Origin of the sequence: Paracoccus spongiarum (assembly GCF_030732095.1) — a bacterium.
In the GTDB taxonomy this organism is placed as follows: Bacteria; Pseudomonadota; Alphaproteobacteria; order Rhodobacterales; family Rhodobacteraceae; genus Paracoccus; species Paracoccus spongiarum.
Genome location: NZ_JAVAMQ010000022.1, coordinates 1 through 43971, shown reverse-complemented (window position 1 = coordinate 43971; position 43971 = coordinate 1). Strand labels below are relative to the sequence as shown.

Annotated in this window: 47 protein-coding genes, 1 pseudogene and 1 riboswitch; of the genes and pseudogenes, 27 read left to right on the top strand and 21 right to left on the bottom strand. The window is 67.1% G+C overall.

Annotation, left to right across the window (positions count from 1 at the left end; all coding sequences use genetic code 11):
- Together Q5Y72_RS17000 and Q5Y72_RS16995 are read left to right on the top strand one after the other, a co-directional pair.
- A partial coding sequence (locus Q5Y72_RS17000; RefSeq protein ID WP_305964621.1) for a DUF433 domain-containing protein occupies nucleotides 1–165 on the top strand: 165 nt, incomplete at its 5' end.
- 3 nt (nucleotides 166–168) lie between these two features.
- Nucleotides 169–741, top strand: coding sequence for a DUF5615 family PIN-like protein (locus Q5Y72_RS16995; RefSeq protein WP_305964618.1), 573 nt, complete (start codon nucleotides 169–171; stop codon nucleotides 739–741).
- On the opposite strand, the gene Q5Y72_RS16990 is transcribed toward Q5Y72_RS16995, so the two are convergent.
- From Q5Y72_RS16990 to Q5Y72_RS16965, 6 genes are all read right to left on the bottom strand, one after another.
- A complete protein-coding gene (locus Q5Y72_RS16990; RefSeq protein ID WP_305964617.1) occupies nucleotides 711–1487 on the bottom strand; it encodes a DUF1217 domain-containing protein in 777 nt (258 codons plus the stop codon). The two genes, Q5Y72_RS16995 and Q5Y72_RS16990, sit on opposite strands and share 31 nt — an antisense overlap.
- Before the next feature lie 9 nt (nucleotides 1488–1496).
- Entirely contained in the window at nucleotides 1497–1901 is a 405-nt protein-coding gene (gene flbT, locus Q5Y72_RS16985; protein WP_305964616.1) for a flagellar biosynthesis repressor FlbT, read from the bottom strand.
- Nucleotides 1898–2263 (bottom strand): flagellar biosynthesis regulator FlaF, encoded by a 366-nt coding sequence (gene flaF, locus Q5Y72_RS16980; protein WP_305964615.1) that lies wholly within the window; start codon nucleotides 2261–2263, stop codon nucleotides 1898–1900. Before flaF ends, flbT begins: the two co-directional genes overlap by 4 nt.
- 66 nt (nucleotides 2264–2329) lie before the next feature.
- Entirely contained in the window at nucleotides 2330–3172 is an 843-nt protein-coding gene (locus Q5Y72_RS16975; RefSeq protein ID WP_305964614.1) for a flagellin N-terminal helical domain-containing protein, read from the bottom strand.
- Nucleotides 3173–3347: 175 nt separating this feature from the next.
- Complete coding sequence (locus tag Q5Y72_RS16970) at nucleotides 3348–3593, bottom strand: hypothetical protein (protein WP_305964613.1); 246 nt, start codon at nucleotides 3591–3593, stop codon at nucleotides 3348–3350.
- A 68-nt stretch (nucleotides 3594–3661) separates the two neighbouring features.
- Nucleotides 3662–3910 carry a hypothetical protein gene (locus tag Q5Y72_RS16965; protein WP_305964612.1) on the bottom strand — a complete coding sequence of 83 codons (249 nt, stop codon included), beginning with the start codon at nucleotides 3908–3910 and terminating at the stop codon, nucleotides 3662–3664.
- 102 nt (nucleotides 3911–4012) lie between these two features.
- On the opposite strand from Q5Y72_RS16965, the gene Q5Y72_RS16960 reads away from it, so the two are divergent.
- Both Q5Y72_RS16960 and Q5Y72_RS16955 read left to right on the top strand, forming a co-directional pair.
- Nucleotides 4013–5107, top strand: coding sequence for a flagellar hook-length control protein FliK (locus tag Q5Y72_RS16960; protein WP_305964611.1), 1095 nt, complete (start codon nucleotides 4013–4015; stop codon nucleotides 5105–5107).
- 11 nt (nucleotides 5108–5118) lie between these two features.
- On the top strand, nucleotides 5119–5778 hold the full coding sequence (locus Q5Y72_RS16955; protein ID WP_305964610.1) for a flagellar hook capping FlgD N-terminal domain-containing protein: 660 nt from the start codon (nucleotides 5119–5121) through the stop codon (nucleotides 5776–5778).
- 142 nt (nucleotides 5779–5920) lie between these two features.
- On the opposite strand, the gene cbbR is transcribed toward Q5Y72_RS16955, so the two are convergent.
- On the bottom strand, nucleotides 5921–6841 hold the full coding sequence (gene cbbR / locus Q5Y72_RS16950) for a LysR family regulator CbbR (protein WP_305964609.1): 921 nt from the start codon (nucleotides 6839–6841) through the stop codon (nucleotides 5921–5923).
- A gap of 101 nt (nucleotides 6842–6942) precedes the next feature.
- Here cbbR and Q5Y72_RS16945 point away from each other — a divergent pair, with 101 nt between their 5' ends.
- From Q5Y72_RS16945 to trxC, 14 genes are all read left to right on the top strand, one after another.
- Nucleotides 6943–7938: a class 1 fructose-bisphosphatase gene (locus Q5Y72_RS16945; protein WP_305964608.1), complete on the top strand. Its 996-nt coding sequence runs from the start codon at nucleotides 6943–6945 to the stop codon at nucleotides 7936–7938.
- 7 nt (nucleotides 7939–7945) lie between these two features.
- Nucleotides 7946–8818 (top strand): phosphoribulokinase, encoded by an 873-nt coding sequence (locus Q5Y72_RS16940; RefSeq protein ID WP_305964607.1) that lies wholly within the window; start codon nucleotides 7946–7948, stop codon nucleotides 8816–8818.
- A 14-nt stretch (nucleotides 8819–8832) separates the two neighbouring features.
- Nucleotides 8833–9909 (top strand): class II fructose-bisphosphate aldolase, encoded by a 1077-nt coding sequence (gene fba, locus Q5Y72_RS16935; RefSeq protein ID WP_305964606.1) that lies wholly within the window; start codon nucleotides 8833–8835, stop codon nucleotides 9907–9909.
- A gap of 13 nt (nucleotides 9910–9922) precedes the next feature.
- Complete coding sequence (locus tag Q5Y72_RS16930; protein WP_305964605.1) at nucleotides 9923–11389, top strand: form I ribulose bisphosphate carboxylase large subunit; 1467 nt, start codon at nucleotides 9923–9925, stop codon at nucleotides 11387–11389.
- An 11-nt stretch (nucleotides 11390–11400) separates the two neighbouring features.
- Entirely contained in the window at nucleotides 11401–11820 is a 420-nt protein-coding gene (locus tag Q5Y72_RS16925; RefSeq protein ID WP_305964604.1) for a ribulose bisphosphate carboxylase small subunit, read from the top strand.
- 137 nt (nucleotides 11821–11957) lie between these two features.
- Nucleotides 11958–12893 carry a CbbX protein gene (cbbX, locus tag Q5Y72_RS16920; RefSeq protein WP_305964603.1) on the top strand — a complete coding sequence of 312 codons (936 nt, stop codon included), beginning with the start codon at nucleotides 11958–11960 and terminating at the stop codon, nucleotides 12891–12893.
- A gap of 16 nt (nucleotides 12894–12909) precedes the next feature.
- Nucleotides 12910–13593 (top strand): ribulose-phosphate 3-epimerase, encoded by a 684-nt coding sequence (gene rpe, locus Q5Y72_RS16915; protein ID WP_305964602.1) that lies wholly within the window; start codon nucleotides 12910–12912, stop codon nucleotides 13591–13593.
- A gap of 98 nt (nucleotides 13594–13691) precedes the next feature.
- Nucleotides 13692–14471: an SDR family oxidoreductase gene (locus Q5Y72_RS16910; RefSeq protein WP_305964601.1), complete on the top strand. Its 780-nt coding sequence runs from the start codon at nucleotides 13692–13694 to the stop codon at nucleotides 14469–14471.
- Nucleotides 14468–15070, top strand: coding sequence for a histidine phosphatase family protein (locus Q5Y72_RS16905; RefSeq protein WP_305964600.1), 603 nt, complete (start codon nucleotides 14468–14470; stop codon nucleotides 15068–15070). Before Q5Y72_RS16910 ends, Q5Y72_RS16905 begins: the two co-directional genes overlap by 4 nt.
- A gap of 36 nt (nucleotides 15071–15106) precedes the next feature.
- A complete protein-coding gene (locus Q5Y72_RS16900) occupies nucleotides 15107–16186 on the top strand; it encodes an ABC transporter ATP-binding protein (protein WP_305964599.1) in 1080 nt (359 codons plus the stop codon).
- Nucleotides 16187–16290: 104 nt separating this feature from the next.
- Nucleotides 16291–16382: riboswitch (glycine riboswitch) on the top strand.
- A gap of 149 nt (nucleotides 16383–16531) precedes the next feature.
- On the top strand, nucleotides 16532–17653 hold the full coding sequence (gene gcvT / locus Q5Y72_RS16895; protein WP_305964598.1) for a glycine cleavage system aminomethyltransferase GcvT: 1122 nt from the start codon (nucleotides 16532–16534) through the stop codon (nucleotides 17651–17653).
- Nucleotides 17654–17664: 11 nt separating this feature from the next.
- Nucleotides 17665–18021 carry a glycine cleavage system protein GcvH gene (gcvH, locus tag Q5Y72_RS16890; protein WP_305964620.1) on the top strand — a complete coding sequence of 119 codons (357 nt, stop codon included), beginning with the start codon at nucleotides 17665–17667 and terminating at the stop codon, nucleotides 18019–18021.
- Between the two features lie 128 nt (nucleotides 18022–18149).
- The gene (gene gcvP, locus Q5Y72_RS16885; RefSeq protein ID WP_305964597.1) at nucleotides 18150–20990 is read left to right on the top strand and encodes an aminomethyl-transferring glycine dehydrogenase; all 2841 of its coding nucleotides are present in this window, start codon (nucleotides 18150–18152) and stop codon (nucleotides 20988–20990) included.
- A gap of 61 nt (nucleotides 20991–21051) precedes the next feature.
- Nucleotides 21052–21492: a thioredoxin TrxC gene (gene trxC / locus Q5Y72_RS16880; RefSeq protein WP_305964596.1), complete on the top strand. Its 441-nt coding sequence runs from the start codon at nucleotides 21052–21054 to the stop codon at nucleotides 21490–21492.
- A 3-nt stretch (nucleotides 21493–21495) separates the two neighbouring features.
- On the opposite strand, the gene Q5Y72_RS16875 is transcribed toward trxC, so the two are convergent.
- Complete coding sequence (locus tag Q5Y72_RS16875) at nucleotides 21496–22503, bottom strand: glycosyltransferase 61 family protein (protein ID WP_305964595.1); 1008 nt, start codon at nucleotides 22501–22503, stop codon at nucleotides 21496–21498.
- A gap of 161 nt (nucleotides 22504–22664) precedes the next feature.
- On the opposite strand from Q5Y72_RS16875, the gene Q5Y72_RS16870 reads away from it, so the two are divergent.
- Nucleotides 22665–22997, top strand: coding sequence for an antibiotic biosynthesis monooxygenase (locus Q5Y72_RS16870; protein ID WP_305964594.1), 333 nt, complete (start codon nucleotides 22665–22667; stop codon nucleotides 22995–22997).
- On the opposite strand, the gene Q5Y72_RS16865 is transcribed toward Q5Y72_RS16870, so the two are convergent.
- The 13 genes from Q5Y72_RS16865 to Q5Y72_RS16805 form a co-directional block, all read right to left on the bottom strand.
- Complete coding sequence (locus Q5Y72_RS16865; protein ID WP_305964593.1) at nucleotides 22992–23867, bottom strand: M10 family metallopeptidase C-terminal domain-containing protein; 876 nt, start codon at nucleotides 23865–23867, stop codon at nucleotides 22992–22994. The genes Q5Y72_RS16870 and Q5Y72_RS16865 overlap by 6 nt on opposite strands.
- A 218-nt stretch (nucleotides 23868–24085) precedes the next feature.
- Nucleotides 24086–25288, bottom strand: a complete 1203-nt coding sequence (locus Q5Y72_RS16860; RefSeq protein WP_305964592.1) for a calcium-binding protein — start codon at nucleotides 25286–25288, stop codon at nucleotides 24086–24088.
- 178 nt (nucleotides 25289–25466) lie between these two features.
- Nucleotides 25467–26384 (bottom strand): N-acetyl-gamma-glutamyl-phosphate reductase, encoded by a 918-nt coding sequence (gene argC / locus Q5Y72_RS16855; protein ID WP_305964591.1) that lies wholly within the window; start codon nucleotides 26382–26384, stop codon nucleotides 25467–25469.
- A gap of 82 nt (nucleotides 26385–26466) precedes the next feature.
- Nucleotides 26467–26796, bottom strand: coding sequence for a DUF779 domain-containing protein (locus Q5Y72_RS16850; protein ID WP_305964590.1), 330 nt, complete (start codon nucleotides 26794–26796; stop codon nucleotides 26467–26469).
- Nucleotides 26793–27851 (bottom strand): DNA topoisomerase IB, encoded by a 1059-nt coding sequence (locus Q5Y72_RS16845; RefSeq protein ID WP_305964589.1) that lies wholly within the window; start codon nucleotides 27849–27851, stop codon nucleotides 26793–26795. Before Q5Y72_RS16845 ends, Q5Y72_RS16850 begins: the two co-directional genes overlap by 4 nt.
- 112 nt (nucleotides 27852–27963) lie before the next feature.
- Entirely contained in the window at nucleotides 27964–29490 is a 1527-nt protein-coding gene (gene adh, locus Q5Y72_RS16840) for an aldehyde dehydrogenase (protein WP_305964588.1), read from the bottom strand.
- A 134-nt stretch (nucleotides 29491–29624) separates the two neighbouring features.
- Nucleotides 29625–30575 carry a GAF domain-containing protein gene (locus Q5Y72_RS16835; RefSeq protein ID WP_305964587.1) on the bottom strand — a complete coding sequence of 317 codons (951 nt, stop codon included), beginning with the start codon at nucleotides 30573–30575 and terminating at the stop codon, nucleotides 29625–29627.
- Between the two features lie 85 nt (nucleotides 30576–30660).
- Nucleotides 30661–31902 carry an ABC transporter ATP-binding protein gene (locus Q5Y72_RS16830; RefSeq protein WP_305964586.1) on the bottom strand — a complete coding sequence of 414 codons (1242 nt, stop codon included), beginning with the start codon at nucleotides 31900–31902 and terminating at the stop codon, nucleotides 30661–30663.
- 18 nt (nucleotides 31903–31920) lie between these two features.
- Nucleotides 31921–33465, bottom strand: a complete 1545-nt coding sequence (locus tag Q5Y72_RS16825) for an alpha-amylase family glycosyl hydrolase (RefSeq protein ID WP_371930857.1) — start codon at nucleotides 33463–33465, stop codon at nucleotides 31921–31923.
- Nucleotides 33458–34591, bottom strand: a complete 1134-nt coding sequence (locus Q5Y72_RS16820) for a carbohydrate ABC transporter permease (RefSeq protein WP_305964584.1) — start codon at nucleotides 34589–34591, stop codon at nucleotides 33458–33460. The genes Q5Y72_RS16825 and Q5Y72_RS16820 overlap by 8 nt, the downstream gene beginning before the upstream one ends.
- On the bottom strand, nucleotides 34591–35586 hold the full coding sequence (locus Q5Y72_RS16815) for a carbohydrate ABC transporter permease (RefSeq protein ID WP_305964583.1): 996 nt from the start codon (nucleotides 35584–35586) through the stop codon (nucleotides 34591–34593). Before Q5Y72_RS16815 ends, Q5Y72_RS16820 begins: the two co-directional genes overlap by 1 nt.
- Nucleotides 35587–35660: 74 nt before the next feature.
- Nucleotides 35661–37004: an ABC transporter substrate-binding protein gene (locus tag Q5Y72_RS16810; protein ID WP_305964619.1), complete on the bottom strand. Its 1344-nt coding sequence runs from the start codon at nucleotides 37002–37004 to the stop codon at nucleotides 35661–35663.
- 104 nt (nucleotides 37005–37108) lie between these two features.
- Entirely contained in the window at nucleotides 37109–38116 is a 1008-nt protein-coding gene (locus Q5Y72_RS16805) for a quinoprotein relay system zinc metallohydrolase 2 (RefSeq protein WP_305964582.1), read from the bottom strand.
- A 191-nt stretch (nucleotides 38117–38307) separates the two neighbouring features.
- On the opposite strand from Q5Y72_RS16805, the gene pqqA reads away from it, so the two are divergent.
- The 8 genes and pseudogenes from pqqA to Q5Y72_RS16765 form a co-directional block, all read left to right on the top strand.
- On the top strand, nucleotides 38308–38400 hold the full coding sequence (gene pqqA / locus Q5Y72_RS16800; RefSeq protein ID WP_136854938.1) for a pyrroloquinoline quinone precursor peptide PqqA: 93 nt from the start codon (nucleotides 38308–38310) through the stop codon (nucleotides 38398–38400).
- A gap of 70 nt (nucleotides 38401–38470) precedes the next feature.
- Nucleotides 38471–39352, top strand: a complete 882-nt coding sequence (pqqB, locus tag Q5Y72_RS16795) for a pyrroloquinoline quinone biosynthesis protein PqqB (RefSeq protein ID WP_305964581.1) — start codon at nucleotides 38471–38473, stop codon at nucleotides 39350–39352.
- The gene (gene pqqC / locus Q5Y72_RS16790; RefSeq protein ID WP_305964580.1) at nucleotides 39349–40101 is read left to right on the top strand and encodes a pyrroloquinoline-quinone synthase PqqC; all 753 of its coding nucleotides are present in this window, start codon (nucleotides 39349–39351) and stop codon (nucleotides 40099–40101) included. Before pqqB ends, pqqC begins: the two co-directional genes overlap by 4 nt.
- The gene (pqqD, locus tag Q5Y72_RS16785) at nucleotides 40098–40415 is read left to right on the top strand and encodes a pyrroloquinoline quinone biosynthesis peptide chaperone PqqD (protein ID WP_305964579.1); all 318 of its coding nucleotides are present in this window, start codon (nucleotides 40098–40100) and stop codon (nucleotides 40413–40415) included. The genes pqqC and pqqD overlap by 4 nt, the downstream gene beginning before the upstream one ends.
- Entirely contained in the window at nucleotides 40412–41545 is a 1134-nt protein-coding gene (gene pqqE, locus Q5Y72_RS16780) for a pyrroloquinoline quinone biosynthesis protein PqqE (RefSeq protein WP_305964578.1), read from the top strand. The genes pqqD and pqqE overlap by 4 nt, the downstream gene beginning before the upstream one ends.
- Nucleotides 41546–41549: 4 nt before the next feature.
- Entirely contained in the window at nucleotides 41550–42323 is a 774-nt protein-coding gene (locus Q5Y72_RS16775; protein ID WP_305964577.1) for a quinoprotein dehydrogenase-associated SoxYZ-like carrier, read from the top strand.
- Nucleotides 42324–42596: 273 nt separating this feature from the next.
- Nucleotides 42597–42797: a hypothetical protein gene (locus Q5Y72_RS16770; protein ID WP_305964576.1), complete on the top strand. Its 201-nt coding sequence runs from the start codon at nucleotides 42597–42599 to the stop codon at nucleotides 42795–42797.
- Nucleotides 42798–43164: 367 nt separating this feature from the next.
- Nucleotides 43165–43592 (top strand): annotated as a pseudogene (locus tag Q5Y72_RS16765) (transposase); the annotation flags it as partial.
- Nucleotides 43593–43971 lie beyond the last annotated feature (379 nt).

Below are 43971 nucleotides of genomic sequence, written 5' to 3'. Positions count from 1 at the left end.
CTTGGGCGTTTCGAGGGAGGCGAGACGGTCGCGGACTTGGCGGAGGATTACCCCGACATTCCGGAAGCCGCTTTTCTGGCGGCAGCGACCTATGCAAGAACCCACCCGCTGCGCGGGCGCCCGTCCGGGCGGCCTTGGGTGCAGGACGCCGTAGTCCGGCACTGAGAGATGCAATTCTTCATCGATGAATGCATCTCGCCGCAGGTTGCTGCGCTGCTCAACGAGAGTGGCGAACATTCTGCCGTCCATCCCCGTGACATTGGGCGGCGGGGTGACCCTGACCACGTGGGCCTGCGTAATGCCATTGCCGAAGACCGCATCATCGTCACAGAGAACGCGCGCGATTTCCGCGGGTTGGTCGGACGTGAGGAAATTCACCCGGGCCTGATCATTTTGCCGTGCATGGCGAGGGACGCCTGCATTCATCTGATCGGCCTGGCCATAGCCTTTTTGGAGGCAGAAGATCTTATGGCAGTTGCGGCTCCCACCGATCACATGGTCAACCGGGTGATCGAAGTGTCGGTTGACGGCGTCTGCCAGATCTATCGTCCGCCCGAAACACACACCACTCCACGGGACAGCATCGCAACGGCAACGAAGTGCCCGATGAACGCCGATCCGCCGCAGGCTGACCCCGATCTGGGAAGCGCTGCGGGGATCCTGCTGATTGCTGACCCGGCGGCCGCACTCCTCAGACGCGGCGGGTCAGATCACGACAAAAGCGTCAAGGCGGCACTGTAGCGGTTCCGTATTGCGCCCGTAGCCAGTTGCGATCTTGCCAGAAAGCTTCGGAGTAGTTTATCCGCGCCTAGCTGACTCGCAATCTCGGTGAAGGACGCACTCCCAAGCAGACGCTCTGACGACTTCATAAATTCGTCCAGTTGCCGGTCGATGGGCAGCTTTCCATAGGAGTTTCCGAAGCCAAACGCGCCTTCGAATACTTTGCGGAGAGGCGGGTTGCCGAGCACTTCGTACCACAAGGTTCGGTCGGAAGAGTCGCGTCCTGACATTTGCTCAAGTTCACGCCTTGCATTCAGGGCGAGGCGCAGGTTTTCGTCGCCTTCGCCGACGCGACGCTCAAATTCTCGCTGTATACAGGCTTCCGACACCCGTTCGCCGAGCGTTGTGCTGGCCCTTTCGCGATTTCCGAACCCGAATGCGGCCGCGAGTCGCAGATAGCGCTTGTCGCTGAGCCTGTTGACGAGGGAGGTATCGTCCTTCACGTCCGACTCAAGCACCTTCTGGACGAAGGCTTTGCTTGCGAGATCTTCCTCGAGGCCGTAGGCCCGAAGCGCGACCGACAGCAGCCGGTAATCCTTCACAAGATCTGCGGCGCTCTGGATCGATCCGATCTGCTCGCGAAAATGGGCGGTTGACCGTGCAACAAGGGGATCTCTCGCCACTGCGTCAATCTGCCGAGCCTCAATGTTTCGGAGGATTTGCCATCCCGGCAAACCGCCGATACCAATTGCAATCGACGCCGTCATGGGGTCACCTCACTGTTGGCGCGCCGCGAACAGTCTGGCTTCACGCGGCAGAAGCTCGCGAAGCCGTCGCAACGCCTGATAGGAGTTTCCGTCCAGAGCGGACGTGGTTGCCGCTGAGATGATCTGGCGACTGTCGCGATCGTCGAACACCTGACTCAGCTGCTCGATCGCGACGACAAGCTGTCGTCTCCCTTCCGCCGGCTCGGCGTCTCCTGACAGGATCAGTTGCGCAATGTAGCATGCGCGAGCCACCGGTGTTTTTGCACTGTCGGGGTGGATCGCATCACGCAGACGCAGGACGTGAACGTTTGGCGTCTTGATGGAGATCCTGGAGCGGCGGTCGCCGTTCTCGATGACCGCTCCGTTGATCAGGACGCGCTCGTTGGGTGCGAGCTTGAGGACAAGGCCGCTCATGCTCCGACCTCGCCGCGCAGGCCCTTCATGATCGCCATGTTGATATCGATCAGTGCGTCGGTCGTCGCCTCGCCCGACAGGACGGCATGTCCGTGACGGATCGCGAAGGACGCCAGCGAGATGAGTCCCGCCTTGGTCTGATCCGGAAGCGAATTGCCCGGGTCCGCGAGGTCGGTCGCAAGCAAAGTCCAAAGCTCGTTGTTCCGGTGGACCGCAGTGATCGCCTCGCCGGTCCGGCCCGCGCGATCGGACTGTCGAAGCAATCGGGTGACCCGGGAGATGACGTCATATTCGGCATCGCGCGCGTTGCGCACCGCATTGGCGCCGTATCCGTTCTCAGACAAGGGTGTTACCGCATTCAATGTCGTGGTTCCCGATACAGTGTGGTGTGGGAAGAATGGGGCGCCTGTCGGCGCCCCATGGTCTTATCAGCGGAACAGGGCCAGGATCGACGACGGCGCCTGGTTGGCGATCGACAGAGCCTGGATGCCCAGTTGCTGCTGCGTCTGCAGGGCCTGCAGACGGGCCGAGGCCTCTTCCATGTCGGCGTCGACAAGCGAGCCGATCCCCGCTTTCAGCGAGTCCGCCAGCTTTCCGACGAAGTTCGACTGATCCGCGATGCGCTTGCCCGACGAACCCAGGGCCGCCGCGCCGTTCACGGCGATTTCGATCAGCGCCTCGAGGTCACCGACCGCCGTCTCGGCGGAGGCGCGGTCCGTGATCGTGGTCCTCGTGCCGCCGACGATGTCGGCCTCGAAGTCGACCGAGTCGACAACGATGGTGTTCGCCGTCGTGGCAGCCGTCGCGACGACACGATCCAGCGAGGCCAGAACGGTGAAGGTCGCGCCGCCGTCGATGCCGTTGGTGCTGAGCAGGTTGACGCCGTTCATCTGCGTGCCCGACACGATCGCGGTGATCTGCTCCATCTTTGCAGCGATGTCGGTTTCGACCTTGTCGTAGTCGAAGCCGTCCGTGCCGGCATTCAGCGCCAGGTTCTTCATCTCCTTCAGGAGATCGGTCACCTGTTCTGCGCCGGTGCGGGCCGTGGCGACGGTCGCTTCGGCGACGTTCAGACCGCTCTGGATGGTCTTGAACGCGGCCTGGTCGGTCTCCATCACCTTGGAGATCGCCCAGATCGCCGAGTTGTCCTGGGCGTTGGCGATCGCCTTGCCCGTCGAGATCTCGGACTGCGCCTTGTTCAGGCCGGCATTGATCGCCTTCAGGGTCTGCAGGGCGACGATGGCGCCGTTGTTGGTCAGGATGCTGGACATGTTGTCCTCCATGAATGGGGGCGCTTTACGCCCTTGATTGCAACACATGGCCTTCTGACCGGACGGGCGGATTTGCCCTGCACGTTTCTGCGTGCTTCCAACTCTCTAAAGGCTGGCGATTTACAAATAGTGAATTCGGTTCATCCGCTCAAACGCGCATCGCCGCGCATTTTATTCAAAATCGGTGCGGCGCGGGTGCGGCCGTCGACGCAACCTGCCGGCACCCCCGGTCATCATAGGTCTGCAGGCTGCGCGCCGCCGCCACGATGGCCTGAATCTCGTCCAGTGCCTGCCGAGCCCCCTTCATCGACGCCTCGGCAAGGACGCGCAGTTCGACCAGTTCGGCGTCAAGCCGTGCCTTGTCCGCCGGCTCGAGCCCCTTCTTGCGCGCCAGCGCGACGAATTCCTCGATCGCGTCCATCGTTCGGGACGGATCCCCGGCGACGATGGCCGACCGAACGGCGGCGAGCCTGTCGCGAAGCCGCGCGATCATCGCACAGCCTCGCCAAGCATGCCCGCAAAGCCCAGATCCATCTTGCCGGCCATGATGGCGGCATGTTCGCGGGTGAGAAAGCTTGCGAATTGCGATTCGCCAGCGCCGCCGGAAAAGGCGCCGTCAACCGCGCGTGGACCGCAATACTTAAGCATCTCCTCGAGGAATGCCCGCTCGAGCTGATCGGCGATGGCGGGCGTCGCCCGCGGCGCTGCGGCGATGGTGGAGGGTGGGGTGATCTGCATGACGGGTCTCCGACTTCATCAGTTCTTCTGAATTTAAGCGGCATCGGTAAATAATTGGTAAGGATTATCATTTATCTATGTCTCATCCGAAGGGCATGGATCATGAACAGTTCAGTGTTAAACAGCCTGCATCTTGAACATTCGGCTGACCCCGCCGCGCCGCGAAAAGCCGAATCCGTCCCGGCCGATCCGGCCGCGGCGGCCGAGTTCGAAGGGTCGGTCGATGCGGCCGGCGCGGCGATGACGCCCGAGGGAGTCGCAGCGGTCGAGGTCGAGGAAGTGCAAGCGGCGCCCGACATTGCCGCCTCGGAGGACGGGACCGACGATGCGGCGCCGGAGGATACCCGAACAGCCCGTCCCGTCGATCCTCTGGAACAACTGCTCGAGGCGTGGTCCGGCATCAGCGGCGCGCTGTCCGAGGCCGAGCCTGCGCCGGCTGGCACAGATGAGGCCGGCGCGCGCGGCATCGACCGGTTGGCCGTCGCGCTTCGGCTGGCCAGGGGCGCCGACGCGATGCATGGTTCGGCGGAAGCGGCCGACGCTGGCCCGCCGGCGATCCTCGAGGACGGCGCCCTGCCTCCGGCCAAGCCTGCCGTCGCCCCATCAGAGACCGGCTTGCTGCCCAAGGTGTCGATCGCGGAAGCGTCAGGCGCCCAGGCAGAGGCGGCGGGGGGCGTGGAGAAGGCGGCCAAGGTGGCGCTCGACGAGCTTGCGATCCCGGCGGCGCCGATTCGCGCCGGCCATCCGGCGCAACCGATCGCGGCCGGAACCGAGGCGCGGCCGATCGCGCTGCATGCGCAGCCGGTCCTGCGGCAGATTGCCGATGCTGTCGTCGCCATGAAGGGTGACCGTCTCGAGATTGCACTGTCGCCCGAGGAGTTGGGCCGTGTGCGGCTGGTCGTGACCGGCGCCGAGCGCGCGGCCCAGGTCACGGTCTGGGTCGAGAGGCCGGAGGTGATGGATCTTCTGCGGCGCAATGTCGGCCTGCTGACCCAGCATTTCGGGGAGGCCGGCCTCGAGGGCGCCGCGTTCGATTTCCGCGAGGAGCGCGGGCGCGACGCGGCGCCCGATGATCGCGACCTGCCTGATGACCTGCCCGAGGGTTTGCCCGACATGCGGGCGCTGACGACCATCCACGCCGTGGCGATGCCCGGACGCTGGATCCCGGGCGACCGGCGGCTCGACATGAGATTGTGAAAGGAGCGAAGATGATTCCCGCGCTTGGCAGTTCTGCCGCAACCACCGCCGCCGCGACCACCGCAACGGCGACGGCCGGCAGCAATGCCGATTTCAACACCTTCCTGAAGATGCTGACCGCACAGCTGAAGAACCAGGATCCGCTGAACCCCATGGAAGGCACCGAATTCGCGGTGCAGCTGGCCACCTTCTCGGGGGTTGAGCAGCAAGCCCAGACCAACAAGCTGCTGAACCAGATGATCGCGCAGCTTGGCGGTGGCGGGCTGGGACAGATGGCGGACTGGATCGGCAAGGAGGGTCGCACAACAGAGCCGGTGTGGTTCGGCGACACGGCCCTGACGCTGGATGTCCGCCCGGAACCGGCGGCCGACAGCGTGGTGCTGGTCGCGCGCAATGCGGCCGGGCGCGAGATATCGCGCGAGGAGATCGGCCCCGGCGCCGGCCAGATCGACTGGTTCGGGCGCGACGACACCGGCACCAAGCTGCCGGACGGGCAGTATTCCTTCGTCATCGAAAGCAGTCGCAACGGTGAGGTGATCGCCGAGGACGAGGTCGGCGTCTATGCCCGGATCATCGAGGCTGCCACTGGCAGCAATGGCATCGAGCTGATCTTCGAGGGTGGCAGTTCGGCTCCGGCCAGCGAGGTCAGCGCGCTGCGCGAACCCGGCTGAGCCGGGGCAGGCCGAGGCCGGCCCCATCGCGGCGGTGCAGGACGGGGCGGCACTGGGGGGGGGGCGCCGGTTCCGCGTCACGTGGTGGCCCGTCCTGCGGACAGGCGCGCCGGGGAATGGTGCGGACGGCCTGCGCCGGCCATCAGATCACGGGCAGGAAGCTGCCGCGCAACTGGACGATCTCGTGCTGGACGCGTCCGGTCGCCGGCGACAGGCGCCGGTCGGACCGGCGCAGCAGATACCAGCTCCGCTGGATCGGCAGGCCGATCGCCTGCAATGCCACCAGCCGGCCGGCGCGCAGTTCCTCGGTCACCGTATGCTGCGAGATCAGCGCGATTCCCAGCCCGGCGATGACCGCCTGCTTGATGGTCTCGTTGGTGCCCATCTCGACGGCGCGCCACGGCGTGCCCTCGCCCAGCCGGTCCAGAAGCCGCGTCATCAGGATGCGCGTGCCCGACCCCTCCTCGCGCGACAGGAAGGTTTCCGCCAGCAAATCGCCGGGCAGCACCGGGTCCTGCCGTGCCAGCGGATGGTCAGGAGCGGCGATGATGATGTGGGGGTGCGGGCCGATCGGATCGGCAAGGACCGCCGGCTCGCGCGGCGGACGCCCCATGATCGCCAGGTCCAGCTCGTTTCCGGCCAGCGCCGCGATGATCGCGTCGCGGTTGCCGATCCGCAGCGTCACCTCGACATCGGGCAGCAGACGCAGCAGCTGCGCGACAAGGAAGGGCGCGAAATACTTGCCGGTCGAGACGACCCCCAGGACGACGGTGCCACTGCGGCCCAGTCGCAGCGCCTCGATCTCGCGGCCCGCACGCGACAGGGCGGTGGCGATCTCGGCCTCGGCCATCAGCATCGCGCGCCCCTCGGCAGTCGGCCCGAAGGCGCCATGCTCGCCACGCTCGACCAGGGTGCAGCCGGCCAGATCCTCGAGTCCGCGCAGCTGGCTGTGGATCGCGGGCGGCGTCAGGCCAAGCGCCGCCGCGGCCGCCGTCAGGCTGCCCGTCTCGGCCACGGCGCGCAGGCTGCGCAGCTGCCGCAGTGTGATCGCATCCATCCGCATCTTCAGCGTTCCTGAAGCAAAATTCCCGTTTATTAAATTTTCCGGAACGTTCACGCCTGTCAAGCTAGTCCCATGCCGTGTTGACGCCTGGGGAGGGGCCGATGACCGCGCCAAGCATCGACACGACGCATTTTTCCGCAGAGCTGCAACCGCTGATGCGGGCCATCGCCCGCGGGGCGGCGGCGCTGGCGACGGCGATCCGTCGCGGCGGAGCGGGCATCGGCGACGCGGCCGGGCTGGACGGGGGTGCCGACAGCCATGACCGGCTTTACCGTCATGCAGAGGCGCTGTTTCGCGATGCATTGCGGGACGCCGGCCTGCGCTGGTTCGCCACCGAGGACAAGCAGCAGCCGATGGCGATTCAGACGGACGGGCGATACGCGCTGGCGCTGGACCCGCTGGACGGCTCATCGAACATCGACACCAATGTGGCCATCGGCACGATCTTCGCGATCTTTCCGGCCGAAGCCGATGCGGCCGCAAGCTTCCTGCGACCGGCACGCGAGATGATTGGCGGCGGCTACATCATCTACGGGCCACGCTGCTGGCTGATGGTCAGCTTTGGCGACGGGGTTCAGGCCTATGGCCTCAATCCCGACACCGACTGCTTCGATCTGATCGATCCGCGCCTCACCATGCCGGACTGTTCGTTCGAGTTCGCCATCGACGCCTCGAACTATCGCCACTGGCCGCGCCCGATCCGGGCCTATATCGACGATTGCGTCGCCGGCACCGAGGGGCCGCGGGCACAGAACTTCACCATGCGCTGGATCGCCAGCCTCGTTGCCGAGGCGCATCGCATCCTGATGCGGGGCGGGATCTTTCTCTATCCGGCGGATGCACGGCCCGGACACGAAGAGGGCCGGCTGCGGATGCTGCATGAATGCGCCCCGATCGCCCTGCTGATCGAACAGGCCGGCGGCCGGGCCAGCGACGGCGCGCTGTCGATCCTGGATCGCCGCATCGCCAGCCTGCACGGACGCACGCCCCTTGTCTTCGGCTCGGCCGAGAAGGTCGACCGCGTCGCCACCTACCACGATCTGCCCGAATCCGAGGTCTCGGCACTGTTCGGCAATCGCGGCCTGTTTCGCGCCTGAGGATGACATGAGCAAGAAGCATCCCATCATCTCGGTCACCGGCTCGTCTGGCGCCGGCACCACGACGGTCAAGGCGACCTTCGACCAGATCTTCCGCCGCGAGGGCATCAAGGCCGTCAGCATCGAGGGTGACGCCTTTCACCGTTACGACCGCGCCGCGATGAAGGCCGAACTGGCGCAGCGGCTGGCCGAGGGCGACGCCACCTTCAGCCATTTCAGCTATGAGGCGAATGAACTGGAACGGCTGGAAAGCATCTTTCGCACCTATGGCGAGACCGGCACCGGCGAGACCCGGCATTACGTCCATGACGACGCCGAGGCCGAACGCTATGGCGCGGCGCCCGGCACCTTCACCGGCTGGGCGCCCTTCGAGGATGGCAGCGACCTGCTGTTCTACGAGGGACTGCACGGCGCGGTCGCCAATCAGCAGGTCAACCTCGCCGCACTGGCGGACCTGAAGATCGGCGTGGTACCGGTGGTCAATCTGGAATGGATCCAGAAGATCCACCGCGACAAGGCCAGCCGCGGCTACACCACCGAGGCGGTCACCGATGTGATCCTGCGCCGGATGCACGCCTATGTGCATTGCATCTGCCCGCAATTCACCCAGACCGACATCAACTTCCAGCGGGTGCCGGTGGTCGACACCTCGAACCCCTTCATCGCCCGCTGGATCCCGACGGCCGATGAAAGCCTGGTCGTGATCCGCTTTCGCAACCCGCGCGGCATCGACTTTCCCTACCTCACCTCGATGATCCAGAGGTCCTGGATGAGCCGCGCGAACTCGATCGTCATTCCGGGGCCGAAGATGGACCTGGCCATGCAGCTGATCCTGACGCCGATGATCCTGCGGCTGATCGCCGAATCGAAACGCGCCTGAACGGGAGGAGACCCATGCTGATCACCCTCAGACAGCTTCTGGATCACGCAGCCGAGCACGGCTATGGGGTGCCCGCCTTCAACATCAACAACATGGAGCAGGGGCTGGCGATCCTGAAGGCCGCCGCCGCCGTGGACGCGCCGGTGATCCTGCAGGCGTCGCGGGGCGCGAGGTCCTATGCCGGCGACATCATGCTGCGCCGCATGGTCGAGGCGCTGGCCGAGATGAACCCCGGCGTGCCGATCTGCCTGCATCAGGATCACGGTAACAACCTGGCCACCTGCATGTCCGCGATCCGCTACGGCTTTACCTCGGTGATGATGGATGGCTCGCTGCACGAGGACATGAAGACGCCCGCCGATTTCGCCTACAATGTGGCGGTGACGGCCAAGGTGGCCGAGGCGGCGCATGCCGTCGGCGCCTCGGTCGAAGGCGAGCTGGGTGTTCTGGGCAGCCTCGAAACCGGCGAGGCCGCCGCCGAGGACGGATCGGGCGCCGAGGGCAAGCTGGACCCCGGCCAGTTGCTGACCGATCCCGACGAGGCGGTGGATTTCGTCCGCGCCACCGGCTGCGACGCGCTGGCCATCGCCTGCGGCACCAGCCACGGGGCCTACAAGTTCTCGCGCAAGCCCGATGGCGAGATCCTGGCGATGCACGTGATCGAGGCGATCCATGCCCGCCTGCCCGGCACGCATCTGGTGATGCACGGCTCGTCCTCGGTGCCGCAGCATCTGCAGGACCTGATCAACGCCTCGGGCGGCGAGATGCCGCAGACCTGGGGCGTGCCGGTCGAGGAAATCGAACGCGGCATCCGGATGGGCGTGCGCAAGGTCAATATCGACACCGATTGCCGGATGGCGATGGCCGGGCATTTCCGCAAGGTCGCCCGCGACCGCCCCGACGAGTTCGATCCGCGCAAGTTCATGATCCCCGCGATGAACGAGCTGACGGCGCTGTGCCGCGACCGGTTCGAACGCTTCGGAACGGCGGGGCACGCCAGCAAGATCAGGGTCATCGCCATGGACGAGATGGCCAAACGCTATGCGTCGGGGGCGTTGGACCCGGCCATCACCGGCGCACAAGCCGCCTGACAGGAGGAACGAGATGAACGAGATGTCCAACAAGACCGTGACGGACGCCAAGAAGCGGTATTCGGCCGGGGTGATGAAATACGCCCAGATGGGCTATTGGGAACCCGACTACGAGCCCAAGGACACCGACGTGATCGCGCTGTTCCGCATCACCCCGCAGGACGGCGTGGACGCGGTCGAGGCGGCGGCGGCGGTGGCCGGAGAAAGCAGCACCGCGACCTGGACCGTGGTCTGGACCGACCGGCTGACCGCCTGCGAGAAATACCGCGCCAAGGCTTACCGCGTCGATCCGGTCCCCAACAGCGAGGGCGAGTTCTTTGCCTATATCGCCTACGACCTCGACCTGTTCGAGCCGGGCAGCATCGCAAACCTGACGGCCTCGATCATCGGCAATGTCTTCGGCTTCAAGCCGCTGAAGGCGCTGCGGCTCGAGGACATGCGCCTGCCCGTCGCCTATGTGAAGACCTTCCAGGGCCCCGCCACCGGCATCGTCGTCGAACGCGAACGGCTGAACTGCTATGGCAGGCCGCTGCTGGGCGCGACGGTGAAACCCAAGCTGGGCCTGTCGGGGCGCAATTACGGCCGTGTCGTCTATGAGGCGCTGAAGGGGGGCCTCGACTTCACCAAGGATGACGAGAACATCAACAGCCAGCCCTTCATGCATTGGCGCGACCGGTTCCTCTACTGCATGGAGGCGGTGAACCGCGCCAGCGCGGCCACCGGAGAGGTCAAGGGCACCTATCTGAACGTCACCGCGGGCACGATGCAGGAAATGTATGCCCGCGCCGACTTCGCCAAAAGCCTGGGCTCGGTGATCGTCATGATCGACCTGGTGATCGGCTATACCGCGATCCAGTCGATGGCCAGATGGGCGCGCGACAACGACATGATCCTGCACCTGCACCGCGCCGGCCACAGCACCTATACCCGCCAGCGCAGCCACGGCGTCAGCTTCCGCGTGATCGCCAAGTGGATGCGGCTGGCGGGCGTCGATCACCTGCATGCCGGCACCGTCGTCGGCAAGCTGGAGGGCGACCCTGCCACGACGAAGGGCTATTACGACATCTTCCGCGAGGAACGGAATCCGACGGCGCTGGAGAACGGGATCTTCTTCGACCAGGAATGGGCCAGCCTGAACAAGATGATGCCGGTGGCTTCGGGCGGCATCCATGCCGGGCAGATGCACCAGCTGCTGACCTATCTGGGCGAGGATGTCGTGCTGCAATTCGGCGGCGGCACGATCGGCCACCCGCACGGGATCGCGGCCGGCGCGCAGGCCAACCGGGTCGCGCTGGAGGCGATGGTCTTTGCCCGCAATGCCGGCCGCGACATCTGGAACGAGGGCGAGGACATCCTGCGCGACGCGGCCCGGACCTGCACCCCGCTGAAACAGGCGCTGGATGTCTGGAAGGACGTGTCGTTCAACTATGCCTCGACCGACGCCCCCGATTTCGCCCCGACCCCCGAAGTGTCCGCGTGAGGAGAGACGCCATGAAACTGCGCCAGGGACAATTCAGCTTTCTGCCCGACCTGACCGATGACGACATCCGCGTGCAGGCCCAGTATGCCATCGACAATGGCTGGGCGGTGTCGGTCGAATACACCGACGATCCGCATCCCCGGAACACCTACTGGGAAATGTGGGGCCATCCGATGTTCGACAACCCGGATGCCGCCGCGGTGGTTTTCGAAGTCAACGAGTGCCGCAAGGAACATGGCGGCACGTATATCCGCGTCATCGCCTTCGACTCCTCGCCGGGCTGGGAATCGATCCGGATGAGCTTCATCGTCAACCGCCCCGCCGACGAGCCGGGCTTCCGCGTGGTGCGGCAGGAAGGCGAGGGCCGCTTGGTCCGCTATACCATCGAAAGCTATGCGATGCGCGAACCCGAGGGGGCGCGCTACGCGTGAGCCCGTTGCGCGGTGGGCTGTCGCCGCCGCGCCGCCCGCGCGACGGCGGAAGGCCGGGGGCGCTTCGCCCCCCGGACCCCCCGAGGATATTTTCGCCAAGGCAAGCGGGCGGCATTGCCCCCTGCGAGGAGGTGACCATGGAAGAGCCCCGCCCGACCCATGTCGATCTGGCCGCCGCCTTCGAGGACAGCGGCGTTCGCGAGGTGCTGGAGGAACTGGACCGCACCCTGATCGGGCTGGCGCCGGTGAAATCGCGGATCCGCGAGACGGCGGCGCTTTTGCTGGTGGACCAGGCCCGGAGGCGGATGGGGCTGGCGACCGGTGCGCCGACCCTGCACATGTCCTTCACCGGCAATCCCGGGACCGGCAAGACGACCGTGGCGCTGAAGATGGCCGACCTGCTGCACCGGCTTGGTTATGTGCGCAAGGGCCATCTGGTGACGGTGACACGCGACGATCTGGTCGGCCAGTATATTGGCCACACCGCGCCCAAGACCAAGGAGGTGCTGAAGAAGGCGATGGGCGGCGCGCTGTTCATCGACGAGGCCTATTATCTCTACCGCCCCGAGAACGAGCGCGATTACGGGCAGGAGGCGATCGAGATCCTGTTGCAGGTGATGGAGAACAACCGGGACGATCTGGTGGTGATCCTGGCCGGTTATGCCGACCGGATGGACCGGTTCTTTGCTTCCAATCCGGGTTTCCGGTCGCGCATTGCCCATCACATCGAATTCCCGGACTATGGCGATGCGGAATTGCTGACGATCGCCGAACGGATGCTGGACCAGCAGAACTACCGCCTCGACGAGGCGGCGCGGCGGGCGATGTCGGAGTATATTCCGGCGCGGCGCGGCCAGCCGCATTTCGCCAATGCGCGCTCGATCCGCAACGCGCTGGACCGGGCCCGGTTGCGGCAGGCGAACCGGCTGTTCAACGAGGCGCGCGGGCCCATCGACGCCGACACCTTGTCCACGATCACCGAAGCCGACCTGCGCTCCAGCCGGGTGTTCCGCGGCGGGCTTGACGTCGACCGTGCGACGGGGCAGGCGGGGGCGAGCCAGGCCGCCGAGTGAAGCGAGGTGTTTCGACATGACATTCGACCGCAAGATCAGGATCGCGCCCTCGATCCTGTCCGCCGATTTCGCCGATTTCGGGCGCGAGATCCGCGCCATCGAGGATCAGGGCGCTGACTGGGTGCATGTCGATGTGATGGACGGGCATTTCGTCCCCAACCTGACCTTCGGCCCGCCCGCCGTGAAGGCGTTCCGGCCGCATGTCACCACCTTCATGGACGTGCATCTGATGATTGCGCCGGTGGATGCCTATATCGACGCCTATGCCGAGGCGGGCGCGGACATGATTACCGCCCATGTCGAGGCCGGCCCGCATCCGCACCGCACGCTGCAGGCGATCCGCGCAACCGGCAAGAAGGCCGGGATCGCCCTGAACCCCGGCACGCCGCTGGAGGCGGTGGATTACCTGCTCGACCTGTGCGACATGGTTCTGGTGATGACGGTCAATCCCGGCTTCGGCGGGCAGAAGTTCATCCACAGCCAGATCGACAAGGTCGCCCGGCTGCGCGGGATGATCGGCGACCGGCCGATCCATATCCAGGTCGATGGCGGCATCGACCCGAATACCGCCCCGCTTGTCGCGAAGGCCGGCGCCGATGTGCTGGTGGCGGGTTCGGCGGTGTTTCGCGGCGGCTCGGTCGGGCAGCCCGCGGTCTATGGCGACAACATTCGCGCGATCCGCGAGGCCGCGACGGTCTGATCGACTGCGGCGCGCGGCGGTCGGGCCGGCGAAGGGCCTGTTTGACATCCGGTCCTGCCGCGCCTTTCCTGTCGGCAACGCAACGAGGAGGCTGCAGGATGGATCTGGGCATCAGGGGCAAGCGCGGGCTGGTCTGCGCCGCATCGAGGGGGCTGGGGCGCGGCTGCGCCGAGGCGCTGGCCGAGGCCGGCGTCGATCTGGTGATCAACAGCCGGACCGAGGCTGACATCACCCGCACCGCCGAGGAGATCGCCCGACGGTTCGGCGTCAGTGTCACGCCGGTGGCCGCGGACATCACCACCGAGGATGGCCGCCGCCGGGTTCTGGACGCGCTGGGGCAGGCCGACATCCTGGTGAACAATGCCGGCGGCCCGCCGCCCGGAAGCTGGACCGACTGGAGCCGCGACGACTTCATCAGGGCGCTTGACGCCAACCTGCTTTCGGCGGTTGCGCTGATGCAGGCGCTGGTTCCCGCCATGATGGGCCGGGGCTGGGGGCGCGTCGTCAACATCACCTCGCAGGCCGTGCGGTCCCCGATCCCGGTGCTGGGGCTGTCCAACACCGCCCGCACCGGGCTTACCGGCTTCGTCGCCGGCATGTCGCGGCAGGTGGCAGGGCGCGGGGTCTGCGTCAACAACCTGCTGCCGGGCATCCACGCCACCGATCGCGCCGACAGCCTCGACAAGGCGGTGTCGGCCGCTCAGGGCATCGACATCGAGGCCGCGCGGCGACAGCGCCAGGCGGCAATCCCGGCCGGCATCTATGGAACGGCCGAGGATTTCGGCGCCACCTGCGCATTCCTGTGCAGCCAGCAGGCGCGCTTCATCGTGGGGCAGAACATCCTTCTGGACGGCGGCGCCGTGAACGTGACGATGTGACAGGCGGCGTCCTGCGCTATCTCAGCCATCCGCAGGTGACGATCGATCCGGCAATCCCGGTGCCGCGCTGGTCCCTGTCCGAGACGGGTCGCGGCCGGATGCTGGCCCTGTGCGGCTCGGCGTGGCTTGGTGACACGACGGCCATCCTGACCAGCAGCGAGACGAAGGCCTGCGAGGCCGCTGCCATCCTGGGGGCGGCCTCCGGCATCACCCCGGTCATCGACGCGGATCTGGACGAGATCGACCGAAGTGCCACCGGCTACGTTCCGATGCCGCGTCACGAGGCGCTGGCCGATGCGTTCTTTGCGTGTCCCGAGGCGCGCGCCGATGGCTGGGAAGCCGCGACTGACGTCGCCGCCCGCGGCATGCGAGCCCTGCGGCGCCATGTTGCGGCGCAGGGACGAGGCGATCTGCTGATCGTCGGGCATGGCGGAATCGGGACCCTGATCTGGTGTGCGGTGGCCGGCCTGCGACCCGGGCGGCAGCACGACCAGCCCGCCGGGGGCGGGGCGGTCTGGGCTGCGCGCCTGCCGGATCTCGCGCCCCTGCACGGCTGGATGCCGGCCGAGGAGGTTGCGGCCCTGCCGACCGGCTGCTAGGGCAGGCAAAACCAAACCAAAAGCATCGGGCAAGACGTGACCACACCCGCGCGACTGGAGGTCAGGCATCTGATCCGCAGCTTTGACCGCCTGCGGGTCGTCAATGACGTGTCCTTCCGCATCGAGGCCGGCGAGGTCGCCTGCCTGCTGGGCCCGTCAGGCTGCGGCAAGTCGACCATCCTGCGGATCGTGGCCGGGGTGGACATGCAGGACAGCGGCAGCATCCATGTCGACGGCCGGCTGGTCTGCGACACGCAATTCCGCATCCCCCCCGAGCGCCGCGCCATCGGCATGATGTTTCAGGATTTCGCGCTGTTCCCGCATCTTCCGGTCAGCGAGAACGTGGCCTTCGGGCTGCCGGGCGGTCACGCCGCCCACCGGGACCGGGTCGCCGAACTGCTGGACCGGGTGCGGATGAGCCGGCATCGCGACAGCTTTCCGCATGAATTGTCCGGCGGCGAGCAGCAGCGCATCGCGCTGGCCCGCGCCCTGGCGCCACGGCCGAGGGTTCTGCTGATGGACGAACCGTTCAGCGGGCTGGACGAACGGCTGCGCGACGGCATCCGTGACGACACGTTGTCCCTGCTGAAGGACGAGGGCACGGCGGTCCTTCTGGTGACGCATGAGCCGGTCGAGGCGATGCGCATGGCCGACCAGATCCTGCTGATGCGCGCTGGTCGCATTGTCCAGCAGGGCGCGCCCTACAACCTCTACAATGCGCCGGTGGACCGGCAGGCCGCCGCGTTCTTCAGCGACATCAACGTGCTGACCGGGCGGGTCCGCGGCGCGCTGACCGACACGCCGTTCGGGGAATTCCTGACCCCCGGCCTCCCCGATGGCAGCGAGGTCGAGATCGTCATTCGCCCCCAGCATCTGCGGATCGACTTTGACCGCGCAGGGCAGGGACCCGCGCCGACGACCGAGAACGGCACTGCGGCCCTCGCGCGGGTCGTCCGGGCACGGTACCTGGGCCGCGAATCGCTGGTCGAATTCGCGACCGATCCGGGCGCCATCGGCCTGAGCGCGACGGTGCCGGGGGTGTTCCTGCCGCCCGCGGGCACGCCGATGTGGCTGATGCTGCGGCGCGACCGGGTCTTCGTCTTTCCGCGCGGCTAGTCAGGCTCGCCGAGCGGGGGCGCTGCCGCGATCCGCTTGCGACCATCCGGCATCGGCCTGCGACAAAAGGCTTGCCTTGCGCGCGTGGCGCGGCTAGCAGTCGGGCAAGGATTTCGGGAGAAGCCGGCCCTGCGGGCCGGTGCCGAAGGAGCAGCCGCCCCGGCGAACTCTCAGGCAAAAGGACCGTCATCCGACTGAACTCTGGAGAGTGGCCGGCAACCGGTCCGCCGAAGGGATAACGATCTCAGGCGCCCTGGCGGGCACGGACAGAGGGGGCATCGATTCGCGGGCAAGGCCGCCCGTGCCACCGATGCCGGACCACCGGCCAGACCCGAAGGAGGCCGCATGGCCGAGGATTTGCGTCGCACAGCGCTTTACGACCTGCATGTCGCCCGGGGTGCCCGCATGGTGCCCTTCGCCGGATGGGCGATGCCCGTGCACTATCCGATGGGCGTGCTGGGTGAGCATCTGCACTGCCGCGCCCATGCCGGGCTGTTCGATGTGAGCCATATGGGCCAGGTTCTGGTCCGGCCCCGCGATGGCGCGATCGAGACCGCGGCGCGAGCGCTGGAACGGCTGATTCCCGCCGATGTGCTGGGACTGGCCGAGGGTCGGCAACGCTACGGGCTGTTCACGACCGAGACGGGCGGCATCCTTGACGACCTGATGTTCGCCCATCGTGGCGACCATTTCCTGCTGGTCGTGAACGCGGCCTGCGCCGATCGGGACATCGCGCATCTGCGCCAGCTGGCCGAGGTCGAGATCCTGCCGGTCAGCGATCGCGGCCTGATTGCGCTGCAAGGCCCCGAGGCCGCGGCGGTGCTGGCCGGCCTGCTGCCCGCTTCGGCCGGGATGCGCTTCATGGACAGCCGCAGCCTTGCGTGGGAGGGGGGCGAGCTGTGGATCTCGAGGTCGGGCTACACGGGCGAGGACGGCTTCGAGATCTCGGTCCCCGGGGCGCGGATCACCGAATTCGCCGAACGTCTGCTGGACGATCCGCGGGTGGCCCCGGTGGGTCTTGGCGCCCGCGACAGCCTGAGGCTGGAGGCGGGGATGCCGCTTTACGGCCATGACATGGATCGCGACGTCACGCCCGCAGCCGCCGCGCTTGGCTGGTCGATCCCGAAGCTGCGCCGCAGCGGTGGGGCGCGGGCCGGCGGCTTTCCGGGCGAGGCGGTCATCCTGCCCGAATTGGGCCATCCGTCAGTGCTGCGGCGCGGGCTGCGCCCCGAGGGACGGGCCCCGATCCGCGAGGGAGTCGAGATCTTCGCCGAAGCAACGGCGGGCGCGCCCGTCGGGACGGTCAGCTCGGGCGGTTTCGGCCCCTCGGTCGGCGGGCCGGTCGCGATGGCCCGCCTGCCCGCCGAGATCCCGGACGGCACCACGCTTCACGCCGAGTTGCGCGGCCGGCGCCTGCCGGTGACGGTCGTGCCGCTGCCCTTCATCACCCCCTCCTACAAGCGCTGAGGACCACCATGCTGAAATATACCGAGGACCACGAATGGTTGCGCGCCGATGGCGACGAGATCGTGGTCGGCATCACCAGACATGCCAGTGAACAGCTGGGCGATGTGGTGTTCATCGAACTGCCCGACACCGACCGCGAGGTCGCGGCGGGCGAGGAGGTGGTGGTGATCGAATCCGTGAAGGCGGCATCCGACATCACCGCGCCGGTGGCCGGCGTCATCACCGCGGTCAATGCCGATCTGGCCGACAACCCCGGTGTCGTGAACGACGACCCGATGGCCGCGTGGTTCTTTCGGATCCGCCCCGCCGAGGGCACCGAACTGGGCGACTTTATGGACGAGGCCGCCTATCAGGCCCTGATCGGCTGACCCGGTGCCGGGCCCGAGGCCCGGCGATGGCCGGGGGCGCTTCGCCCCCCGGACCCCCCGAGGATATTTGTGCACAGAAGATGGGGCAGGCGACCGGTTCCTGTTCCGCAGCGACGATGGATTTCCGCATGAGCCCCTGGACCCCGAGCGACTACAATCCCGATGATTTCGCGAATCGCCGCCATATCGGCCCCTCGCCGGACGAGATGGCCGCCATGCTGGCGGCGGTCGGTGCCGATAGCCTGGACGCGCTGATCGACGAGACGGTGCCCGCGGCAATTCGCCAGGCCGAACCGCTGGACTGGCCGGCGCTGTCGGAGGCTGCGCTGCTGGCGCGGATGGAAGGCGTCGCGCGTCGAAACCGGGTGATGACGAGCCTGATCGGGCAGGGCTACCACGGCACCGTCACGCCGCCCGCGATCCAGCGCAACATCCTGGAGAATCCGGCCTGGTACACGGCCTATACGCCCTATCAGCCAGAGATCGCACAGGGCCGGCTTGAGGCCTTGCTGAACTATCAGACGATGGTCGCCGACCTGACCGGGCTGCCCGTCGCCAATGCCAGCCTGCTGGACGAGGCGACCGCGGCCGCCGAGGCGATGGCGATGGCCCGCCGGCAGTCGAAGTCGAAGGCCGATGCCTTTTTCGTGGCCCATGACCTGCATCGGCAGACCATCGCGGTCATCGAGACGCGGGCCGCGCCCCTCGGCATCAGGATCATCCGCGCCTCGATCGACGATCTGGATGCGTCGGCGGTGTTCGGGGCGATCTTCCAGTATCCGGGCACCTATGGCCATGTCCGCGACCTGTCGCCCGAGATTGCAGCCCTGCACGCGGCGGGGGCGCTGGCGGTGGTTGCGACCGATCTGCTGGCGCTGTGCCTGCTGAAGGAGCCGGGGGCGATGGGCGCGGACATTGCGGTGGGCTCGGCGCAGCGTTTCGGCGTGCCGATGGGCTATGGCGGGCCGCATGCCGCCTTCATGTCCTGCCGCGACGCGCTGAAGCGGGCGATGCCGGGTCGCATCGTGGGCGTCAGCATCGACGCCGCGGGCAATCAGGCCTATCGACTGAGCCTGCAGACCCGCGAACAGCATATCCGGCGCGAGAAGGCGACCAGCAATGTCTGCACCGCGCAGGCCCTGCTGGCGGTGATGGCCGGCTTCTACGCGGTGTTTCATGGCCCGCGCGGGCTGCGCGCGATCGCCCAGCGGGTGCATCTGCACGCGGTCACGATCGCCGATGCGCTGCGCGCCGCCGGGGCAGATGTGGCGCCCGACGCGTTTTTCGACACGATCACTGTCAAGGTCGGGGTCGGCCAGGCGGGCATCCTGGCCGCGGCGGTGCAGCGCGGGATCAACCTGCGCAAGGTGGGCCGCGACCGCGTCGGGATCAGCGTCGACGAGACCACCGATGCGGGCGTGATCGCGCGGCTTCTGGACGCCTTCGGCATCGATGATGAGGCCCGCTGTGCGACCCGTCCCGCGATCCCCGAGGCGCTGCTGCGCGACAGCGACTACCTGACGCATCCGGTGTTCCACATGAACCGCGCCGAATCCGAGATGATGCGCTATATGCGGCGGCTGTCGGACCGCGATCTGGCACTGGATCGGGCCATGATCCCGCTGGGCAGCTGCACGATGAAGCTGAACGCTGCGGCCGAGATGATGCCCATTACCTGGCCCGAATTCGCCGCGCTGCACCCGTTTGCGCCCGCAGACCAGGCGGCGGGCTATCATGAGGCGATCGCGGACCTGACCGACAAGCTGTGCCGGATCACGGGCTATGACGCCTTCTCGATGCAGCCCAACAGCGGCGCCCAGGGGGAATATGCGGGGCTTCTGACCATCCAGGCCTATCACCGGGCCAATGGCGACGATCAGCGCGATGTCTGCCTGATCCCGGTCAGCGCGCATGGCACGAACCCCGCCTCCGCCCAGATGTGCGGCATGCAGGTGGTCGTGGTGAAATCGGCGCCGAACGGCGATATCGACCTTGAGGATTTCGCCGACAAGGCGGCGGCGGCGGGTGACCGGCTGGCCGCGGTGATGATCACCTATCCCAGCACGCATGGGGTCTTCGAGGACACCGTGCGCGAGGTCTGCGACATCACCCATCGGCATGGCGGGCAGGTCTATATCGACGGCGCCAACATGAACGCGCTGGTCGGGCTGGTGAAGCCCGGCGAGATCGGCGGTGATGTCAGCCACCTGAACCTGCACAAGACCTTCGCGATCCCGCATGGCGGCGGCGGTCCCGGCATGGGACCGATCGGCGTCAAGGCCCATCTGGCGCCATTCCTGCCGGGCGATCCGCGCGAGGATGGCAGCGGCGCGGTCAGCGCGGCACCCTGGGGCAGCGCCTCGATCCTGCTGATTTCCTGGGCCTATTGCCTGATGATGGGCGGCGAGGGGCTGACCCAGGCGACCCGCGTCGCGATCCTGAACGCCAATTACATCGCCAGCCGGCTGGCCGGCGCCTATCCGATCCTGTTCATGGGCAACCGCGGCCGGGTCGCGCATGAGTGCATCCTCGACACCCGGCCATTCGCCGAACACGGCGTCACCGTGGACGACATCGCCAAGCGTCTGATCGACAACGGCTTTCACGCCCCCACGATGAGCTGGCCGGTCGCCGGCACGCTGATGGTGGAACCCACTGAAAGCGAGACCAAGGCCGAGATCGACCGCTTCGTCACCGCCCTTCTGGCGATCCGCGACGAGATCACCGAGGTCGCCGAGGGCCGCATCGCCGCCGAGGAAAGTCCGCTGCGCCGCGCGCCGCACACGGTCGAGGATCTGGTCGCGGACTGGGACAGGCCCTATTCGCGCGAGCAGGGCTGCTTTCCGCCGGGGGCGTTCCGGGTCGACAAGTACTGGCCCCCGGTCGGTCGCGTTGACAATGCGCATGGCGACCGGCACCTGATCTGCACCTGTCCGCCGCTCGAGGCCTATGCGGAAGCCGCCGAATAGGGCTTGAAGCACCCTTGTCTCGGCATCACATTCCTCAACAGGAATGTGACAGGAGGTCGCCATGACGGGAACAAGGCTTGTCTGCCTTGGCTGCGCGCAGACCAACCGCATCCCGCCCGAGCGGCTGGATGCCGGGCCGAAATGCGGCGTCTGCGGTGCGGCGCTGATGCCGGATCGCCCCGTCGATGTGGACATGGCGATGCTTGAAAAGGCCGCGCGCGTCGATCAGGTGCCGCTGCTGGTCGATTTCTGGGCGCCGTGGTGCGGGCCTTGCCGGACGATGGCGCCAGAGTTCGCGCGGGCGGCCTCGCAGCTGGCCGGGCAAGCGAGGCTGGCCAAGATCGACACCCAGCGCCATCCCCAGGCCGCGACGCGCTGGAACATCCGCGGCATTCCCGCCGTCCTGCTGTTTCGAAACGGGCGCGAGGTCGCACGTCTGGCGGGTGCCCGCCCGGCCGCCGATCTGGTGACGCTGGCGCAATCGGTGACGGCCGCCGGCTGATGCCTATTCGAACAGGTCCAGCGTCGCCATCAGGTCGTCGCGCTCCAGCCGGAACCTGCTGTCGCTGCCCTCGGCGACCAGCAGGCCGAAGCGCTGGCCCAGCCGGTCGCTTTGATGCTTCAGCGTGGCGGCGACCCGTTCGGGCGGCTGGATGGGGATGATCGCCGCACCGGGCGGTGCGACTGTGATGCCATGCACCAGCTGGCTGCCCTCGACTCCGACGATGGCCCGTGCGGCCCCGCAGGCGTCGATCAGCTGGTCGACCGTGGCATCCAGCGGGTCGATGACGACGAAGCCCCGGTGGCGGGCCAGATCTTCGGCCAGATCGCGTTCATTGACCAGCAGCCGCGGGTCGCCTGCGTGACCCCGCAGCAGGAAGACCCCCGGCACGGCCTGAGGGCTGCGGCCCTGCAGCAGGCGGCGGCGCAGGGCATCTGCCCGTGCTGCCTTGTGGCTGTTGCTGGCGTAATCATCGAACATCACCAGTTCGGTGAAATGGGCATCGCCGTCGATGCGGCGCGGGGCCATGCCGGCCAGTGCCTCGTACCGGTCCTGATGGCCACCCTGTGACGGCGGGGCCGCCGTGGTGACGGGATCGCCATGGGCGGCGGCAAGATCATGGGCGACACATGCCTCCATCAGCCAGCTGCCGAACCAGCGGTTCGTCGTCCATGTCTCGTAAAGCGCGCCCGAAACCTCGCGGGCTGGGCGCGGCGTCAGCCCGAAGCGGCGCTGGCGGTTGCGCAGGTGATGTTCGCCGCCGCCGTGATACAGCACCCCGTCGACCAGATCGACCGCGCGAAGGCGGAACCCGGTGGTCGGACCCTCGTGCGAATCGCCCTGCCGGGTCAGCGCCTCGATGGTGTCGGGCAGCGACGCGAACACCGCGGCGCGGATCCGGTCGACCTGTCCCGGCAGCGCCAGCGCCGGAGGGTAATACAGCGTCTCGGCCGGCGCGATCTGCCAGCGTTCCGCCTTGTCGAAGAATTCGGGAGGCGGCCGGCCGATCATGCGGCGAAGGCGGGCGGAAAACGGTCTGAGGGAATCGAGCATGCCTGACTGAACCATGTAATCGCGGACATTGGGGCGGGGCATCGCGCGCGGCGGGGCTGACCCGGTGCCGAAACGATGATATGAGCGCGTACATATCGCGCAACCACGAACATATCACCATGTTAATTCAGCTTGTCAGCATCCAGGTCCTGCCGGGGCATCGCGACCGCTTCATCGAGGCCTTCCGCATCAACTGGGAAGGCGCGCGGACCGAACCCCGGAATCTGCGGTTCGACCTGCTGTGCGATCCCGATGATGAGAACAGCTTTACCGTCTACGAGATCTTCGCCGATCTCGACGCGCTGAAGGCGCATGGGCAGACTGCGCATTACCGCCGCTGCATCGAGATGATCACCCCGATCACCACCGGCCAGCGCAGCAAACGCTATTACCAGCCGGTGCTGGTCGAGCCCGCGCCGCCCGCCGGTCGGGCGACCGGGCCATCCTCATAGCAGAAAGTCGTCGGCCCCCAGATCATGCAGGCCCGCAAGGCGCAATTCGGCCTCGGGCGCGCGGTCTGCATCGGTGTCGATACGCAACAGCGTGACATCGTTTGCGGTGCCGGCGCGGTCGAGCTGCCGCATCTGGATCTCTCCGCCGGCGCCGGTGCCGATCGCGCGCTCGCCCAGCCAGACGAAGGCGTTGTTGCCGCCCAGGGCGGTGCTGGCGTCGATCCCCCGCAGCGAGATCAGATCCTCGCCCTCGTCGAAATCGGCGATCAGGTCGGCACCGCCCAGGCGGGTCTGACCGGCGCTGTTGAACACGAAGACGTCGGCGCCCGCCCCGCCGGTCAGGTGATCGCGACCCGCGCCGCCGATCAGCCGGTCGTCGCCCGCCTCGCCAGAAACCCGGTCGTTGCCCGCATTGCCGCCCAGCACGTCATCGCCCGCCGCGCCCCGCAGCGTGTCATTGCCGCGATGAGCCCAGGCGATGTCGTCATTGATGCTGAGCCGGAACAGGTCGTCGCCCCGGAAGGCCTGGCGATAGACGGCCTGGTCGTCGGCGGTCGAGGGGCTGTCGATGGCGGCCTGCAGCGCGTCGGCGTCGATCGAGGCGCCGGTCATGCGCCACAGCTCCCAGTAGTCGCTGCCGGTCCAGACCCGCTCGCTGTAGGTCTCGACGGTGCCGCCGGACAGGCGGCCCGCGCCGTCGATCGCCAGATCGTCGCCCATGTAGCGGCTGGAATAGCGATAGCCCGGCAGTTCCCACTGGTATTCATACACGTCGCGATAGGTCTCGCCCTGAAAGCGCAGGTCGGTGTCGTTCGCGAAGTCCCACCCTGTGGCCCCGTATTCCAGCCGGTTCATGTCGATATCCGGCATCCGGAAGGAATGGTTTGTCACAATTACGGCCATCTGCATCTGCTCCTGCTGGCGTTCCGCGCGCGGTATGCGGGCCGGGGGTCCGGGGCTCGCGGGTCGTCGGCGCAAGCCATTGCGGGGCGGCAGGGATGGCGTCAATGCGCGGATAGCCGCCTCGGAACCGCGCCGCCGACGGCGTGGGGCGAAAGCGGCGAAAGCCGGCCGAAACCGCGGCGGGATCAGAGAAGAAAGTCGTCCGCGCCCAGATCGTGCAGGCCGCGCAGGCGCAGCTGGGCCTCGGCGGCGGCATCGCCATCGGTGTCGATCAGGATCAGCGTGCTGTCGCTGCCGCGCCCCGGCCGGTCGTCACGGACGACGCGCAACTCGCCCTGGGCAGAGGTTCCGAAGGCCGCATCGCCGCGCCACAGGAAGGCATTGTTGCCGCCGGTGACAAGGCTTGCGTCGATCGCGCTCAGGTCGATGCGATCGGCGCCGGGCCGGAAATCGGTGATGACATCGGCGGTGCCGGCGCTGAAGCCGAGGTCGCGGAGGCTGCGGAACACGAAGCTGTCGGCGCCCGCACCGCCGGTCAGGCTGTCCTGACCCGGCCCGCCGGTCAGCAGATCCGCGCCGCGGCCGCCCAGCAGCAGGTCATTGCCGCCCCGCCCGTCCAGCACATCGCGCCCGTTGTTTCCCGACAGCTCGTTCTGCCCCTTGCTGCCAAGCAGGCGATCGTCGCCGCGCCCGCCCCAGGCGTCCTCGACGCCGCGGATCCGGTCATCGCCAAGGCCGGTGTCCTGCGGCCGGCGGGCGCCCAGCCGGATGCTGACATCGGCGCCGGAATTGACCACCAGCAGGTCGCGGCCCGGCCCGCCCGAGATCACGTCATCGCCCCGATCCAGGAAGAACCGGTCGTTGCCCGCCTGCCCACGCAGCCTGTCGTTGCCGTCGCCGCCGGCCAGCACGTCGCCGCCGCCGCGGCCGTTGACGCGGTCATCGCCGCCGAACCCGTTGGCGATGTCGGCATCGGGGCTGAGGACGAAGCGGTCGTTGCCGTCGAACGCGGCGATCAGCAGCCGGTCATCATCCGCCCGCGCCTCGCTGCGCATGGCCGAATCGAGGCTGGCGGCGCGGATCGACACGCCGCTGATGCCCCACAGCTCGACATAGCGCGTGCCGGTCCACAGCATCTCGCTGAAGGATTCGACGACGCCGGCGGTCAGCCGGCCGGAAGCGTTGGCGTTCAGCTTGTCGCCGCGGAACATCGTGGCCAGGTCGGTGCTGCCGTCTCGCCATTCGGCCAGAAAGCCGTCGCGATAGGTGATGCCGCGATGGATCAGCCCGGCATTGTTCAGGAAGTCCCAATCCTCGCGGCTGTCGACCAGAGGGTGCAGGTCGATCCCCGTGATGTCGAAGCTGTGAGACGCCTTGACGACTGCCATGTCCGAACCTTCCCTCATCATGCTGGCAGGCGGCTTGGCAGGGCAAAGCCCGAAACCCGACCGATGCGCGCCCAGTCTAGGTTCGTGCAGTTAATAAAGCATTCACCCGATGACGCATACTGACATTCAAGGCAGGTTTGCCTCGATCCGGCGTGGCCAGATCGGGGTCATGGCTGTGCTAAAGCCCCTCGGCCTCGTCCAGGTCCAGCATGATGTTCAGGTTCTGCACGGCCGCCCCGGACGCGCCCTTGCCGAGATTGTCCAGCACCGCGACCACCGTCGCGCAGCCGGCCTCGTCGTCGCCATGCACGCTGAGCCGCATCAGGTTCGTGCCGTTCAGCGCCGTCGGCACGATCCGCGCGCCGATTTCGGCGGCCTTCACCACCTCGACGAATTGCTGTCCGGCATAGTGATCGGCCAGCGCCTCGTAGAGCGCGGCGATGGTGCGGTCGTCATCCAGATGCAGCGGCAGCTGAACGGCCATCCCCTGGGCGAAATTGCCGACAGAGGGCGCAAAGACCGGCTGCACCAGCAGGCCTGTATGGGCCATGATCTCGGGGATGTGCTTGTGCCCCTGATTGAGGCCATAGACGAAATGCGCAGGCGCGCCGCCATCCTCGTATTCCGCGATCAGGGCCTTGCCGCCGCCGGTGTAGCCGCTGACGGCGTTGATCGCGAGGGGTTCGTCCTCGTCGATCAGGCCGGCCTCGATCAGGGGCGCGATGATCGCGATCGCGCCGGTGGAATAGCAGCCCGGATTGCTGACCAGCCGTGCGGTCGCAATGCGGTCGCGCAGTTCGTCCGCCAGTTCGGGAAAGCCGAACACCCAGCGGTCGTCGACGCGATGCGCGGTCGAGGCATCGATCAGCCGCACGTCCAGGTCGCGGGTCAGTTCGACCGCCTCGCGGGCGGCATCGTCGGGCAGGCACAGGATCGCCACGTCCGCCTGGGAAAACGCCTCGCGGCGGGCATCGGCATCCTTGCGGCGGGCGGGGTCGATCTGGACCAGGCTGATGTCTTCACGCAGCGCCAGCCGCTCGCGGATCTGCAGACCCGTGGTGCCGGCCTCGCCGTCGATGAAGATGCTGTATGCCATGACCGAACCTCCGATGGGGAACCGGGCGCTTATAGGTCAAACCGCGATCCATCACAATCGGCCGCGACCGTGCCCGCCGCGATCAGGTCGCGCAGATGTCCGAGCGGGTCAGGAACCGCCTCTCGCGCCCATTGTCGAGGCTGAACATGCCCCCGCGCCCGGCCACCACGTCGATGATGAGGTCGGTGTGCTTCCAGGTCTCGTACTGGCTGGCCGAGATGTAGAAGGGCGCGCCGCCGATCTCGCCGATCTTCACGTCGCGTTCGCTGATCCTGAAATCGTTCTGCGGATAGCACATCGGCGACGAGCCGTCGCAGCAGCCCCCGCTCTGATGGAACAGCACGGGTCCGTGATCGGCGACGATCTCCTCGATCAGTTTCAGCGCCTCGGGCGTGGCAGTGACGGTGCTCATGTCTTCAACCTTTTCCTGAGGAACTTCAGGACCTGCCTTTCCTCGGGGCGCAGGCCCGGCGATTTCAGATCGTCCTCGATCCGGTCGCGCAGTTCCAGTTTCAATTCATCCGCCAGATAGGCATCGATGATCTGCGGGTGGACATAGCATTTCCGGCAGATCGCGGGAGTATTGCCCAGCTTGGCCGCGACCGTCTCGATCGCGTCGCGGACATTGGCATTCGCGGCGGCTTCGCTGTCGGCGGCCTCGTACTCGGCCAGAGCCATCGCCGCCAGCACGGTGCCGGTCCAGGTGCGGAAATCCTTGGCCGTGACCTCGCGCCCAGACACGCGCCGCAGATAGGCGTTCACGTCGCCCGAGTCCACGCGGCAGGTCTGGCCCTCCGCGTCGAGATACTGGAACAACTGCTGGCCGGGCAGGTCTTGCACCGCGCGCAGAATCCGCGCGATCCGCCGGTCGCGGACGCCCAGGTCCCACTGCTTGCCGCCCTTGCCGCGAAACCGGAAGCGCACAGTGCTGCCATCCAGCGTGACATGCCGGCCGCGCAGCGTCGTCAACCCGTGCGAGCGGTTCTCTTTCGCATAGCCCGTATTGCCCACGCGGATCATGGTGTTCTCCAGCAGCCAGACCACCGTCGCCAGCACCTTGTCGGGGGGCAGGCCGCGCAGGGCCATGTCGGTGGCGACCTGCGCGCGGATCTTCGGCAGCGCGGCCGCGAAATCCAGCATGTGGTCGTATTTCGCACTGTCGCGCACCTCGCGGAAATCGGGGTGATACCGATACTGCTTGCGGCCCCTTGCATCGCGGCCGGTGGCCTGGATGTGGCCGCGCGGGTCGGGGCAGATCCAGACGTCCGTGTAGGCCGGCGGCACCGCCAGCGCCGCAAGCCGCGCGCGCATGGTCTTGTCGCGGATCGTGCGGCCCTGCGTGTCGCGATAGCTGAAGCCCTTGCCCGCCCTGACCCTGCTGATGCCCGGCATGTCGTCGGTGACGTAGACCAGACCCGCGCTTTCGGCGGCGTCCTCGGGGTCGATGATGGGGCTGTCCTTGGGCATCGGGACGTTCCGGCGGGGAGGGGCGATCACGTCCCAACGCCGCAAGGCCCCCGCGGGTTGCGGGGGAGGACAGCGGGCGCGGCCCCGGAAGGCCGCGCCCCCCCTGTCGCGATCAGAAAAAGCCCAGCTTCTTCGGGCTGTAGCTGACCAGCATGTTCTTGGTCTGCTGATAGTGGTCCAGCATCATGCGGTGATTCTCACGCCCGATGCCCGACTGCTTGTAGCCGCCGAAGGCCGCATGGGCCGGGTAGGCGTGATAGCAGTTCGTCCAGACCCGCCCTGCCTTGATCGCGCGGCCAAAGCGGTAGCAGGTATTGGCATCGCGCGACCAGACGCCTGCGCCCAGGCCATACAGCGTGTCATTGGCGATCGACAGCGCCTCGTCCTGGTCCGTGAAGGTCGTGACCGAGACGACCGGGCCGAAGATCTCCTCCTGGAAGACCCGCATCTTGTTGTGGCCCTTCAGCACCGTCGGCTTGATATAGTAGCCGCTGGAGAGTTCGCCCCCCAGATCCGCCGCCTCGCCGCCGGTCAGCACCTCGGCCCCTTCCTTGCGCCCGATGTCGAAATAGCTGAGGATCTTTTCCTTCTGCTCGCTGGACGCCTGCGCGCCGATCATCGTGGCGCTGTCGCGCGGATCGCCCTGCACGATGTCCTTCACCCGCTGCAAGGCGCGCTCCATGAAGCGGTCATAGATCGATTCGTGGATCAGCGCGCGCGACGGGCAGGTGCAGACCTCGCCCTGGTTCAGCGCGAACATCACGAAGCCCTCGATCGCCTTGTCGAAGAAATCGTCATCCTCGCGGGCCACATCCTCGAAGAAGATGTTGGGCGACTTGCCGCCCAGTTCCAGCGTCACCGGGATCAGGTTTTCGGACGCATACTGCATGATCAGCCGGCCGGTCGTGGTCTCGCCGGTGAAGGCGATCTTGGCAATGCGCGGGTTCGAGGCCAGGGGCTTGCCGGCTTCCAGCCCGAAGCCGTTGACGATGTTCAGCACGCCCGGCGGCAGCAGGTCGCCGATCAGGTCGGCAAAGACCATGATCCCGGCCGGGGTCTGCTCGGCCGGCTTCAGCACCACGCAGTTGCCGGCGGCCAGCGCGGGCGCCAGCTTCCACACCGCCATCAGCAGCGGGAAGTTCCACGGGATGATCTGTCCGACAACGCCCAGAGGCTCGTGGAAGTGATAGGCGACGGTGTCGTGGTCGATCTCGCTGATGCCACCTTCCTGCGCGCGCAGGACGCCGGCGAAATAGCGGAAGTGATCGACGGCCAGCGGCAGGTCGGCGGCCATCGTCTCGCGGATCGGCTTGCCGTTGTCCCAGGTCTCGGCGGTGGCCAGCAACTCCAGGTTCTGTTCCATCCGGTCGGCGATGCGCAGCAGGATGTTCGAACGCTCGGTGGTCGAGGTGCGGCCCCAGGCATCCTTGGCGGCGTGGGCCGCGTCCAGGGCGGCCTCGATGTCATCGGCGCCGGACCGGGCGATCTCGCCGATCTCGGCACCGGTGATCGGGGTGGTGTTCACGAAGTACTTGCCCGATTTCGGCGCCCGCCACTGTCCGCCGATGAAATTGTCATAGCGCTTGGCGAAGGGCATGACGCCCACGCCCTTGAACTCGTGCGTCTGGTCGTTCGGCATTTGATTCCTCCTCTGGATGGCCCGAAGTCTCCTCTCTTCGGGTATGGGTCACAGCTTGGCGTGCGGCGGGCGCAAATCAATGTCGACCTTGGTGTCGGAGGCGGGGGGCTGTCTCACCGGCGAGACAGTCGCGGTCATTTTCCGCCCAGACCCAGCCGTGCCATGCGGCGATACATCGTCGCCCGGCCGATCCCCAGGGCGCGCGCGGCGGCCGAGACATTGCCTTCGGCCCGCGCCAGCGCGCGGGTCACCGCCGCGCGTTCGGCCTTGTCAAAGCCGGCGAGATCGTCCTGGCGGCCCAGCAGGTCGGCGGCGGGCCGCGGCCGCAGCGCACCCTCGCGTTCCAGCCCAAGGACGCGGCGGGCCGCGCGGGTCGCGCCGATCGCAAGGTCGTCGCGGTCCACCGCCAGCAGCGCCGCGGCCTCGCCCGGCTCGTCCGAGGCGACGAGGATGCGCGCATCGGGAAAGCTGGCGCGGAAGAAAACCGCCTCGATGGCCCGCGCGGTCTGTGCCACCTGCGCCGAGATCAGCCGGTTGTAGCGTTCGGTCTGGTCGGCCCGCGCGGAACTGACATCCAGCGCCGCGACCAGCCGGCCGTCGGAACCCCAGATCGGCGCATCCATGCAGGACATGCCGATATTGCGGGTGTGGAAATGTTCGTCGCGATGGATGGTGACCTGACGCCCGTCGGCAAGGCAGGTGCCGATCCCGTTGGTGCCCTGGCTGCGCTCGGACCAGTCGGCGCCCTGCCACAGCCCCCAGTCGCGGAACTGCGCCGCGTCGGCGTCGTTCACGCGCTGGTCCAGCACCACCCCGGTCGCATCGGTCAGCAGCACATTGCAGCCCGACAGGCAGACGAGGTTGAACAGCTGATCCAGCTGCGGCGCGGCGACATGCAGCAGCCGCTCATGCGCCTGGCGGCGCTCGGCCAGTTCGTGATGGGGCAGCCGGTCGGGCCGCCGGCGGTCAGCGGGGTCCAGGCCGTGCTTGAGAAGCGACCGGCGCCATGAAGCCGCAAGCGCGGTCGTTGCGGATGGCGATTGCGACTGCCGGGCCACCAGATCGGCGTGGCTGCGTTGCATCATGATTCCTCCCCCGGTGCGAGGAAGTATAGCAGATGCGCCGGGTGGCGATTTACGACCTTGGTCGGGCACCCGGCCTGCGGCGCGCCTAGCGGACCGGTCCCTCGGGCTTGACGACGCCGTCCTCGATGCGACCGTCGGACCGGTCGTCGCCGCCTTCGGGCATCGAGGCCGCGCCATGCGCCCCGCCCATGCTGCCCGAGGGCGCCGCGATGCGCGGCTGATAGGGCGGCAGGTCGGCACCGTCGCGATAGAGCAGCGATGTGCCCTTGTGGAACAGGTGCAGCGCCTCGGGATCGGCGGTCAGCCGGACGGTCTTGCCGTTCAGCCCCGGATGGATGCCCGGCAGCTTGGCGATGACCGGGACGACCTCTTCGCGGGTGCCGAAATATAGCAAGGTCACCTCGCCCAGCGCCTCGGTCAGGTCGACCGTGCCCTCGAAGATCGCCTCGCCGTCGGTCTCGCGCATGTCCTCGGGGCGGACGCCGACATTGACCACCATGCCCTCGTCACCGGCTCGTGTCGGGATGGCCACATGCGCCACGCCGCCGCCGTCCAGCGCAACGGTGGTCGTCGCGCCGATGCGGCTGACCTTGCCGGGCAGCAGGTTCATCGCCGGGCTGCCGATGAACTGCGCCACGAACTCGTTGACCGGCCGCTCGTAGAGTTCAAGCGGTGCGCCCACCTGGGCGATGCCGCCCCCGGCAAGCACCACGATCCGGTCGGCCAGAGTCATCGCCTCGGTCTGGTCGTGGGTCACATAGATCATCGTGCGGTCGGGCATCGAGGCCTTCAGCTGCGCGATCTCGATCCGGGTGGCCACCCGCAGGGCTGCATCCAGGTTCGACAGCGGCTCGTCGAACAGATACACCTTGGGATCGCGCACGATGGCGCGACCGATGGCGACGCGCTGGCGCTGGCCGCCCGACAGCGCCTTTGGCAGCCGGTCCAGATAGGGTGTCAGCTGCAGCATCCTGCCCGCGCGGTCGGTGGCCTGCTGGATCTGCTCCTTGGTCTGCCCGGCGATCTTCAGCGCGAAGGCCATGTTGTCGCGTACCGTCATGTGCGGATACAGCGCGTAGGACTGGAACACCATGGCGATGCCGCGCTGGCTGGGCGGGATGTCGTTCATCACCTGCCCGCCGATCTGCAATTCGCCCCCGGTGATCTGTTCCAGACCCGCGATCATGCGCAGAAGGGTCGACTTGCCGCAGCCCGACGGGCCGACAAAGACGATGAACTCGCCCGACCTGATGTCGAGATTGATGTTCTTCAGCACATGCACGTCACCGTAGGACTTGGCGACATTCGTCAGTTTCAGATCGGCCATCCGCGATCCCTCCCCCCGTTATCCCTCGATGATCTGCACTTGCCACGGCGCCAGCCCGCCCGCCTCTTCCTCGGACAGGTTGGCGCGGATCTGCAATGTCTGCTTGTCGTCGGCGCGGCGGAACGACAGGATCGTCCCGTCCACGCTCATGTCGGTCATGCTGCCGTGGCGCAGCGCCGAATGCTTGCGGCGCAGCCCGATCGCCCAGCGGTAATGATGCAGCATAGACTGCGCGTCGGCCTCTTCGGCGACAACGGTGCGCTGCAGATGCGCATGGGGCACCGGCAGCCAGGGCGGGCTGGTCGAGAAGCCGCCATTCACCCCCATGTCCCAGACCATCGGCGTCCGGCAGCCGTCGCGGCCCTTGAATTCGGGCCAGAACTCGATGCCATAGGGATCGCGCAGATCCTCGAAGGCCAGGTCGGCCTCGGGCAGGCCCAGCTCCTCGCCCTGATACAGGCAGACCGACCCGCGCAGGCACATCAGCACGGTCGCATAGGCCTTGGCCCCCTGGTCACTCAGGTTCCAGCGGCTGACATGGCGCATCACGTCGTGGTTCGACATCGCCCAGCAGGGCCAGGAATTCGGCGCCACCGATTGCAGCTGGTCGAACACCTGCACGATCCGCTCGGCGGGCAGGCTGTCGCCCGACAGGAAGTCGAAGACATAGGACATCTGCACCCGGCCCGACACGCCGGTATATTCCTCCAGCAGTTCCAGCGCCCGTTCGCTGTCGCCGATCTCGCCCACGACCGCCGCGCCATAGGGTCTCAGCAGCGCGGCAAAGCGCTCCAGAAAGGCCAGGTTCTCGGGCTGCGACTTGTCATAGCGGTGGCTTTGGTGGTTGTAGGGGTTGACTGCTGGTGCGGTGTCGGCGCGGCGCAGTTCGGGCGCCAGCGGCGGGTTGTCGCGCAGCTGCGCGTCGTGGAAATAGAAGTTGATCGTGTCCAGCCGGAAACCGTCCACGCCCTTGTCCAGCCAGAATTGCGCCATGTCCAGCAGCGCCTGCTGCACCTCGGGATTGTGGAAGTTCAGGTCGGGCTGCGAGGCCAGGAAATTGTGCAGGTAATACTGCTCGCGCCGCGAATCCCACTGCCAGGCGCTGCCGCCAAAGATCGACAGCCAGTTGGTCGGCGCGGTGCCGTCCGGCTTGGGGTCGGCCCACACATACCAGTCGGCCTTGGGATTGTCGCGCGTCCGGCGGCTTTCCCTGAACCACTCATGCTGGTCGGATGTGTGCGACATCACGAGGTCGATCATGACCTTCAAGCCCAGTTCATGCGCCCGTTCGATCAGCCAGTCGAAATCCTGCATCGTGCCGAAGATCGGGTCGATGCCGCGATAATCGCTGACATCATAGCCGAAATCCTTCATCGGCGACGTGAAGAAGGGCGAGATCCAGACCGCATCCACCCCCAGCGACGCGACATAGGGCAGGCGCTGCGCGATCCCGGCCAGATCGCCGATCCCGTCCCCCGTCGTGTCCTGAAAGCTGCGCGGATAGATCTGATAGATGATCCCGCCCTTCCACCAGTCGGTCGTCGTTTCCGTCAAGTCAGCCACCTTTCACCGAACCGGCCAGCAATCCGCGGACCAGGTATTTCTGCATCGCGAAGAACACCAGAAGCGGCACCGAGATCGAGATGAAGGCCGATGTGGCCAGGATCTCCCATTCGCCGCCCTTCGATCCCATCAGCTCGCGCAGCACGCCGGTCATGACCAGCTGTTCGCGGGTGTTGCCCAGGAACACCGTGGCCACCAGCAGGTCGTTCCACACCCACAGGAACTGGAAGATCGCAAAGCTGGCCAGCGCCGGGAAGGACAGGGGCAGGATGATGCGGCGGAAGATCTGGAACTCGGTCGCGCCGTCCACGCGGGCGCTTTCGATCACCTCGCGCGGCAGCCCGACCATGTAGTTGCGCAACAGATAGACCGCCAGCGGCAGGCCGAAGCCGGTATGCGCCAGCCAGATGCCCAGATAACCCTTGCCGATGCCCAGTTCGTTGTGCAGCCGCAACAGCGGGATCAGCGCCACCTGCAGCGGCACGACCAGCAGGCCGACCACCGCGGCGGTCAGCAGCGCCCGACCCGGAAACTCCATCCAGGCCAGTGCATAGGCGGCAAAGGCCGCGATCAGGATCGGGATGACGGTGGCCGGAATCGTCACCGTCAGCGTGTTCATGAAGGCCCGGCCCAGGCCCTCGGCGGTCAGCACCCGCCGGTAGTTTCCTGTGGTGAACTTGGGCGGCACCTCGGTGGTGGTGAAGATCCGTTCGCCCCGCCGCATCTCGAAGGGCTGGGGCGAGGTCAGCCGATAGCTGCCGTCCTCGTTGACGGTCAGCTGCCAGCCATCCTCGATCTCGGTCGTCTCGCCCGGCGCGAAGGCCGCCGGCTCGCGTGCCCGGACGCCCCAGCCAACCAGCGACTGATCGCCTTCCAGCACATTGCCCTCGATCACATTGAGACCGTCGGCCTGCGTGGCGTCATCTGCGGTGCCCGTCCGCACGAAGCCGGTCTGCTCGGATGCCGAGAAGGACTGCCACCAGCCGCTGGACGAGATCTGGTCGCGGTCGCGGAAGGACGACACGAACAGGCCCAGCGTCGGGATCGTCCACAGCAGCACCAGCAGGAAGGCCGAGATGTTCACCGTCCATGTCAGCGAGGATTTCTGTCCGGCCATGCCCTCCATCAGCGGACCTCCTTGCGCGCGTTGTAGATGTTCCAGACCATGATCGGCGTGACGAGGATCATCAGCACCATCGCGATGGCCGAGCCGCGCCCGTAATCGGGCGTGCCGCGGAACATCCAGTCATACATCAGGTTGGCCAGCACCTGCGTGCCCCATTGCCCGTTGGTCATCACGAAGACGATGTCGAAGACCTTCAGCACGACGATGGTGATGGTCGTCCAGACCACCGCGATCGTGCCCATGATCTGCGGCACCTTGATCTTGAAGAAGACCTGCAGAGGCGAGGCGCCGTCGAGGATCGCGGCCTCGATGGTCTCCTCGGGGATGCCGCGCAGGGCTGCGGACAGGATCACCATCGCAAAGCCCGTCTGGATCCAGACCAGCACGATCATCAGGAAGAAGTTGTTCCAGGGGATCAGCGTCAGCCAGATCTGCGGATCGCCGCCGAATTTGGTGACGATCCAGTTCAGCAGCCCGATCTGCGTCTCGTCCGCGGCACGGTATTCATAGATGAATTTCCAGATGACGCCCGCGCCGACAAAGCTGATGGCCATCGGCATGAAGATCAGCGACTTGCCGATATTGCCCCATTTCAGGCGGTCGGTCAGCTGCGCCGCGACCAGCCCGAACAGCGTGGACAGCGCCGGCACGACCAGCAGCCACAGCATGTTGTTCAGCATCGATTCGCGGAACTTGCCATCGCCGACCGCCCAGACATAGTTCGACATCCCGACGAACCGGCTGCCGTCCGAATTGTGCAGCGACCGCCACAGGCTGTCGATGACCGGATAGACCAGATACATGCCGAGGAACAGGATCGCCGGCCCCAGGAAAAGCCAGGGCCGGATCTGCCCCGCCTTGCGGATATTGTCGCCCGCACGCGGCCCGCGCGGCGGATAGATCGCGTCGAGGACCCAGTTGGACCCCCAGAACCAGGCCACGCAGCCGAAGACGCCGATGGCGATCGTGCTGATGGCCAGCCACAACAGTTCCATGCCTCACTCCCCCCGTATCCGGTGGCGCGGCGGCGATGTCGGCCGCCGCGCCGGCTGTCGGTGTCGGTCCCGGCTCAGTTCAGTGTCTGCCAGGTGTTCTGGATCGTGTCGGCGACGTCCTGCGCTGACTTGCCGCCGACGAAATCGACCATGGCCGTCCAGAAGGCACCCGCGCCGATCGCGCCGGGCATCAGGTCCGATCCGTCAAAGCGGAAGGTCGTGGCGTCCAGCAGGATCTGGCCCATCTTGCGCACAGTCTCGTCGCCATAGGCGTCGAGGTTGACCCCCTTGTGCGGTGTCAGGAAGCCCTTCTGCGTCATCCAGATCTCATGCGCTGCCGGGGTCTTCAGGAATTCGACGAAGGCCATCGCGGCCGGGTTGTCGGACAGCACGGCAAACAGCGTGCCGCCGCCCAGGACCGGCTGGCCCATGCTGCCATCGGCCGGCGCGGGGAAGTAGAAGAAGTCCGCGTCCTCGCCGATCATCGTGCCCTCCGGGAAGAAGGACGGGATGAAGCTGGCCTGACGATGCATGTAGCAGGCCGGCGGGCTGTCGAAGAGACCCTTGGGACTGTCACGGAAATCCGTCGAGGCGACCGCGCCCGTGCCGCCTGCCACAAAATCCGGATTGGTGGCGAACCAGCCGAATTCCTCGATCGCGGCGACGACCTTCGGATCGTTGAAGGGCAGCGCGTTGGTGGTCCAGGCGTCGTAATCTTCCGGCGAGTTGAGCCGCAGCATCAGGTCCTCGACCCAGTCGGTCGCGGGCCATCCGGTCGCGCCACCGGAACCCAGCCCGATGCACCAGGGCGTCTCGCCATCCGCTGCGATCTGTTCGGTCAGCGCCTTCAGGTCCTCGTAGGTCTCGGGGATCTCGTAGCCGGCATCCTCGAAATTCTCGGGGACATACCAGACCAGCGATTTCACATCTGCCTTGTAGGGGAAGGCATAGACCGCGTCGGTCCCGTCCGCCCCGGCATAGGTGGACAGCGCCGCCCAGCTGTCGCCGGCGGCATAGTTGTCGCGCAGCCACTGACCGGTGTCCTCGCCCAACGGCCGCAGATGGCCCTTCTTGGCGAGGTCCGCGGCCAGCCCCGGCTGCGGAAACACCGCCATGTCGGGCGGCGATCCGGCCTCGCTGTCGATGACGATCTGCTGCTCGAAGCTGTCGGACCCGGAATAGTTCGCCTTCGCCCCCGTCGCCGCCTCGAAATAGGGCAGCAGCGAGGTGAACAGCGCCTGGTCGGGGCCCAGCCACGGTCCCAGGATGGTGAATTCCTGCCCGGCAAGGTCGCCATGCGCGGCCTTGAAATCCTCGAGGCTCTGCCAGTTGATCCGGTCATCGCTGCCCGGCTCGATCACCATCTGGGCCTGCGCCATGCCGGCCAGCAGGGCTGCCGCGGCGGCGGTCGCCATCATCGTTCTCGTCACGTCCTTCCTCCCTCATTGGGCAAGAATCACCGGGGTGACCCAAGCCGTTAACGCTAGCATTGAACAAGCTTCACAAAGCTGTCAAACGCTTCTCATTCCCATTCAAGCTCCTTGTAGGCGGCGGTGGCGTCGCGCGCCACCGATTCAGGGAATGAATTCCAGATATTTTCCATGTCTGCCAGATCGTTGACGATCACGGGCACGGCCTCTGACATCGGCAGTCCGGCGCCAATGGCCGCGGTCGCGGCCTCCGCAAGCGCTTTCAAGAAACGCTGCTGCGGCGTGATCGCTTCGGCCCAGCCCGAGGCCACCGGACCGTGGCCTGGCACGACCACTCGCGGTTCGGGGTCGGGCGGCAGGTCCATCCAGTCCATCCAGCCCCGCAGCGACCCGTCCACGATCGGGGTCAGGTCGCGGAACACCAGATCGCCCGCGAACAGCGTACCGCTGGCGGCATCGAAGACGCTGAGATCATTGTCGGTATGGGCCACCGGCGCGGGTCGCAATTCCAGCACGCGCCCGCCAAGGTCGATCCTCGCGGGGCCGGACAGCGCGGTGTCCGGCATCACCACCTCGGTCGCCAGCATCTCGGAGGGCGGATACAGCCGGCCAAGGTTTCCCAGATAGCTGTCGGCCCGCATCTGCAGCGCCAGCGGCAGCGCGGCGTGCGAAACGAGTTCCGCGCCGGCCTCCTGCAGCACCGATGCGCCAAGGGCGTGATCGGGATGCATGTGGGTCAGGATCAGATGGCTGATTGGCAGGTCGGTGAGGCGGCGGATCGCGGCGAAGAGTTCCTGCCCCTGCGCGCGCGACACGCCCGCGTCGATCACCGCGACCGAGCGTTCGCCGATCACGACGGCAAGGTTGGCGATGCGCCCGTCGGCGGAATCTTCAAGCTGGACGGGCGCACCCAGATGCACATGGACCCCGGGCGCGATTTGTCGCATCGGCAGCGCCGGAAGCTCCTCGACCGGGTGGCACCTTGCTGCCTGCGCCACGAGCCCGGGCCGGCCTGCGATCCAGTCCTGCGCGATTCGCGGTGCGTCGCGGGCGCAGCTTGCCGCGTCGCGGCGTTCGCCCCGCGGAAGCAGGATTGGCATGCAGACTTGGGCATGATCGGCAGCGCAGACGGGAAGGATCACCTGGAACATTGCCGAAATTTCCCGTCAATACGCTGATATTCAAAGTTTTTGCAGGCCTGCTACCTTAGTCTTGTTGACCCATCCTGCCCTGCAATTATCATGAAATCCAGTCGCGAATATCGCGGCACGGCTTTCGGAGGAGAAGCGCAATGGCATGGACCAAACCGACCCTGATCGAGATCGCCTGCGGCATGGAAATCAACATGTATGCCCCGGCCGAGGACGAACCCGTCCTGTTCTGAACGTCGGCAAGCAGACGTGGAAGGGGCCCTGTCCGACCTCGTCGGACGGGGCCGTTTCGTCTGACGCAGCATGAAGATCATCATCCTTGGCGCCGCGGCCGGCGGCGGATTGCCGCAGTGGAACTGTGGCTGCGTCAATTGCCGCGCGGCGCGCGCCGGGGCGATCCCCTCGATGACCCAAAGCTCGGTCGCGGTCAGCGCGGATGGCCGTGACTGGGCGATCCTGAACGCCTCGCCCGACATCCGCGCGCAGATCGCGGCCACGTCGGCGCTGCACCCGACCGGGCCGCGCGACATTCCGCTGCGCTCCGTCCTGGTCACGAATGGTGATATCGACCATGTCGCGGGGCTGCTGACCCTGCGCGAAAGCCAGGCCTTCGACCTGTTTGCGACCGGCGCGATCCACGAGGCGCTGGCCTCCAACCCTATGCTGTCGGCCCTGCGCGCCGACCTGGTCGCCCGCCGCCATGTTGTGCTTGACCGGCCATTCGCGCTGCTGCCCGGCCTTCAGGCGACGATCTTCGCCGTGCCGGGCAAGGTGCCGCTGTATCAGGAGGGCGAGGTGGTCGAGACCGGGCTGATCGGCGAGACGACCGTGGGGGTCGAACTGGCCGCCAACGGCCGTCGCGCCCTCTATGTCCCCGGCTGCGCCGACCTGCCCGGCTGGCTCACCGACCGCATCGCGGGGGCCGATGCGCTTCTGTTCGACGGCACCCTGTGGCAGGATGACGAGATGATCCGGCTGGGGCTGGGCGGCAAGACCGGACGCCGGATGGGACATGCGCCGGCGCGCGAAACGATCGCTGCGCTTTCGGCCACCCCGGTCGGGCAACGGGTCTTCGTCCACATGAACAACTCGAACCCGCTGACCGATCCGCGCAGCGCCGAGACCCTCGAGGCCGAGGCGCGGGGCTGGCAGATCGGCCGCGACGGCATGGAGATCACGCTGTGAAGGATGTCCACGACCAGGCGCAGTCCCGCGACGAATTCGAGGCCCGGCTGCGCGCCATCGGGGCCGAACGCTATCACGACCGCCACCCGTTCCACGCGCGGTTGCATGGCGGCGGCTGCACCCCTGACGAGGTGCGGGCCTGGGTCATCAATCGCTGGATGTATCAGTCGCGCATCCCCATGAAGGACGCCGCCTTCATGTCGCGTGTCGAGGACCCCGACCTGCGGCGGGCATGGCGCAAGCGGATCGAGGATCACGATGGCGGCGTGGCCGAGGGCGGCGGCATCCGCCGGTGGCTGGCGCTGGCCCGCGCCGTGGGGCTGGACCCCGACTATGTTGCATCGGGCGCGGGGATCATGCCGGCCACCCGCTTTGCGGTCGATGCCTATGTCCGCTTCGTGCGCGAGATGCCCCTGCTGGACGCGGTCGCCGCAAGTCTGACGGAACTGTTCGCCCCGCGCATCCACGCGCAGCGGATCGAGGGGTTGCTGGCCCATTACGACTTCGCCGATGAGAGCAGCCTTGCCTATTTCCGCAAGCGCCTGACCGAGGCACCCGAGGATGTGCGCTTCGGGCTGGACTATGTGCTGACCCGTGCCGACACGAGGGAACGCCAGGATGCCGCCGCCGCCGCGCTGACCTTCAAGACCGATGTGCTGTGGGCCCAGCTTGACGCGCTGTGGCACGGCTATGTCGAGGGCAACATCCCCCCCGGCGCGTGGCGGCCCGGCGAGGGAATGTTGCCATGACCGCGCCACTGCCTGAACATCCGGCCCCGCTGATCGCGCCCGAGGACATTCCCTACCTGCCGCGCGGGGTGCGGCTGGCCGATGACCGGGTGCGCGGCATCCGCGTGCTGCAGGCGCCCGAGCGCGCGATGCAGCTGGACCCGATCGGTCATGCGATCCTGTCGGAACTGGACGGGACGCGCAGCATGGCACACATCGCCCGCGACCTCGCCGCGCGATACGAGGCGCCCGAGGACCAGATCGCCCGCGACCTGCGCGATTTCCTTACCGGACTGATCGAACGGCGCATGGTCTTCCTGAAGGATCCGGCATGAAGGATCATCCGGCCCCGCATGACATCGACGGCAACGCCGTCACGCCCGGCCTGCCGATGGCGATGCTGGCCGAGATCACGCATCGCTGCCCGCTGGCCTGCCCCTATTGCTCGAACCCGGTCGAACTGACCCGTGCGCAGGCGGAACTGCCCGCCGAGGACTGGGCGCGGGTGTTTGGCGAAGCCGCCGGTCTGGGCGTCCTGCAGGTCCACATCTCGGGCGGCGAGCCCGGCGCCCGGCGCGATCTGGCGCAGATCGTCGCCAGCGCGCGCGCGGCGGGGCTGTATGTCAACCTGATCACCTCGGGAATCGGCATCACCCGCGACCGGCTGGAAGAGCTTGACCGCGCCGGCGTCGATCATGTGCAACTGTCGTTGCAGGGCATCCGCGCCGACATGGCCGACCGGATCAGCGGGCATCCGGGCTCGTGGGACAAGAAGATGTGCTTCGCGGACTGGGTGGCCGAGATCGGCTTTCCGCTGACCATCAACGCCGTCGTGCATCGCCAGAACCTTGATCGCCTGCCCGACATGATCGCGCTGGCCGAACGTCTCGGCGCGCGCCGGATCGAGGTGGCGACCGTGCAGTTCCACGGCTGGGCCGAATTGAACCGCCCCGCGCTGATGCCGACCCGCGAACAGGCCGCCGTCGCGCGGCAGGTCGTGAACGCGGCGCGCATCCGGCTGCGCGGCCGCATGGTGATCGATTACGTGCCCGCCGACCATCACGCGGTCTATCCCAAGGCCTGCATGGGCGGCTGGGGCAGCACCGGGCTGAATGTCGGGCCGGACGGGACGGTGCTGCCCTGCCACGCCGCGCAATCCATCCCCTGGATGCGCTTCGACAATGTGCGCGACCGCAGCCTGTCCGAGATCTGGCACCGCTCGGATGCGTTCAATGCCTTTCGGGGTACCGCCTGGATGGCCGAGCCGTGCCGATCCTGTGAACGGAAAACCGTGGATTTCGGGGGCTGCCGGTGTCAGGCTATGGCCTTGGCCGGGGACGCGCGGGCAACCGATCCGGTCTGCTCGAAATCGCCGCTGCACGGGCAGGTCGTCGCCCGCGCCGAGGCCGATGCCGCCGCCGACGCCCAAGCCTTCACCTATCGGCGCATGACCAAGGGAGGATGACGAAATGAGGACCTGGCTGTTGGCCGCGCTTCTGCTGGCATCGCCCGCATGGGCGCAGGACAATCCGCTGCAACCCTCGGCGATGTGGGAGGATTTGCGCGAGTCGGTCATCGGGCTGAGCAGCGAGCCGCCGCTGGACGCGACCACGCTGGATCTGGATGCGCCGGTGCGCGCCAATGATGCGGCCCTTGTCCCGGTGCGCCTGAGACAGGCCCCGGACGCCCCGCCGCTGACCGCGATGACGCTGGTGATCGACCAGAACCCTTCGCCGGTGGCCGCGGAATACGAATTCGGACCGGCCCTCATGCCGCTGGACTTCGAGGTGCGCCTGCGCGTCGATGCCTATTCCGACGTGCGCGCCATCGCCACCCGCGCCGACGGCGAAAAGGTGATGGCCGGCCGCTTCGTCAAGGCGTCGGGAGGCTGTTCGGCGCCTGCCGGCAAGGACATGGCCGCGGTCGAGGCCAGCAAGGGCGAGATGCGCTGGAAGACCGCCCGGCAGGATGGCCGTCAGATCGGCACGCTGATGATCCGCCACCCGATGTTCTCGGGCCTTCAGCGCGATCAGGTCACGCTGCTGAACATCCCCGCCAACTTCATCGACCGGCTCGAGGTGCGGCAAGGCGACGAGGTGCTGTTCACGATGCAGGCCGGCATCTCGGTCAGCGAGGACCCGGTGTTCCGCTTTGCCTACAAGCCGAACGGCCAGCCGATCCGCGTCCATGCCGAGGATTTGGACGGGAATTCCTGGGACGAAACCTTCGAGGCGGCCGGCTAGGAGTTTGATCGCCCGCAAGAGCCGCCGGCAACCGGGCATGGCCCGGCGAGGGCCCAGGCCCACAGGCGCGACGGGATCACGTCGCGCCTGGCCGCGCCCGGTTCCCCCTCGGCGCGTTGATCGGAAGATGCCGTCCGCCTCTGCGCGGGGGCATTCGCCGGGCGTCCCGAACCGGATCGGCCCGCACAGGCCCACCGCGGCCGAAGCGCATCTCGTCATGGCCAACGGCACCGCCCACAAGACCCCGGCGATCAGGGCATCGCTGGCGTGGCAATGACCACCGCGATCGCCCCCGCCGTCGCGGGAGGGAAGGGCTGGGCGGGTCGGGCGATTGCCCGACCGCTGCCAGTCGGCGTGGAACCGGCCATGCTCGGGTCGCTGTCGGACGAAAAAGCCCGGGGCAGGTCAACCTACGTCAGCCCACCGGAAAATATCGTTCGTGATCACCTGACCTGCACGTCGTTCGCATTCTGACTGGACGCCGCGTTGCGGCGGCGGCGGCCGTTGCGACCTTGGCATCTCGACAATCTGCCACCGTCCTGCTTTGAAGCTGAGGCGAAACCCGCCGTGCAAATCAGGGACCTGGCGTAGCAGGGGCGACGCGCTGTCCAGCTTTACCCGCATCTGGCACCCGAAGCCGCCCGCCTCCGCCGGCGAGCATCCGGCTTTCTGAACGTCTGACACCCGCACCGCGGTGAACAGGGCCGTCATCCCGAATGGCAGTCAGCTCTACAGGTCGGACGAGCATGACCCGGATAGTTCGCCACGGACCGCTTCAGACCGCTGTTCGTCGGCGCGCCGTCAAGCTGACCAAGATCTGTTTCGCGCGGCGCCGGCTTCCGAGGCTGCCGTTCCGAAGGCGGTGATGATCGAGGCGACCTGCCTCAGGACACACCGCATGGCGACCAGCCTGCCGTCGACCAAGGGGGGCAAGGGACCAGAATGCCCGTCTGGTCGGCCGGACGAAGGGGCGGCATGAACACCAAGTCGCACGCCGATGCCGATGGCCGTCCGATCCGGGTCTTCATGACGGCTGGCCAGGTCAGCGATTACACGGGCGCAGCCGCACGTCTGGGCAGCCTGCCTTCGGCCGGCTGGCTCTTGGCCGACCCGGGCCATGATGCCGACTGGTTCGGGCAAACCTTGAAAGAAAAGGGGATGAAACCCTGCATCCCGGTGAGGAAGTCTCGTGGCAAGACCATCAAGCACCACAGGTGCCGAAAGGTGTTCCTCTCCGCCGTCGCACTCGCCGCTGCCGTCGTGGTCTGGCCATCAGGCAAGAACGGGTCCTCACCCTGCGTCCGTCTGCGTCGCCGTGTTTGCGGTGGGCAGCGGCGTGGCGGTCGCGGGTCCTGCGAGGGACCGTGCCGCCCTTGGAGATCCTGTGCAGCCGCCCAGCACGCATGGGGCGGGCCAATGCTTTGGCGGCACGATGGTCGCGCCATCGCGCGCGGCGCTTCGCGGACCGAGGCGTCAACCCGTGCAAACCCTGCCACCCCCCGACACCTCGCGCACCGTCGCCAGGATCAGGAGCCGATCATCTCCCCGCTGCGCCGTGATCCACGATCCGCAGAAAGCCGGATCGACGAGCGACGATTTTTGGCTGTGTGACGGCTCTGTTGCACGAATCGTGTGAGGGATTCATCTC

Bases quoted from the DNA above. Each gene is read 5' to 3' on its own strand.
- rpe (WP_305964602.1), top strand. From the start codon at position 12,910: ATGACATTCGACCGCAAGATCAGGATCGCGCCCTCGATCCTGTCCGCC.
- Q5Y72_RS16835 (WP_305964587.1), bottom strand. From the start codon at position 30,575: ATGATGCAACGCAGCCACGCCGATCTGGTGGCCCGGCAGTCGCAATCG.
- pqqD (WP_305964579.1), top strand. From the start codon at position 40,098: ATGACCGCGCCACTGCCTGAACATCCGGCCCCGCTGATCGCGCCCGAG.
- gcvP (WP_305964597.1), top strand. From the start codon at position 18,150: ATGAGCCCCTGGACCCCGAGCGACTACAATCCCGATGATTTCGCGAAT.
- argC (WP_305964591.1), bottom strand. From the start codon at position 26,384: ATGGCATACAGCATCTTCATCGACGGCGAGGCCGGCACCACGGGTCTG.
- flbT (WP_305964616.1), bottom strand. From the start codon at position 1,901: ATGAGCGGCCTTGTCCTCAAGCTCGCACCCAACGAGCGCGTCCTGATC.
- Q5Y72_RS16910 (WP_305964601.1), top strand. From the start codon at position 13,692: ATGGATCTGGGCATCAGGGGCAAGCGCGGGCTGGTCTGCGCCGCATCG.
- Q5Y72_RS16930 (WP_305964605.1), top strand. From the start codon at position 9,923: ATGAACGAGATGTCCAACAAGACCGTGACGGACGCCAAGAAGCGGTAT.
- Q5Y72_RS16810 (WP_305964619.1), bottom strand. From the start codon at position 37,004: ATGATGGCGACCGCCGCCGCGGCAGCCCTGCTGGCCGGCATGGCGCAG.
- pqqB (WP_305964581.1), top strand. From the start codon at position 38,471: ATGAAGATCATCATCCTTGGCGCCGCGGCCGGCGGCGGATTGCCGCAG.
- Q5Y72_RS16965 (WP_305964612.1), bottom strand. From the start codon at position 3,910: ATGCAGATCACCCCACCCTCCACCATCGCCGCAGCGCCGCGGGCGACG.
- adh (WP_305964588.1), bottom strand. From the start codon at position 29,490: ATGCCGAACGACCAGACGCACGAGTTCAAGGGCGTGGGCGTCATGCCC.
- Q5Y72_RS16875 (WP_305964595.1), bottom strand. From the start codon at position 22,503: ATGATCGGCCGGCCGCCTCCCGAATTCTTCGACAAGGCGGAACGCTGG.
- pqqA (WP_136854938.1), top strand. From the start codon at position 38,308: ATGGCATGGACCAAACCGACCCTGATCGAGATCGCCTGCGGCATGGAA.
- Q5Y72_RS16975 (WP_305964614.1), bottom strand. From the start codon at position 3,172: ATGTCCAGCATCCTGACCAACAACGGCGCCATCGTCGCCCTGCAGACC.
- Q5Y72_RS16990 (WP_305964617.1), bottom strand. From the start codon at position 1,487: ATGACGGCGTCGATTGCAATTGGTATCGGCGGTTTGCCGGGATGGCAA.
- Q5Y72_RS16820 (WP_305964584.1), bottom strand. From the start codon at position 34,591: ATGGAGGGCATGGCCGGACAGAAATCCTCGCTGACATGGACGGTGAAC.
- cbbR (WP_305964609.1), bottom strand. From the start codon at position 6,841: ATGCGGATGGATGCGATCACACTGCGGCAGCTGCGCAGCCTGCGCGCC.
- cbbX (WP_305964603.1), top strand. From the start codon at position 11,958: ATGGAAGAGCCCCGCCCGACCCATGTCGATCTGGCCGCCGCCTTCGAG.
- Q5Y72_RS16970 (WP_305964613.1), bottom strand. From the start codon at position 3,593: ATGGACGCGATCGAGGAATTCGTCGCGCTGGCGCGCAAGAAGGGGCTC.
- Q5Y72_RS16945 (WP_305964608.1), top strand. From the start codon at position 6,943: ATGACCGCGCCAAGCATCGACACGACGCATTTTTCCGCAGAGCTGCAA.
- Q5Y72_RS16925 (WP_305964604.1), top strand. From the start codon at position 11,401: ATGAAACTGCGCCAGGGACAATTCAGCTTTCTGCCCGACCTGACCGAT.
- Q5Y72_RS16775 (WP_305964577.1), top strand. From the start codon at position 41,550: ATGAGGACCTGGCTGTTGGCCGCGCTTCTGCTGGCATCGCCCGCATGG.
- Q5Y72_RS16955 (WP_305964610.1), top strand. From the start codon at position 5,119: ATGATTCCCGCGCTTGGCAGTTCTGCCGCAACCACCGCCGCCGCGACC.
- Q5Y72_RS16815 (WP_305964583.1), bottom strand. From the start codon at position 35,586: ATGGAACTGTTGTGGCTGGCCATCAGCACGATCGCCATCGGCGTCTTC.
- gcvT (WP_305964598.1), top strand. From the start codon at position 16,532: ATGGCCGAGGATTTGCGTCGCACAGCGCTTTACGACCTGCATGTCGCC.
- Q5Y72_RS16860 (WP_305964592.1), bottom strand. From the start codon at position 25,288: ATGGCAGTCGTCAAGGCGTCTCACAGCTTCGACATCACGGGGATCGAC.
- Q5Y72_RS16870 (WP_305964594.1), top strand. From the start codon at position 22,665: ATGTTAATTCAGCTTGTCAGCATCCAGGTCCTGCCGGGGCATCGCGAC.
- Q5Y72_RS16940 (WP_305964607.1), top strand. From the start codon at position 7,946: ATGAGCAAGAAGCATCCCATCATCTCGGTCACCGGCTCGTCTGGCGCC.
- Q5Y72_RS16805 (WP_305964582.1), bottom strand. From the start codon at position 38,116: ATGCCAATCCTGCTTCCGCGGGGCGAACGCCGCGACGCGGCAAGCTGC.
- Q5Y72_RS16865 (WP_305964593.1), bottom strand. From the start codon at position 23,867: ATGCCGGATATCGACATGAACCGGCTGGAATACGGGGCCACAGGGTGG.
- Q5Y72_RS16995 (WP_305964618.1), top strand. From the start codon at position 169: ATGCAATTCTTCATCGATGAATGCATCTCGCCGCAGGTTGCTGCGCTG.
- Q5Y72_RS16830 (WP_305964586.1), bottom strand. From the start codon at position 31,902: ATGGCCGATCTGAAACTGACGAATGTCGCCAAGTCCTACGGTGACGTG.
- trxC (WP_305964596.1), top strand. From the start codon at position 21,052: ATGACGGGAACAAGGCTTGTCTGCCTTGGCTGCGCGCAGACCAACCGC.
- Q5Y72_RS16850 (WP_305964590.1), bottom strand. From the start codon at position 26,796: ATGAGCACCGTCACTGCCACGCCCGAGGCGCTGAAACTGATCGAGGAG.
- Q5Y72_RS16960 (WP_305964611.1), top strand. From the start codon at position 4,013: ATGAACAGTTCAGTGTTAAACAGCCTGCATCTTGAACATTCGGCTGAC.
- Q5Y72_RS16770 (WP_305964576.1), top strand. From the start codon at position 42,597: ATGACCACCGCGATCGCCCCCGCCGTCGCGGGAGGGAAGGGCTGGGCG.
- Q5Y72_RS16845 (WP_305964589.1), bottom strand. From the start codon at position 27,851: ATGCCCAAGGACAGCCCCATCATCGACCCCGAGGACGCCGCCGAAAGC.
- fba (WP_305964606.1), top strand. From the start codon at position 8,833: ATGCTGATCACCCTCAGACAGCTTCTGGATCACGCAGCCGAGCACGGC.
- pqqE (WP_305964578.1), top strand. From the start codon at position 40,412: ATGAAGGATCATCCGGCCCCGCATGACATCGACGGCAACGCCGTCACG.